This is a genomic window from Streptomyces sp. NPDC046122 (assembly GCF_056429965.1).
This window is the reverse complement of record NZ_JBWKLQ010000011.1, coordinates 40,303-96,898: the sequence shown is the minus strand read 5'-3', so window position 1 is coordinate 96,898 and position 56,596 is coordinate 40,303. Positions and strand designations below refer to the sequence as shown.

The 56,596-nt window shown below is 72.8% G+C and carries 52 protein-coding genes and 1 riboswitch (1 of these 53 cut by a window edge); of the genes, 39 read left to right on the top strand and 13 right to left on the bottom strand.

The window, feature by feature from the left end; all coding sequences use genetic code 11:
* From pyrF to AC07FK_RS25270, 7 genes are all read left to right on the top strand, one after another.
* On the top strand, positions 1-91 hold the final stretch of the coding sequence (gene pyrF, locus AC07FK_RS25300) for an orotidine-5'-phosphate decarboxylase (protein ID WP_479107231.1). It extends 767 nt beyond the left edge of the window; 91 of the gene's 858 nt are visible here — the last part of the coding sequence; the start codon falls outside the window, past its left edge; it ends in the stop codon at positions 89-91.
* 257 nt (positions 92-348) lie between these two features.
* Positions 349-672, top strand: a complete 324-nt coding sequence (locus AC07FK_RS25295; RefSeq protein WP_028814066.1) for an integration host factor — start codon at positions 349-351, stop codon at positions 670-672.
* 39 nt (positions 673-711) lie between these two features.
* Entirely contained in the window at positions 712-1,305 is a 594-nt protein-coding gene (gmk, locus tag AC07FK_RS25290; RefSeq protein ID WP_453407612.1) for a guanylate kinase, read from the top strand.
* A 28-nt stretch (positions 1,306-1,333) separates the two neighbouring features.
* The gene (gene rpoZ / locus AC07FK_RS25285) at positions 1,334-1,606 is read left to right on the top strand and encodes a DNA-directed RNA polymerase subunit omega (protein ID WP_028814064.1); all 273 of its coding nucleotides are present in this window, start codon (positions 1,334-1,336) and stop codon (positions 1,604-1,606) included.
* Between the two features lie 113 nt (positions 1,607-1,719).
* Positions 1,720-2,925 carry a bifunctional phosphopantothenoylcysteine decarboxylase/phosphopantothenate--cysteine ligase CoaBC gene (gene coaBC, locus AC07FK_RS25280; RefSeq protein WP_479107230.1) on the top strand — a complete coding sequence of 402 codons (1,206 nt, stop codon included), beginning with the start codon at positions 1,720-1,722 and terminating at the stop codon, positions 2,923-2,925.
* Positions 2,926-3,175: 250 nt separating this feature from the next.
* Complete coding sequence (gene metK / locus AC07FK_RS25275; RefSeq protein ID WP_479107229.1) at positions 3,176-4,384, top strand: methionine adenosyltransferase; 1,209 nt, start codon at positions 3,176-3,178, stop codon at positions 4,382-4,384.
* Between the two features lie 99 nt (positions 4,385-4,483).
* Positions 4,484-6,628, top strand: coding sequence for a primosomal protein N' (locus tag AC07FK_RS25270; RefSeq protein ID WP_479107228.1), 2,145 nt, complete (start codon positions 4,484-4,486; stop codon positions 6,626-6,628).
* Positions 6,629-7,099: 471 nt separating this feature from the next.
* Here the strand turns inward: AC07FK_RS25270 and AC07FK_RS25265 are convergent, their stop codons facing one another.
* Positions 7,100-7,642, bottom strand: coding sequence for a hypothetical protein (locus AC07FK_RS25265; RefSeq protein WP_479107227.1), 543 nt, complete (start codon positions 7,640-7,642; stop codon positions 7,100-7,102).
* 285 nt (positions 7,643-7,927) lie between these two features.
* Between AC07FK_RS25265 and fmt the strand changes: the two genes are divergently transcribed.
* From fmt to AC07FK_RS25250, 3 genes are all read left to right on the top strand, one after another.
* A complete protein-coding gene (gene fmt / locus AC07FK_RS25260) occupies positions 7,928-8,878 on the top strand; it encodes a methionyl-tRNA formyltransferase (RefSeq protein ID WP_479107226.1) in 951 nt (316 codons plus the stop codon).
* A 37-nt stretch (positions 8,879-8,915) separates the two neighbouring features.
* Positions 8,916-10,376: an RsmB/NOP family class I SAM-dependent RNA methyltransferase gene (locus AC07FK_RS25255; RefSeq protein WP_479107225.1), complete on the top strand. Its 1,461-nt coding sequence runs from the start codon at positions 8,916-8,918 to the stop codon at positions 10,374-10,376.
* 138 nt (positions 10,377-10,514) lie between these two features.
* Positions 10,515-11,051, top strand: coding sequence for a cysteine hydrolase family protein (locus AC07FK_RS25250; RefSeq protein ID WP_479107224.1), 537 nt, complete (start codon positions 10,515-10,517; stop codon positions 11,049-11,051).
* A 14-nt stretch (positions 11,052-11,065) separates the two neighbouring features.
* On the opposite strand, the gene AC07FK_RS25245 is transcribed toward AC07FK_RS25250, so the two are convergent.
* Positions 11,066-13,186 (bottom strand): MMPL family transporter, encoded by a 2,121-nt coding sequence (locus AC07FK_RS25245; protein ID WP_479107223.1) that lies wholly within the window; start codon positions 13,184-13,186, stop codon positions 11,066-11,068.
* A gap of 133 nt (positions 13,187-13,319) precedes the next feature.
* Here AC07FK_RS25245 and rpe point away from each other — a divergent pair, with 133 nt between their 5' ends.
* The 3 genes from rpe (at position 13,320) to AC07FK_RS25230 (ending at position 16,774) form a co-directional block, all read left to right on the top strand.
* Positions 13,320-14,006 carry a ribulose-phosphate 3-epimerase gene (gene rpe / locus AC07FK_RS25240; protein WP_479107222.1) on the top strand — a complete coding sequence of 229 codons (687 nt, stop codon included), beginning with the start codon at positions 13,320-13,322 and terminating at the stop codon, positions 14,004-14,006.
* Between the two features lie 79 nt (positions 14,007-14,085).
* On the top strand, positions 14,086-15,168 hold the full coding sequence (locus tag AC07FK_RS25235) for a sugar-binding transcriptional regulator (protein WP_454375079.1): 1,083 nt from the start codon (positions 14,086-14,088) through the stop codon (positions 15,166-15,168).
* A gap of 163 nt (positions 15,169-15,331) precedes the next feature.
* A complete protein-coding gene (locus AC07FK_RS25230) occupies positions 15,332-16,774 on the top strand; it encodes a GuaB1 family IMP dehydrogenase-related protein (protein ID WP_479107221.1) in 1,443 nt (480 codons plus the stop codon).
* A gap of 73 nt (positions 16,775-16,847) precedes the next feature.
* Here the strand turns inward: AC07FK_RS25230 and AC07FK_RS25225 are convergent, their stop codons facing one another.
* Positions 16,848-17,219: an ATP-binding protein gene (locus AC07FK_RS25225; RefSeq protein WP_479107220.1), complete on the bottom strand. Its 372-nt coding sequence runs from the start codon at positions 17,217-17,219 to the stop codon at positions 16,848-16,850.
* A gap of 103 nt (positions 17,220-17,322) precedes the next feature.
* Complete coding sequence (locus AC07FK_RS25220; RefSeq protein WP_479107219.1) at positions 17,323-18,369, bottom strand: GDSL-type esterase/lipase family protein; 1,047 nt, start codon at positions 18,367-18,369, stop codon at positions 17,323-17,325.
* Positions 18,370-18,675: 306 nt separating this feature from the next.
* Here AC07FK_RS25220 and AC07FK_RS25215 point away from each other — a divergent pair, with 306 nt between their 5' ends.
* The gene (locus AC07FK_RS25215) at positions 18,676-20,136 is read left to right on the top strand and encodes an amino acid permease (protein ID WP_479107218.1); all 1,461 of its coding nucleotides are present in this window, start codon (positions 18,676-18,678) and stop codon (positions 20,134-20,136) included.
* Positions 20,137-20,146: 10 nt separating this feature from the next.
* The gene (locus tag AC07FK_RS25210) at positions 20,147-20,602 is read left to right on the top strand and encodes an Lrp/AsnC family transcriptional regulator (RefSeq protein ID WP_069929730.1); all 456 of its coding nucleotides are present in this window, start codon (positions 20,147-20,149) and stop codon (positions 20,600-20,602) included.
* Here AC07FK_RS25210 and AC07FK_RS25205 read toward each other — a convergent pair.
* Complete coding sequence (locus AC07FK_RS25205) at positions 20,599-21,174, bottom strand: Repetin (protein WP_479107217.1); 576 nt, start codon at positions 21,172-21,174, stop codon at positions 20,599-20,601. The two genes, AC07FK_RS25210 and AC07FK_RS25205, sit on opposite strands and share 4 nt — an antisense overlap.
* A 320-nt stretch (positions 21,175-21,494) precedes the next feature.
* Here AC07FK_RS25205 and AC07FK_RS25200 point away from each other — a divergent pair, with 320 nt between their 5' ends.
* Positions 21,495-22,292: a carbon-nitrogen hydrolase family protein gene (locus tag AC07FK_RS25200; RefSeq protein ID WP_479107216.1), complete on the top strand. Its 798-nt coding sequence runs from the start codon at positions 21,495-21,497 to the stop codon at positions 22,290-22,292.
* Positions 22,293-22,345: 53 nt separating this feature from the next.
* Positions 22,346-24,037: a flavin monoamine oxidase family protein gene (locus tag AC07FK_RS25195; protein WP_479107215.1), complete on the top strand. Its 1,692-nt coding sequence runs from the start codon at positions 22,346-22,348 to the stop codon at positions 24,035-24,037.
* Between the two features lie 184 nt (positions 24,038-24,221).
* On the opposite strand, the gene AC07FK_RS25190 is transcribed toward AC07FK_RS25195, so the two are convergent.
* Positions 24,222-24,956 carry a DUF5995 family protein gene (locus tag AC07FK_RS25190; RefSeq protein WP_479107214.1) on the bottom strand — a complete coding sequence of 245 codons (735 nt, stop codon included), beginning with the start codon at positions 24,954-24,956 and terminating at the stop codon, positions 24,222-24,224.
* Between the two features lie 146 nt (positions 24,957-25,102).
* Here AC07FK_RS25190 and AC07FK_RS25185 point away from each other — a divergent pair, with 146 nt between their 5' ends.
* Positions 25,103-26,311: a glycoside hydrolase family 6 protein gene (locus AC07FK_RS25185; RefSeq protein WP_479107213.1), complete on the top strand. Its 1,209-nt coding sequence runs from the start codon at positions 25,103-25,105 to the stop codon at positions 26,309-26,311.
* A gap of 82 nt (positions 26,312-26,393) precedes the next feature.
* Here AC07FK_RS25185 and AC07FK_RS25180 read toward each other — a convergent pair whose 3' ends face one another.
* Complete coding sequence (locus tag AC07FK_RS25180; RefSeq protein WP_479107212.1) at positions 26,394-27,626, bottom strand: MFS transporter; 1,233 nt, start codon at positions 27,624-27,626, stop codon at positions 26,394-26,396.
* Positions 27,627-27,725: 99 nt separating this feature from the next.
* Here AC07FK_RS25180 and AC07FK_RS25175 point away from each other — a divergent pair, with 99 nt between their 5' ends.
* Positions 27,726-28,898 (top strand): ROK family transcriptional regulator, encoded by a 1,173-nt coding sequence (locus tag AC07FK_RS25175; protein WP_479107211.1) that lies wholly within the window; start codon positions 27,726-27,728, stop codon positions 28,896-28,898.
* Between the two features lie 318 nt (positions 28,899-29,216).
* Here the strand turns inward: AC07FK_RS25175 and AC07FK_RS25170 are convergent, their stop codons facing one another.
* On the bottom strand, positions 29,217-31,547 hold the full coding sequence (locus AC07FK_RS25170) for a chitinase C-terminal domain-containing protein (protein WP_479107210.1): 2,331 nt from the start codon (positions 31,545-31,547) through the stop codon (positions 29,217-29,219).
* Between the two features lie 185 nt (positions 31,548-31,732).
* A riboswitch (FMN riboswitch) is annotated at positions 31,733-31,863 on the top strand.
* Between the two features lie 205 nt (positions 31,864-32,068).
* Between AC07FK_RS25170 and ribD the strand changes: the two genes are divergently transcribed.
* The 10 genes from ribD to AC07FK_RS25120 all read left to right on the top strand — a co-directional run bounded on the left by ribD (position 32,069) and on the right by AC07FK_RS25120 (position 40,655).
* Positions 32,069-33,145, top strand: coding sequence for a bifunctional diaminohydroxyphosphoribosylaminopyrimidine deaminase/5-amino-6-(5-phosphoribosylamino)uracil reductase RibD (ribD, locus tag AC07FK_RS25165; RefSeq protein WP_479107302.1), 1,077 nt, complete (start codon positions 32,069-32,071; stop codon positions 33,143-33,145).
* On the top strand, positions 33,146-33,763 hold the full coding sequence (locus AC07FK_RS25160) for a riboflavin synthase (protein WP_479107209.1): 618 nt from the start codon (positions 33,146-33,148) through the stop codon (positions 33,761-33,763).
* The gene (locus tag AC07FK_RS25155; protein ID WP_479107208.1) at positions 33,760-34,413 is read left to right on the top strand and encodes a nicotinamide mononucleotide transporter family protein; all 654 of its coding nucleotides are present in this window, start codon (positions 33,760-33,762) and stop codon (positions 34,411-34,413) included. Before AC07FK_RS25160 ends, AC07FK_RS25155 begins: the two co-directional genes overlap by 4 nt.
* A complete protein-coding gene (locus AC07FK_RS25150) occupies positions 34,410-35,753 on the top strand; it encodes a bifunctional 3,4-dihydroxy-2-butanone-4-phosphate synthase/GTP cyclohydrolase II (RefSeq protein ID WP_479107207.1) in 1,344 nt (447 codons plus the stop codon). Before AC07FK_RS25155 ends, AC07FK_RS25150 begins: the two co-directional genes overlap by 4 nt.
* Before the next feature lie 30 nt (positions 35,754-35,783).
* Positions 35,784-36,269: a 6,7-dimethyl-8-ribityllumazine synthase gene (gene ribH / locus AC07FK_RS25145; protein ID WP_479107206.1), complete on the top strand. Its 486-nt coding sequence runs from the start codon at positions 35,784-35,786 to the stop codon at positions 36,267-36,269.
* A gap of 81 nt (positions 36,270-36,350) precedes the next feature.
* Positions 36,351-36,632, top strand: a complete 282-nt coding sequence (locus tag AC07FK_RS25140) for a phosphoribosyl-ATP diphosphatase (protein WP_028814036.1) — start codon at positions 36,351-36,353, stop codon at positions 36,630-36,632.
* Between the two features lie 63 nt (positions 36,633-36,695).
* Complete coding sequence (hisG, locus tag AC07FK_RS25135; protein WP_069929748.1) at positions 36,696-37,553, top strand: ATP phosphoribosyltransferase; 858 nt, start codon at positions 36,696-36,698, stop codon at positions 37,551-37,553.
* A gap of 43 nt (positions 37,554-37,596) precedes the next feature.
* Entirely contained in the window at positions 37,597-38,049 is a 453-nt protein-coding gene (locus AC07FK_RS25130) for a PH domain-containing protein (RefSeq protein ID WP_479107205.1), read from the top strand.
* 183 nt (positions 38,050-38,232) lie between these two features.
* On the top strand, positions 38,233-39,564 hold the full coding sequence (locus tag AC07FK_RS25125) for a hemolysin family protein (RefSeq protein ID WP_479107204.1): 1,332 nt from the start codon (positions 38,233-38,235) through the stop codon (positions 39,562-39,564).
* Positions 39,561-40,655 carry a hemolysin family protein gene (locus tag AC07FK_RS25120; RefSeq protein ID WP_479107203.1) on the top strand — a complete coding sequence of 365 codons (1,095 nt, stop codon included), beginning with the start codon at positions 39,561-39,563 and terminating at the stop codon, positions 40,653-40,655. Before AC07FK_RS25125 ends, AC07FK_RS25120 begins: the two co-directional genes overlap by 4 nt.
* Positions 40,656-40,677: 22 nt before the next feature.
* On the opposite strand, the gene AC07FK_RS25115 is transcribed toward AC07FK_RS25120, so the two are convergent.
* The gene (locus tag AC07FK_RS25115) at positions 40,678-42,597 is read right to left on the bottom strand and encodes an AAA family ATPase (protein WP_479107202.1); all 1,920 of its coding nucleotides are present in this window, start codon (positions 42,595-42,597) and stop codon (positions 40,678-40,680) included.
* A gap of 342 nt (positions 42,598-42,939) precedes the next feature.
* A complete protein-coding gene (locus AC07FK_RS25110; RefSeq protein ID WP_479107201.1) occupies positions 42,940-43,578 on the bottom strand; it encodes a uridine kinase family protein in 639 nt (212 codons plus the stop codon).
* Between the two features lie 171 nt (positions 43,579-43,749).
* On the opposite strand from AC07FK_RS25110, the gene AC07FK_RS25105 reads away from it, so the two are divergent.
* A complete protein-coding gene (locus AC07FK_RS25105) occupies positions 43,750-45,090 on the top strand; it encodes a peptidase C39 family protein (RefSeq protein WP_479107200.1) in 1,341 nt (446 codons plus the stop codon).
* A gap of 74 nt (positions 45,091-45,164) precedes the next feature.
* Positions 45,165-45,317, top strand: a complete 153-nt coding sequence (locus AC07FK_RS25100; RefSeq protein ID WP_479107199.1) for an SCO1431 family membrane protein — start codon at positions 45,165-45,167, stop codon at positions 45,315-45,317.
* An 11-nt stretch (positions 45,318-45,328) separates the two neighbouring features.
* Here the strand turns inward: AC07FK_RS25100 and AC07FK_RS25095 are convergent, their stop codons facing one another.
* Positions 45,329-46,288: a DUF6114 domain-containing protein gene (locus tag AC07FK_RS25095; protein WP_479107198.1), complete on the bottom strand. Its 960-nt coding sequence runs from the start codon at positions 46,286-46,288 to the stop codon at positions 45,329-45,331.
* Complete coding sequence (locus AC07FK_RS25090) at positions 46,279-46,800, bottom strand: DUF6230 family protein (RefSeq protein ID WP_479107301.1); 522 nt, start codon at positions 46,798-46,800, stop codon at positions 46,279-46,281. Before AC07FK_RS25090 ends, AC07FK_RS25095 begins: the two co-directional genes overlap by 10 nt.
* A gap of 261 nt (positions 46,801-47,061) precedes the next feature.
* Between AC07FK_RS25090 and AC07FK_RS25085 the strand changes: the two genes are divergently transcribed.
* The 4 genes from AC07FK_RS25085 to AC07FK_RS25070 all read left to right on the top strand — a co-directional run bounded on the left by AC07FK_RS25085 (position 47,062) and on the right by AC07FK_RS25070 (position 51,787).
* The gene (locus AC07FK_RS25085) at positions 47,062-47,691 is read left to right on the top strand and encodes a TetR/AcrR family transcriptional regulator (protein ID WP_479107197.1); all 630 of its coding nucleotides are present in this window, start codon (positions 47,062-47,064) and stop codon (positions 47,689-47,691) included.
* Between the two features lie 159 nt (positions 47,692-47,850).
* Entirely contained in the window at positions 47,851-49,023 is a 1,173-nt protein-coding gene (locus tag AC07FK_RS25080) for an acyl-CoA dehydrogenase family protein (RefSeq protein ID WP_479107196.1), read from the top strand.
* A gap of 511 nt (positions 49,024-49,534) precedes the next feature.
* Positions 49,535-50,659 carry an Rv3169 family protein gene (locus AC07FK_RS25075; RefSeq protein ID WP_479107195.1) on the top strand — a complete coding sequence of 375 codons (1,125 nt, stop codon included), beginning with the start codon at positions 49,535-49,537 and terminating at the stop codon, positions 50,657-50,659.
* A 27-nt stretch (positions 50,660-50,686) separates the two neighbouring features.
* Positions 50,687-51,787, top strand: a complete 1,101-nt coding sequence (locus AC07FK_RS25070) for a phosphotransferase family protein (protein WP_479107194.1) — start codon at positions 50,687-50,689, stop codon at positions 51,785-51,787.
* 14 nt (positions 51,788-51,801) lie between these two features.
* On the opposite strand, the gene AC07FK_RS25065 is transcribed toward AC07FK_RS25070, so the two are convergent.
* A complete protein-coding gene (locus AC07FK_RS25065) occupies positions 51,802-52,206 on the bottom strand; it encodes a hypothetical protein (protein ID WP_479107193.1) in 405 nt (134 codons plus the stop codon).
* Between the two features lie 203 nt (positions 52,207-52,409).
* Between AC07FK_RS25065 and AC07FK_RS25060 the strand changes: the two genes are divergently transcribed.
* The 4 genes from AC07FK_RS25060 to fxsA all read left to right on the top strand — a co-directional run bounded on the left by AC07FK_RS25060 (position 52,410) and on the right by fxsA (position 56,458).
* The gene (locus AC07FK_RS25060; protein ID WP_214970885.1) at positions 52,410-52,850 is read left to right on the top strand and encodes an Lrp/AsnC family transcriptional regulator; all 441 of its coding nucleotides are present in this window, start codon (positions 52,410-52,412) and stop codon (positions 52,848-52,850) included.
* Positions 52,851-52,921: 71 nt separating this feature from the next.
* On the top strand, positions 52,922-54,568 hold the full coding sequence (locus AC07FK_RS25055) for an amidohydrolase (RefSeq protein ID WP_479107192.1): 1,647 nt from the start codon (positions 52,922-52,924) through the stop codon (positions 54,566-54,568).
* 500 nt (positions 54,569-55,068) lie between these two features.
* Positions 55,069-55,836 carry a polyprenol monophosphomannose synthase gene (locus tag AC07FK_RS25050; RefSeq protein WP_479107191.1) on the top strand — a complete coding sequence of 256 codons (768 nt, stop codon included), beginning with the start codon at positions 55,069-55,071 and terminating at the stop codon, positions 55,834-55,836.
* Positions 55,837-55,882: 46 nt separating this feature from the next.
* A complete protein-coding gene (gene fxsA / locus AC07FK_RS25045; protein WP_479107190.1) occupies positions 55,883-56,458 on the top strand; it encodes an FxsA family membrane protein in 576 nt (191 codons plus the stop codon).
* The last annotated feature ends 138 nt before the right edge of the window (positions 56,459-56,596 follow it).

Genomic DNA, 56,596 nt, shown 5'->3' with positions numbered 1-56,596 from the left:
TGTGCTGCGCTTCGGCCCCGACATAGCCGGACTGCGAGAGTCCGCTTCCCGCTTCGCCGACGAGGTCAGAGCGGCGGTCTCGGCGGCCTGACGGTGGACCGGCGATTCGAGTTGACGCAATCCTGACCGAAAAGCGGGGTGTTATGTCCGATATGCCTGGGTCGATGGAGGCTGACCAGGACTTTTCGCTGCTTCTCGCTGACTGGAGCGGTCCAGACCGCTAGTCTCCGTCGAGAGAAACGCGCAGCTCGTTGTTCGCAACCGGCTGTGCGTGGCTCCCCTGGTGTGGAGCGACAAGGTTCCTCACCGGTCCGTATCCGACAGTTCGACATCCGAGGTGACGTAGGCGTGGCTCTTCCGCCCCTTACCCCTGAACAGCGCGCAGCCGCGCTCGAAAAGGCCGCCGCGGCTCGCCGGGAGCGGGCCGAGGTCAAGAATCGACTCAAGCACTCCGGCGCCTCGCTCCACGAGGTCATCAAGCAGGGACAGGAGAATGACGTCGTCGGCAAGATGAAGGTCTCCGCCCTGCTCGAGTCCCTGCCGGGCGTGGGCAAGGTCCGTGCCAAGCAGATCATGGAGCGGCTCGGGATCTCCGAGAGCCGTCGTGTGCGCGGTCTCGGCTCCAACCAGATCGCCTCTTTGGAGCGCGAGTTCGGCGGCGGAGCCGCCTGACGTTCTCGGGCACCCCCGAGAACCTGGATAATCGCATCCATGGCTGCAACATCCCGGGGGACGACCCCCGTACCCCCGGACGTACGTCCGCGGCTGACCGTGCTCTCCGGCCCCTCGGGTGTCGGCAAGAGCACGGTCGTCGCCCATATGCGCAAGGTCCACCCCGAGGTATGGCTCTCGGTGTCGGCCACCACGCGCAAGCCGCGACCCGGCGAGCGCCACGGCGTCCAGTACTTCTTCGTGAGCGACGACGAGTTCGACAAGCTCGTCGCCAACGGTGAACTGCTGGAGTGGGCCGAGTTCGCCGGCAACCGTTACGGCACGCCCCGGCGTGCCGTGGCCGACCGGCTCGAAGCGGGCGAGCCCGTGCTCCTGGAGATCGATCTCCAGGGCGCGCGGCTGGTCCGCGAGTCGATGCCGGAGGCTCAACTGGTCTTCCTCGCCCCGCCCAGCTGGGACGAGCTGGTCCGCAGGCTGACCGGCCGCGGCACGGAGGCGCCCGATGTCATCGAGCGCCGCCTGGAGGCGGCGAAGATCGAACTCGCCGCGGAGGCGGAGTTCGACACCACCCTGGTCAACACCTCCGTCGAGGACGTGGCGCGCGAGCTGCTAGCCTTGATGGAAGTTGCTTGATCTCTGTTCACTTATCGGAAGGTAGAGCGTGTCCTCTTCCATTTCCACGCCCGAGGGCATCATCAACCCGCCGATCGACGAGCTGCTCGAGGCCACGGACTCGAAGTACAGCCTCGTGATCTACGCGGCGAAGCGTGCGCGTCAGATCAACGCGTACTACTCGCAGCTCGGTGAGGGTCTGCTCGAGTACGTCGGCCCTCTGGTGGACACCCACGTCCACGAGAAGCCGCTCTCGATCGCCCTGCGCGAGATCAACGCGGGTCTGCTGACCTCCGAGGCCATTGAGGGCCCGGCGCAGTAGTCAGCAGGCGCAGGAATCTTTTCCACCACAGGCCCGGCAGTGAGACTGCCGGGCCTGTGGTGTGTCATAGGGACGTGAATCGTGCCGGACAACCGGGTGAGCGGGGAGACGCAGTGGACAAGCCGAAGGTCGTGCTGGGAGTCAGCGGCGGCATCGCCGCGTACAAGGCGTGCGAGCTGCTGCGCCGGCTGACGGAATCCGGCCACGACGTACGGGTCGTGCCGACCGCGTCGTCGCTCCACTTCGTCGGCGCCGCCACCTGGTCGGCGCTCTCCGGCAACCCCGTCTCCGCCGAGGTGTGGGAGTCGGTGCACGAGGTGCCGCACGTACGGATCGGGCAGGCCGCGGACCTGGTCGTGGTGGCCCCCGCCACCGCCGACATGCTGGCGAAGGCGGCCCACGGGCTGGCCGACGACCTCCTCACGAACACCCTGCTCACCGCCCGGTGTCCGGTGATCTTCGCCCCCGCCATGCACACCGAGATGTGGGAGCACCCGGCCACCCAGGAGAACGTCGCCACGCTGCGCCGCCGGGGCGCGGTGGTCGTCGAGCCGGCGGTCGGCCGGCTGACCGGCGCCGACACCGGCAAGGGCCGGCTGCCCGACCCGGACGAGATCTTCGAGGTCTGCCGGCGCGTCCTCGCACGGGGCGCGGCCGAGCCCGACCTCGCGGGCCGGCACGTGGTGATCAGCGCGGGAGGCACCCGCGAACCGCTCGACCCGGTCCGCTACCTCGGCAACCGCTCCTCCGGCAAGCAGGGATACGCCCTGGCCCGCACCGCCGTCGCGCGCGGCGCCCGGGTCACGCTCGTGGAGGCCAACACCGGGCTGCCGGACCCGGCGGGCGCGGACGTCGTCCGCGTCGGCACGGCGGTGCAGCTGCGGGAGGCCGTACTGAAGGCCGCGGCGGACGCGGACGTGGTGGTGATGGCGGCGGCCGTGGCCGACTTCCGGCCAGCCGCGTACGCCGCGGGGAAGATCAAGAAGAAGGACGGCCACGAGCCGGCCCCCGTCGGGCTGGTGCGCAACCCCGACATCCTCGCCGAGATCTCCACCGAGCGGCCCGGACCTCCCGGACAGGTGGTCGTCGGCTTCGCCGCCGAGACCAACGACGTCCTCGCCAACGGCCGGGACAAGCTCCGCCGCAAGGGCTGCGACCTGCTGGTCGTCAACGAGGTGGGGGAGCGCAAGACGTTCGGCTCGGAGGAGAACGAGGCCGTCGTGCTCGACGCCGACGGCGGCGAGACGCCGGTGCCGTACGGCCCCAAGGAAGCCCTCGCGGACACGGTCTGGGACCTGGTCACCCGCCGGCTCGGGTGACCGCCGCCGTACGCGCCGCGGCGCGCCCGGCGGCCACAGCCCTTGGGAATCGGGCCTTTCGCCCTCTGGCGGAGGGCCTCGGCCGTGCTGCACAATGCAGTGCCGCTGGTCACAGGGCTCCCAAGAAGCGAGACGCGTGGTCCGCCGACCGGAAGCGACCGATAAACTGATGCCGGACCGACGCCGGGCGCAGCTCCCGGTCCGTTCCATCAATGCTCAGCCAGCAGCCGCTGCAACCCCAGGGAGCGATGTGTCCCGCCGCCTGTTCACCTCGGAGTCCGTGACCGAGGGCCACCCCGACAAGATCGCTGACCAGATCAGCGACACGATCCTCGACGCGCTCCTGCGGGAGGACCCGGCTTCCCGGGTCGCCGTGGAGACCTTGATCACCACCGGCCTGGTGCACGTCGCCGGCGAGGTGACCACCAAGGCCTACGCCGACATCCCCACCCTCGTACGCAACAAGATCCTCGAGATCGGGTACGACTCCTCGAAGAAGGGCTTCGACGGCGCCTCCTGCGGCGTCTCGGTGTCCATCGGCGCGCAGTCCCCGGACATCGCGCAGGGTGTCGACACGGCGTACGAGACCCGTGTCGAAGGCGATGAGGACGAGCTCGACAAGCAGGGCGCGGGCGACCAGGGCCTGATGTTCGGATACGCCTGCGACGAGACGCCCGAGCTGATGCCGCTGCCGATCCACCTGGCGCACCAGCTCTCGCGCCGGCTGTCCGAGGTCCGCAAGAACGGGACGATCCCGTACCTGCGTCCCGACGGCAAGACCCAGGTCACCATCGAGTACGACGGCGACAAGGCCGTCCGCCTCGACACGGTCGTCGTCTCCTCGCAGCACGCCTCGGACATCGACCTCGACTCGCTGCTCGCTCCCGACATCCGCGAGTTCGTCGTCGAGCACGTCCTGAGCGGACTGCTCGAGGACGGCATCAAGCTGGACACCGAGGGCTACCGCCTGCTGGTCAACCCGACCGGGCGCTTCGAGATCGGCGGCCCGATGGGCGACGCCGGCCTCACCGGCCGCAAGATCATCATCGACACGTACGGCGGCATGGCCCGCCACGGCGGCGGCGCCTTCTCCGGCAAGGACCCGTCCAAGGTCGACCGCTCGGCCGCGTACGCGATGCGCTGGGTCGCCAAGAATGTCGTGGCCGCGGGTCTCGCCGCGCGCTGCGAGGTCCAGGTCGCCTACGCGATCGGCAAGGCCGAGCCGGTGGGCCTGTTCGTCGAGACCTTCGGCACCGCCACGGTCGCCACCGAGAAGATCGAGAACGCGATCGCGGAGGTCTTCGACCTCCGTCCGGCCGCGATCATCCGCGACCTCGACCTGCTGCGCCCGATCTACGCCCAGACGGCGGCGTACGGTCACTTCGGCCGCGAGCTTCCCGACTTCACCTGGGAGCGCACGGACCGCGTGGACGCACTGCGCGCGGCGGCGGGTATCTGACCGCCCTGATCACCGCACGAGCGCGAAGGCCCCGGACCGCTGTGGTCCGGGGCCTTCGCGCTGGTCGCGCTGTCAGTGGCGTCTGGTAGGAATTTGGCTGTGAGCAGGAACGACGAGCGGCCCGAAGAGCCCGGGGGTGGGGTGCCGGAGCAGCTTGCGCTCATTCGGGAGACCGTGCGGAAGGCGAACGTCCCGAAGGCCAAGCCGCGGACCTGGCGCGGGGCGCCGCTGGCGAAGGAGCTGCCGGTCGCGCGGGTCCTGGTCGACAAGGGAGTGCTGCACCTCGACAAGTACTTCGACTATGCCGTGACCGAGGAGCTGGACGCCGTCGCCCAGCCGGGAGTGCGGGTACGGGTGCGGTTCGGCGCCGGGGCGCACAACGTGCAGGGCGGCCGCCGTGAGGGCGGCGGGATGATCGACGGGTTCCTCGTCGAGCGGCGGGCCGAGTCCGACTACGCGGGGCCGCTGGCGGCGCTCGCCTATGTGGTGTCGCCGGAGCCCGTGCTGAGCCCCGACCTGCTGGCCCTGTCGCGGGCGATCGCCGACCGCTACGCGGGGAGCCTCGCCGACGTACTGCAGCTCGCCGTGCCGCCCAGGAACGGTCCGGCCGAGGCGAAGCCCTCGCCCGACCCGCTGCCGCCGCCCGAGGCGCCGGCGGCCGGCACCTGGGAGCGGTACGCCCACGGGCCCGCCTTCCTGCGCGAACTGGCGGCGGGCCGGGCGCCGCGGGCCGTGTGGAACGCCCTGCCGGGGCCGCACTGGCCCGAGGAGCTGGCCCGCGCCGTGGTGGCGACGCTCGCCTCGGGCAGGGGCGCGCTCGTCGTGCTTCCGGACGGGCGCAGCGCGGCCCGGGTGGACGCCGCACTCGACGCGCTGGTGGGCAAGGGGCACCACACGCTGCTGACCGCCGACGCCGGGCCCCAGAAGCGGTACCGGCAGTGGCTGGCCGCGCGGCGGGGGTCGGTGCGGGCGGTGATCGGGACGCGGGCCGCGATGTTCGCTCCCGTGACGGACCTGGGCCTCGTGGCGGTGTGGGACGACGGGGACTCCAGCCACAGCGACGACCACGCGCCGTTCCCGCACGTGCGGGAGGTGCTGGAGCTGCGGGCGCAGCACAGCCGGTGCGGATTCCTGCTCGGGGCCACGAGCTGCACGGTGGAGGCGGCCCAGCTGGTGGAGAGCAAGTGGGCCGCTCCGCTGCGGGCCGGCCGCGAACAGGTGCGGGCCGCCGCCCCGCTGATCCGCACCGTCGGCGACGAGGAGGTGGCCCGGGACGGGGCCGCCCGGGCGGCGCGGCTGCCCAGCCTGGCATGGCAGACGGTGCGGGACGGGCTCAGGTCCGGGCCGGTGCTGGTGCAGGTGCCCCGGCGCGGATACGTCCCGAGCCTGGCCTGCGAGCGGTGCCGTACCCCCGCAAGGTGCCGGCACTGCGCCGGGCCGCTGGAGGCGGCCGACCAGCAGGAGCTGCACTGCGGGTGGTGCGGCCGGGACGCGGCCGGCTGGCGGTGCGGTGAGTGCGGCGGTGTGCGGCTGCGGGCGCAGGTCGTCGGGGCGCGCCGCACGGCGGAGGAACTGGGACGGGCGTTTCCCGCTGTGCCGGTGCGTACGTCGGGGCGCGACCATGTGCTGGAGAGCGTGCCGGGGGCGCCGGCGCTGGTGGTCAGTACGCCGGGTGCCGAGCCGGTGGCCGAGGGCGGTTACGCGGCGGCGCTGCTGCTCGACGGCTGGGCCATGCTCGGGCGGCCGGACCTGCGGGCGGGGGAGGAGGCGCTGCGGCGCTGGATCAGTGCATCGGCGCTGGTCAGGGGCCAGGCTGAGGGCGGCACTGTGGTCGTCGTCGCGGAGCCGTCGCTGCGGCCGGTGCAGGCGCTGGTGCGGTGGGACCCGGTGGGACACGCCCAGCGGGAGCTGGCGGAGCGCGCGGAGCTGGGCTTTCCACCGGTGTCGCGGATGGCGGCGGTGAGCGGCCGGCCGGAGGCGATCGCGGCGTTCCTCGCGGCGGCGGAACTGCCGGGGGACGCCGAGGTGCTGGGGCCCGTGCCGCTGCCCGTGGTGGAGCCCGGCAGGCCCCGCAGGCCCGGCGACCCGCCGGTCGGCGAGGTGTGGGAGCGGGCGCTGCTGCGGGTGCCGCCGGGGAGCGGGGCCGCGCTCGCAGCGGCGCTGAAGGCGGCGCAGGCGGCGCGGCTGGCCCGGGGAGGCGGCGATCCGGTGCGGATCAGGATCGATCCGCCGGACATCGGCTGACGGGCGGCGGCGACGGGATGGCGGGCCGTTGGGGCGGGTGCCCTGCCCGGGGGCACCGGTCGCGGAACAGGTCCGGCCCTGCCGTGTCGGGGGGCCTTCGCGGGCCGGGGCCGCGCTGAGTGTCGCGGAGCAGGCCGGCCCCTGTCCCCGCCGTCCGCAGTCTGTGGGGTGGTGCCGCGGGAGGCGTCTCCCCGGGTGCCGAACGTGTCGGGGCGACGAGCTGTTCGGGACGGTTGCGTTCGGCACCTGCGGGGGAGCGCCCGGCATGTCCCCTCCCTGCACCGTGGAGGTGAGGCGCGGCTCCGCACGCGCGCGCCCTCGCCGGGCGGAGCCGGAACGGTCGGTGCCGGGAGGGCGTGGGGCGGCAGGCTCGGGGCCCGGCAGTGGAGACGGGAGGGGCCGGGGAGCCCGACCGTCCCGCCGGGTGCGCCGGGGCGGCGTACGGCGGACGGCCGGGGCGGGGGAAGACGGTCAGCCGTTGCGGGGGCCCGGGAAGGCGGTCGGGCGCAGTTCGTCGCGCAGCGACTGGCTCGCGGCCGTCGGCTGCGGCGGCATGGAACGGGCCGCCGGCACGGACGGCACGGGCGGCGGGGCCGGCAGGGTCCGGGTGGCGGTCGCCGCCTCGGCGGCGAGCTCCGCCTCGGCCGGCGCGGCGGTCTGCGCCGCGGCCCGCCGCGCGCCGTAACGCCGGTGCACGGCCTGCTTCGTGACTCCGAGCGCCGAGCCGACCGCGTCCCAGGAGAAGCCGAGCGAACGGTCGAAGTCGACCGCGGCGGTGACCAGCGTCTCGACGCTGTCCCGCAGTTCCTGCGCGAGGCGGACGGTGGGCGCCGGGGCCCGGCCGTAGACGACGAAGCCCGTGGACGGGCCGGAGCGGCGCGGGCGGTAGACGTTGCCGAGCTGGGCGGTGAGGGTGCGCAGTGCGTCCACCTGCCGGCGGACCCGCTCGATGTCCCGTACCAACAGATGCAGGCTGGCCCGTGCTTGGGCGTCGTGGGTTGCGTGGTCGGCCATGAACAAGCCTCTCGAACCGGCGTGAAAGAAAGGGCGGAAGAAGGACGGAAAGGGGGTGCGTGACGAGGGTCGGGGCCGCTCGCGCGGGCCGTTTCGGTCAATCTCACTTGACCAACGCGTCACCCGTCGCCGGGGTCACGCTGGTGGGGGCGTACGCACATGCGCGCGGGGCGCGCGGATGTGCGTACGCCCCCTGGGGCCACAGTCCCTGGCGGCCCATAGACTGGTGCGTCCCTTGACGCCGCACCCGTTCCGCCCTTCCTGCCCGAGAGGCCCGCGCCACCGATGAAGCTCGTCTTCGCAGGCACCCCCGAGGTCGCCGTACCCGCCCTGGACGCCCTGATCGCCTCCGACCGGCACGAGGTCGCCGCCGTCGTCACCCGGCCGGACGCCCCCGCGGGACGCGGTCGCAGGCTCGTGGCCAGCCCCGTCGCGGTGCGCGCGGAGGAGGCCGGGATCGAGGTGCTCAAGCCGGCCCATCCGCGCGACGAGGAGTTCCTCGCGCGGCTGCGCGAGATCGCCCCGGACTGCTGCCCCGTCGTCGCGTACGGCGCGCTGCTGCCCAAGGCAGCCCTCGACATCCCGGCCAAGGGGTGGGTGAACCTGCACTTCTCGCTCCTGCCGGCGTGGCGCGGCGCCGCCCCCGTGCAGCACGCCGTCCTCGCGGGCGACGAGGTCACGGGCGCGTCGACGTTCCTCATCGAGGAAGGGCTCGACTCCGGGCCGGTGTACGGCGTCCTCACCGAGCAGGTGCGTCCCACCGACACCAGCGGCGACCTGCTCACCCGGCTCGCCTTCGCGGGCTCCGGCCTGCTCGCCGCCACCATGGACGGCATCGAGGACGGCACCCTGCAGGCCGTGCCCCAGCCCGCCGAGGGCATCACGCTGGCTCCCAAGATCACCGTCGAGGACGCGCAGATCGACTGGACCGCGCCCGCGCTGCGTGTCGACCGCGTCGTGCGCGGCTGCACGCCGGCCCCCGGCGCCTGGACGGTGTTCCGGGGCGAGCGGCTCAAGCTCGTCGCGGTGAAGCCGCTGCCGGACCGGACCGACCTGGCCCTGGCCCCCGGCGAGCTGTCGGCGGGAAAGAAGAACGTGTACGCCGGGACCGGTTCGCATCCGGTCGAGCTCCTGTGGGTGCAGCCGCAGGGCAAGAAGCCGATGCTCGCGGCCGACTGGGCGCGCGGCGTGCGGATCGCCCCGGGCGAACACGTCGGGCCGGCGGACGTACGCTGAGAGGGTTCGTCCCCCTCTCAAGCGGAGCACCTTTTTCGTGAGTGACCAGCCAAGCAGCAGTCCCGCCAAGCGCGCCGCCAAGCGTCCCGCCAAGCCGCACCGGCGTCCGCAGAAGGACCCGGTCCGCTTCCTCGCGTTCGAGGCGCTGCGCGCCGTCGACGAGCGGGACGCGTACGCGAACCTCGTCCTGCCGCCGCTGCTGAAGAAGGCCCGCGCAAAGGGCGGCTTCGACGAACGCGACGCCGCGCTCGCGACCGAGCTGGTGTACGGGACGCTGCGCCGCCAGGGGACGTACGACGCGGTCGTCGCGGCGTGCATCGACCGGCCGCTGCGCGAGGTCGACCCGCCGGTACTCGACGTACTGGCGCTCGGCGCGCACCAGCTCCTGGGCACCCGCATCCCGACGCACGCCGCCGTGTCGGCGAGCGTGGAGCTGGCGCGCGTGGTGCTCGGCGAGGGGCGCGCGAAGTTCGTCAACGCGGTGCTGCGGAAGATCTCCAAGCAGGACCTCGACGCCTGGGTGGAGCAGGTCGCCCCGCCGTACGACGACGACGCCGAGCAGCACCTGGCAGTCGTCCACTCGCATCCGCGCTGGATCGTCAGCGCGCTCTGGGACGCCCTCGGCGGCGGCCGCGCCGGCATCGAGGACCTGCTGGAGGCCGACAACGAGCGGCCCGAGGTGACGCTCGTCGCCCGTCCCGGCCGCTCCACCGCCGACGAGCTGCTCGACGTGCTGGGCGAGGAGTCCGCGCTGCCGGGCCGCTGGTCCCCGTACGCCGTACGGCTGGCCGAGGGCGGCGAGCCGGGGGCGATCGCGGCCGTCCACGAGGGGCGGGCCGGTGTCCAGGACGAGGGCAGCCAGCTGGTCGCCGTCGCCCTCGCCAACGCGCCCGTCGAGGGCCGGGACGAGCGCTGGCTCGACGGCTGCGCCGGCCCCGGCGGCAAGGCCGCCATGCTGGCCGGACTCGCCGCCGGGCGCGGCGCCGCGCTCCTGGCCGCCGAGAAGCAGCCGCACCGCGCCCGTCTCGTGGAGCGCGCGCTGGCCGGCAACCCCGGCCCGTACCAGGTCGTCGCCGCCGACGGCACGCGGCCGCCGTGGCTCCCGGGCTCCTTCGACCGCGTCCTGGTGGACGTGCCGTGCTCCGGGCTCGGCGCGCTGCGCCGCCGCCCCGAGGCGCGCTGGCGTCGCCGCGCCGAGGACCTGGAGGGGTTCGCCCCGCTCCAGCGCGGGCTGCTGCGCGAGGCGCTGGGCGCGGTACGCGTGGGCGGTGTCGTGGGTTACGCGACCTGCTCGCCGCACCTGGCCGAGACCCGGGTCGTCGTCGACGACGTGCTCAAGGGGCGCGGCGGTCACACGCCGGCCGCTGCGGAGTGGATCGACGCCAGGCCGCTGCTGCCCGGCGTTCCGGCGCTGGGCGACGGGCCCGACGTACAGCTGTGGCCGCACCTGCACGGTACGGACGCGATGTACCTGGCGCTGCTGCGCCGGACCGCCTGAGCCTCGTCCGGCCGATCGTGCCGGCCCGTGCGCCGCGGCCGCGCATCGGCGGCCGCGACCGGCCCGGCCGACCGGACAGGACCCGAGCGACTCGTTTCCGAGTGGGACGATCGCCGGCTTTCGGGAACCCTGAGGCGTATGGGAAAGACCGCGCTCATCGTCATCGATATGATCAACACATATGACCACGACGACGCGGACCTGCTGCTTCCCTCGGCGCGCGAGGCCGTACCGGCGATCGTCCGGCTGCTCAAGCGCGCCAGGGAGAGCGGCGTTCCGGTCATCTACGTCAACGACAACTTCGGCGAATGGCGCTCGCACCACGGCGAGATCGTCGACACCGCGCTCGCGGGGCCGCACGCGGATCTGGTGCGGCCCCTCCAGCCGGACGACGACTCGCTGTTCGTGGTCAAGGCGCGCCACTCGATCTTCTTCGAGACGCCGCTCGGCTATCTGCTGAGTTCGCTCGGGGCCGACCACGTGGTGCTGTGCGGCCAGGTCACGGAGCAGTGCGTGCTGTACTCGGCGCTCGACGCGCACATCCGGCACCTGCGGGTGACCGTCCCGCGGGACGCCGTGGCGCACATCCATCCGCCGCTGGCCGAGGCCGCGCTGGAGATGATGCGGCGCAACATGCACGCCGCGATCGTGGCCGGCGACGACGTCGAGTGGTGAACCGGTGGCCGCGCCTACCGGCCCTCGCGGGCCATGCGGTGCGGCCACCACACCGTGGGACCGGCGTCGAGGAACAGTGCGGGCACCAGGACGGACCGTACGACGAAGGTGTCCAGCAGCACACCCAGCGCGACCGCGAAGCCGATCTCGGCGAAGGCCACCAGCGGCAGGGTGCCGAGGGCGGCGAACGTGCCCGCCAGGACCAGGCCGGCCGAGGTGATGACCGCTCCGGTGGCCGCCAGCCCGGCGACCACGCCGGCTGCGGTGCCCTGGCGGCGGGCCTCCTCGCGGATCCGGGTGGACAGGAAGATGTTGTAGTCGATGCCCAGGGCCACCAGGAACACGAAGACGAACAGCGGGAAGTCCGTCGTCTCGCCCGCGTAGTCGAAGAGGTACCGGAAGGCGAGCGCGCTCAGGCCCAGGGCGGCGGCGAACGACAGGACGACCGTGCCGATCAGCAGCAGCGGCGCTACCAGCGAGCGCAGCAGCACCATGAGCACCAGCAGGACCACGACCAGCACCAGCGGAATGATCAGGACGTTGTCGTGCGTGGTGGCCCGGTCCATGTCGAGCAGCGCCGCGGTGCCGCCGCCGACCGCCGCGTCGGCGTCCGGCACGGCGTGCACCGCCGCCCGTACCCGCTCCACCGTGTTCTTGGCGGCCGCGCTGTCGGCGCGGTCCGTCATCGTCGCCTCGATCAGTACCCGGCCCTCGTGCACCGGTTTCGTGCCCGGCGGCACGCCGATGGAGGCGGGCACGACCCCGCCCGTCCGCGCCACGGTCTCGCCGACCTGCCTCGCCTGCTCCGCGTTGCTCACGATCACCAGCGGATCGCCGCTGCCCGCCGGGAAGTACCTGGCCTGTACCTCCTGCCCGGTGATCGCGGCGGGTCTGCCCGTGAAGGCGTCCGCGTTGCCGACGCCCTCGGCCCGCAGTTGGGTCAGCCCCAGCGCGAAGGCGGCTAGCACGAGAGCGGTGACGCCCCAGACCGCCCTCGGGCGACGCGCGATGCGCCGGCCCGTACGGGCCCAGAGGCCCCGCTCGGTGGGCTCGGGGGAGCCGAGATGGGGGATCACCGGCCAGAAGATCCAGCGGCCGAAGATCACCAGGAGCGCGGGGAAGAGCGTGAGCATCGCCAGCAGGGCGACCGCGACGCCGATCGCGGCGACCGGACCGAGCCCGCTGGTCGAGTTCATCTCCGCGAACATCAGCACCAGCATGCCGAGCACCACCGTGGCCCCGCTGGCCAGCACGGCGGGTCCCGCCCGGTGCAGGGCGAGCGCCATCGCCTCGTGCCGGTCCTCGTGGCGGCGCAGTTCCTCCCGGTAGCGGGCGACCAGCAGCAGGGCGTAGTCCGTCCCCGCGCCGAAGACGAGCACCGTGAGGATGCCGGCGCTCTGCCCGTTGACGGTCAGGTCGGCGTGTTCGGCCAGGAGGTAGATGAGCGCCTGCGCGGCGACCAGCGCGCCGATCACCGCGATCACTGGGACCACCAGGAGGGTCGGACTGCGGTAGGTGATCAGCAGCATCACGATCACCACGCCGAGCGCCGCGAGCAGCAGGGTGGAGTCGATGCCCTCGAAGGCCTCGGAGAACGCGGCGGAGGTGCCGCCCGGTCCCGTGACGTACACCGCGAGGCCGCCTTCGCCGTCGCCCGTCTGCGCGTGCAGCGAGTCGACGGCGGGCGCGAGCCGCTCCCACCCCTGCTCGTCCATCGTGATCGGTACGAAGACCTGGGCCGCGCGCGGGTCCTCCGGCCGGTCCAGGACGGGGCCGCGCGTCTCGGCGCCGCGCACCCCGTGGTCCCGCAGCTCCTTGAACGCCGCGACGTCCTCGGCGACGCGGGCCCGGTCGGCGGGAGTGAGGCCGCTCTCGCGGGCGTACACGACGATCGCCGGAATCACCTGCGGCCTGAACTCCTCGGCCTCGTGGAGCACTTGGGTGGACTCGGCCTTGCCGGGGAGCCAGGAGGCGGCGTCGTTGTCCTGGGCGTCCGTGAGCTTCGCCGCCAGGGGGAAGGCCAGCACGATCACCACCAGCCACAGCACCACCACGACCCACTTGCCGCGCCGCCCGCAGACCGGCCGGGCGGCCCCTCGGTACGGCGGCGTCGGAAGCTCGTGCGTCTCGGGCATGGCGCCCCCTGACCCTCTGTCGTGGGCCGAATCGCCAGTATTGCGAGGACTGTGCCGGTCGCGGGCGCCTCTGGTCCGTAGCGAGGGGCCCACCGGGGCGAGGAAGCGCCCCGGAACATGGCAGGCTTGGCCCATGGCTGTTCAGATCAATCCCAGTATCCTCTCCGCAGACTTCTCCCGCCTGGCGGAGGAGGCGAAGGCCGTCGAGGGCGCCGACTGGCTCCATGTCGACGTGATGGACAACCACTTCGTTCCCAACCTCACGCTGGGCGTCCCGATCGTGGAGTCCCTCAGCCGGGCGACGGACATCCCGCTCGACTGCCACCTGATGATCGAGGACGCCGATCGCTGGGCCCCGCAGTACGTCGAGGCGGGCGCCGGATCGGTCACCTTCCACGCCGAGGCGTGCGCCGCCCCCGTCCGCACGGCGCGCGAGATCCGGGCCAAGGGGGCCCGCGCCTCCATGGCGCTGAAGCCGGCCACGCCCATCGAGCCGTACGAGGACCTGCTCCCCGAGCTGGACATGCTGCTGATCATGACCGTGGAACCGGGCTTCGGCGGCCAGGCGTTCCTCGACATCATGCTGCCGAAGATCCGCCGCACCCGTGAGCTGATCTCCAAGCACGGACTGGAGCTGTGGCTCCAGGTGGACGGCGGCGTATCGGCGTCGACGATCGAGCGCTGCGCGGAGGCCGGCGCGGACGTCTTCGTCGCGGGTTCGGCCGTGTACGGCACGGACGACCCGGCCGCCGCGGTGCGCATGCTGCGCAACCAGGCGGCCGAGACCACGGCTACGGCCGGCTGGGCATGCGGACACTGAGCCACGGCTCGGTGAACGCCGCCCTTCGGGGCTGATCAAGGTCTCGCTGATCTGACAGGATGAACAGCGAGCCCAGAGTGTGAACAGCAGTGAGGAGATCGCGGTGTCTGCAATGTCGGCGGGCCGGTCAGCCCTGCGGATGGGACCCGCAGAGCTGGTCCAGGCGGCGGCCATGGCCCGCCGCTTCTATCTGGAGGGCAAGTCCAAGATCCAGATCGCCGAGGAGTTCGGCGTCAGCCGCTTCAAGGTGGCCCGGGTCCTGGAGACCGCCCTCGAGCGCGATCTGGTGCGGATCGAGATCAGGGTGCCCGCCGAGCTGGACGCGGAGCGCTCCGACGCCCTGCGCGCCCGCTACGGCCTGCGGCACGCGGTCGTGGTCGAGTCCCCGGCCGACGCCACCGAGGACGCCCTCCCCGGATCCCCGGGCTTCGCCGGCAGCGCGCCCACCGACCCGGAGAACCTGGGCGAGGTGGCGGCCGACCTGCTCGGCGAGCTGGTGAACGAGGGCGACGTGCTCGGCCTCGCCTGGGGCCGCTCCACGATCCACATGGCGGCGGCCCTGCACCAGCTGCCGCCGTGCACGGTCGTCCAGCTGACCGGCGTGTACGACGCGGGGACGGCGGAGCGCGGCTCGGTCGAGGCCGTACGCCGTGCCGCCCAGGTCTCCGGCGGCGAGGCGCACCCGATCTACGCGCCGATGCTGCTGCCCGACCCGGCGACCGCGGCGGCCCTGCGCAGCCAGACCGGCATCGCGCGCGCCTTCGAGTACTTCGACAAGGTCACCGTCGCGGCCGTGTCCATCGGCTCCTGGGAGCCGGGCATCTCGACCGTCCACGACATGCTCTCCGACGAGGAGCGCGCCCACTACGCCTCGCTGGGCGTCGCCGCCGAGATGTCGGCGCACCTGTTCGACGCCCAGGGCCGCCGGGTGGGGCGCGACCTCGGCGAGCGGTGCATCACCGTCGAGGCCGACCGGCTGCGGCGGATTCCCGAGGTGGTGGCCATCGCGGGCGGGCTGCGCAAGGCGGCCGCCATCGACGCGGTGCTCAGATCGGGCCTGGTCACGAGCCTGGTCACGGACACCGCCGCGGCCGACTTCCTGCTGAGCGAGACCGGCACGGCGCCCCGGCCCGCGCTGGACCGGGCGGACCCGGACGACTGAGGACACGGGCAGCGGATCGGAGGATCCTACGAGCGCACCCCCTGCGGCCTGGACGTTCGGCCCGGAGGGAGTTCCGGCATGGGCATGGGACACTGAAGTACGTGCGTTTTTCCCCGGCTGAAATGCCCGGGGGCCAACTCCGAACGACTGGGATGTTCAGCACGTGCGTTTCCTCAACGATCTGAAGCCGCCGTACGACCTCACGTACGACGACGTATTCATGGTGCCGAGCCGCTCGGCCGTCGGTTCCCGCCAGGGCGTGGACCTCGCCGCCCCCGACGGCACCGGCACCACCATCCCGCTGGTCGTGGCGAACATGACCGCGATCGCCGGCCGTCGGATGGCCGAGACCGTGGCCCGCCGCGGCGGACTCGTCGTCATCCCGCAGGACATCCCGATCGAGGTCGTCACCGAGGTCGTCTCCTGGGTGAAGACGCGCCACCTGGTGCTCGACACCCCGATCGTCCTGGCCCCCTCGCAGACCGTCGCCGACGCGCTGTCGCTGCTGCCCAAGCGGGCGCACGGCGCGGGCGTCGTCGTGGACGCCGAGCGCCGCCCCGTCGGCGTCGTCACCGACCACGACCTCACCGGCGTCGACCGGTTCACGCAGCTGTCCGAGGTCATGTCCCGCGACCTGGTCCTGCTGGACGCCGGCATCGACCCGCGCGAGGCCTTCAACCGGCTCGACCACGCCAACCGCAAGTACGCGCCCGCCGTGGACAAGGACGGCCGCCTCGCCGGCGTCCTGACCCGCAAGGGCGCCCTGCGCGCGACGCTCTACACGCCCGCCACCGACGCCAACGGCCGGCTGCGCATCGCCGCCGCCGTAGGCATCAACGGCGACGTCGCCGGCAAGGCCAAGCAGCTGCTCGACGCCGGCGTGGACACGCTCGTCGTGGACACCGCGCACGGCCACCAGGAGTCGATGATCGCCGCGGTCAAGGCCGTGCGCGCGCTCGACCCGCAGGTCCCGATCGTGGCCGGCAACATCGTCGCCGCCGAGGGCGTGCGCGACCTCATCGAGGCCGGTGCGGACATCATCAAGGTCGGTGTGGGCCCCGGCGCCATGTGCACCACCCGCATGATGACCGGCGTGGGCCGGCCGCAGTTCTCCGCCGTCCTGGAGTGCGCGGCCGAGGCGAAGAAGTTTGGCAAGCACGTCTGGGCCGACGGTGGCATCCGCCACCCGCGTGACGTCGCGATGGCGCTCGCCGCGGGCGCGTCCAACGTCATGGTGGGCTCCTGGTTCGCCGGTACCTACGAGTCGCCCGGCGACCTCCAGCACTCGGCCGACGGCCGCGCGTACAAGGAGTCGTTCGGCATGGCATCCGCCCGCGCCGTGCGCAACCGTACGAGCGAGGAGTCGGCGTACGACCGTGCCCGCAAGGCACTGTTCGAGGAGGGCATCTCCACCTCGCGCATGTTCCTCGACCCGGCCCGTCCCGGCGTCGAGGACCTGATCGACTCGATCATCGCGGGCGTCCGCTCCTCCTGCACGTACGCGGGCGCGAGCTCGCTGGAGGAGTTCGCCGAGAAGGCGATCGTGGGGGTGCAGAGCGCCGCCGGCTACGCCGAGGGCAAGCCGCTGCACGCCAGCTGGAGCTGACGCCTCCGGATTTCCGTGGGCACCACCGGCCGGTCCCCGCTTCCGCGGGGACCGGCCGGTGGTGCGTGGGCCCTCAGTACGCCTCGGCGGGGCGCGGCCAGCTCGCCCGTACGCGCTTGCCCTCGGACAGGGGCCGGACCTCGACGCGGCCCGCGAGCCGCTGCACCATGTGCCAGCCGAACCCGCCGCCGCCGCCGAAGTCCGGCTCGCGGGGCACGGGGGGCTGGTCGCTGGAGTCGTCGATCTCCACCACCAGTTCCTCCCGGCCGGCGTGGAGGGTGAGGCGCCACCAGCCCGCGGTGTGCCGCACCGCGTTGGTCACGAGCTCGCTGACGACGAGCAGTACGGCGTCGAGGTCGGCCCAGGGGCAGTGGCGGGCCACGTAGTCGGCGGCGGCCTCCCGGGCCGTCGCGGTGTTTTGCATGGGTGAGTCCAGGACAACCATGAGCGGCTCCTCAGTCATCTAGGGCTCGTCTACCCGCCCCTCACCGACCCATGACCCGCTGGCCCCTCCCGTACTCACGCCGTGGGCGAACACCTCGCCCCCGTCACGAGCCCTGCGCCGGGACGAAGCCCGCCTCACGCAGCGCGGCGGCGACCACCCGGGCCAGCAGAGCGTGACCCGCGTCGTTCGGGTGGAGCCCGTCCGCCAGGTGCTCGGGGCCGAGGATGTCGCGTCCGGGGAGCAGCGCCAGCCGGTCGTCGCCGCCGGCGACGCGGTCGCGTGCGGCCTCCTCCAGGGCGGTGCGCAGCTCGCCGAGGGTGGCACCGAGGTCATTGGGGGTCCGCTCCGCCTCCGGGCGCAGGACCGGGGAGAGGACGAGCAGCGGGGTGTCGGGGTGACCCCGGCGTACGAGGCCGACGAAAGCGCGTGCCGTCTCGTACAGCAGGGGCGCCGAGAAGGGGGTGCGGGACCAGCAGTTGGTGCCGAAGGCGAGGGTCAGGAGGCCGGCGGGCAGCCCCGCGATCTGCTGGGCGACGGCGAGCTCGCCGCGGCCGGCGCCCGCGTGGCCGAGGTTCACGGCGTCCAGGCCGAGCGCGCGGCCGGCCACCGCGGGCCAGGCGTGGGCGGGACGGGTGGACCACCAGCCCTCGGTGATGGAGTCGCCGTGCACCAGCCAGCGGGGCTGGGCGGGGGCCGGGTCGACGGCGCCGCCGACCGGGCGCAGGCCGAGGATCTCGGGCGACCGGCTCTCCGGCGGATACACCGTGAACCGTCCGCCCCGCTCCGGCAGCCCGATCCGTACGACGGCCTCCCGGTCCGGGCCGCCGGTGACCTCGGTCACGAGGGCGCCGTCGTGCCAGAGGGCGAAGGTGTGCGCGAGGTCCCCCAGCGCGTCGGCGGGTTCGGGTGGTGCGGTGCGGTAGCGGACGTCGAGCGCACGGGCGCCCCGCGCGGTGAACTCCAGCCGTACGCCGACCGGAACGGCGGCCCGCGCGGCGGTGTCCCACGGCAGCCGGTCGAGGTCGCCGGGGTCGGCGCGCACGGCGCGGCGGCCGTCGCGCCAGGCGACGCCGCGCTGGTAGGGGGCGGGGTCCAGCCATCCCTCGGGGTCCGCTTGGCCGGCCCGGGCGGCCCGGTCCGTCGTCGTCATGATCGCCTCCGGTCGTCGGCGTGCGCAGGGCGGTCGCGGGACGTCCGCCGTATCGGACAAAAGGGATTTCGAAAGGTGAGGCGCAACAAAGAGCCATGTGTCGCAGTCGTGCGCAATGATCCTCCGTCGGTACGCAAGGTTGCTGCATTACGGATGTGAACACACACCTCGTAGGCTTCGCGCTGTACGTGGAGTGGCGGGGACCGCCTGCTCGGCGGTTCCCGAGCTCCGGGCTGATTTCCGACGCCCCGAGCGGACCGCTGCGGTCGCCGTCTTCCCGATCGGCAGCGATAAGGAGCCACCCCAGTGTTGGACGCAGCGCCACCCGTCACCCCCCAACCGGAATCCGGGCGTCCGCAGCTCGGCCACCGGCTGATGCGGCGCAAGCCCGTCGAGCAGCTCGTCGCGGAAGGCGGCCAGGGCGACGGCGGCTCGCTCCGCCGCTCGCTCACCATGTGGCAGCTGACCATGATCAGCATCGGCGCCACGCTCGGCACCGGAATCTTCGTCGTGCTCGGCGAGGCCACCCCGCTGGCCGGCCCCGCTGTTGCGATCTCGTTCGTCATCGCCGGACTCACCGCCCTCTTCTCCGCCCTCTCCTACGCGGAGCTCGCGGGTTCCATACCGGTGTCCGGTTCCTCGTACTCGTACTCCTACGCGACCATGGGCGAAGTCATCGCCTGGATCTGCGGCTGGTGTCTGGTCCTGGAGTACGGCGTGTCCGTCGCGGCCGTCGCCGTCGGCTGGGGCGAGTACCTCAACGAGCTGCTCGACGGCACGATCGGGATCACCATCCCGGCCTCCGTCTCCGCGCCGCTCGGCGAGGGCGGTTACATCAACCTGCCGGCGCTCGTCGTCATCCTGCTCGCCATGGTCTTCCTGATGGGCGGCGCCAAGGAGAGCGCCCGCGTCAACACGATCATGGTCGTCATCAAGATCGCCACGCTGGTCCTCTTCTGCGCGATCGGCTTCATGGGCATCAAGGCCGGCAACTACGCCCCCCTCGCCCCGCTCGGCGTCACCGGCATCAGCGCCGCCGCGGCCACCCTGTTCTTCTCGTACATCGGCTTCGACGCGGCCTCCACCGCGGGTGAGGAAGCCAAGAACCCGAAGAAGGACCTGCCGCGCGCGATCATGCTGTCGCTGCTGATCGTCACCGTGCTCTACTGCCTCGTCGCCCTGGTCGCCGTCGGCGCCATGCCGTGGCAGGACTTCGAGGGCACCGAGGCGGCTCTCGCGCAGATCATGAAGGACGTCACGGGTCACAGCTTCTGGGGCGTCGTCCTGGCCGCCGGCGCGGTCGTGGCCATCGCCAGCGTCGTCTTCGCCGTCCTGTACGGCCAGACCCGCATCCTCTTCGCGATGTCCCGCGACGGCCTCGTCCCCAAGGTGTTCGCCAAGATCGACGAGCGCACCGGCACGCCGAAGGCCAACGTGGTGATCGTGTCGCTCTTCTGCGGCGTCCTGGCGGCCTTCATCCCGCTCGGCGAGCTCGCCAACGCGACCAGCATCGGCACGCTCTTCGCCTTCGCTCTCGTGAACGTCGCCGTCGTCATCCTGCGGTACAAGCGCCCGGACATGCCGCGCACCTTCCGGGTGGCGCTGTTCCCGGTCACGCCGATCCTGGGCTTCGCCTTCTGCGCGTACATGATGTACAGCCTGCCCGGCAAGACGTGGGCCTACTTCGGTGGCTGGATGGTCGCAGGGCTCGTGTTCTACTTCTTCTACGGCTTGCGCCGCTCCAGTCTGGCCACCGCAGAGAAGTGATCCACCCGTAGTGCGACTGAACGATCTCGACGAACGCATCGTCCACGCCCTCGCCGAGGACGCCCGCCGCAGTTACGCGGACATCGGCTCCGAGGTCGGCCTGTCCGCGCCCGCCGTGAAGCGGCGCGTGGACAGGCTGCGCGCGGAGGGAGCCATCACCGGCTTCACCGTCCGCGTCGACCCGGCCGCGCTGGGCTGGGAGACCGAGGGCTTCATCGAGATGTACTGCCGCCACAACACGTCCCCCGAGGACATCCGTCGTGGCCTGTCGCGCTACCCGGAGGTGGTGTCCGCGTCGACCGTCACCGGCGACGCGGACGCCGTCGTCCAGATCTTCGCCTCCGACATGCGCCACTTCGAGCGCGTGCTGGAGCGGATCGCGGGGGAGCCGTTCGTGGAGCGCACCAAGTCGGTCCTGGTGCTCTCCCCGCTGCTCAGGCGTTTCTCGTCGGGCTCGCCCGCCTAGCCCTTCGCCGGCGCCTGCTCGTACACCGGCTGCCACGGCAGCACCTCGAAGTCGCCCGAGCCCGCCCTGATCTTCTCGAACGGGGCCGAACTCATGCACTTGGGCAGGCTGTGCGTCTCCGCGTCCCGGCCGACCCAGCTGTAACCCAGGCGGTCCTTCCGCCCCCGGTCGTGCACCGTGATCCCGACGCGCCGGCCCTTGCCGGGCCGGTCGGTCGCGGTGATGACGCCCGTGACCACGGCGACGGGCCCGCCCGTCAGCAGGCAGTCGACCTTCCCCTCGGCCCAGCCCGAGGTCCCGTCCGGGAAGACGTGCTTGAAGCGGAAGGTGCCGTACGCCTTCTCCGGGTCCATGGTGTCCTTCGCCGCCAGGTGCGCGTCGAAGGTGAACGTGATGTCGTCCCCGGCCGGCCGGTACAGCTTCGCCGTGCCGGTCAGCGCCGCCGCCTCGCGCGGCTTGCCTCGCGGTACGCCGTCACCGGAGGCGAGCGCGGTGCCGGCGGCCCCGGCGGTGATCAGCAGTGCGGCGCCGAGTGCGGCGATCTTCGTACGGCGGTGCGTGACGCGGTTCATCAGGGCTCCTTCGGCAGTGGTCCGGCTGTGGTCCGGACGGTGATCACTCTTCCGTCGGTGCACCGCGCGCACATCGCACCGGAGGACGGACCGGCCTCCCGCCGGGCGGCGGGAACCGCTGTTCCGGCTACCTCCGGGGGCGTAGGGACCGTACGACCTCAGCTCCACCGGCGCACGCGCAACGAATCACCGGGTACCGCCTCCTATGCGCAACGGATCGGCCGTCGGTCCGCAACGCTCGCGCCTTGTCCGGGCGTGAGCGCGGAACGTACCGTCATTACGTCTCCCGCACACCTTTCCCACCAGCCCGAGGGTCAGCCATGCCGCCGCTGCGCACCGCACTGCTCCAGAGCTCCGGCCGTCCCGGCTCCGTCGAGGCGAACCTCAAGGTCCTCGACGAGGCCGCGGGCCGCGCGGCCGCCGCGGGCGCCGGACTGCTGGTGTCCCCGGAGATGTTCCTGACCGGCTACGCCATCGGTGAGGACGTGCACCGGCTGGCCGAGTCCGCCGACGGGGACGCCGCCGACGCCGTCGCGGACATCGCCGTACGCCACGGACTGGCCGTCCACTACGGCTACCCGGAGCGCGACGGGGACGTCGTGTACAACTCCGCGCAGCTCATCGGCCCCGACGGCGCGCGCCTGGCGAACTACCGCAAGACCCACCTCTTCGGCTGTTTCGAGCAGGAGTGGTTCACGCCGGGCGAGGACGCCGTCGTCCAGGCGCAGCTCGGCGGCCTGACCGTCGGCCTCATGATCTGCTACGACGTCGAGTTCCCGGAGAACGTCCGCGCCCACGCGCTCGCGGGCACCGACCTGCTGCTGGTGCCGACCGCACAGATGCACCCGTTCCAGTTCGTCGCCGAGTCGGTCGTCCCGGTGCGGGCCTTCGAGAACCAGATGTACGTCGCCTACGTGAACCGGACCGGCCCCGAGGGCGAGTTCGAGTTCGTCGGGCTGAGCTGCCTGGCCGGTCCCGACGGGGCCTCCCGGGCCCGTGCCGGGCGCGGCGAGGAGCTGGTGTTCGGCGATGCCGACCCCGAGTTCCTGCGGGCGTCGCGGGAGAACAACCCGTACCTGCGCGACCGCCGCCCCGGCCTCTACGCGTCGCTGGCCTGACGCCCGCCCCGCCTCGTCACCTTCTGTTCCGCTTTGCAAGGAGTCCGTACCCCATGACGTCCACGGTGCCCACAGCCGTCCAGCACACCGACGCGCAGCCGCCGATCACCATGTTCGGGCCGGACTTCCCCTACGCGTACGACGACTTCCTCGCCCACCCGGCCGGTCTCGGCCAGGTACCGGCGACCGAGCACGGCACCGAGGTCGCGGTCATCGGCGGCGGCCTGTCCGGCATCATCGCGGCGTACGAGCTGATGAAGATGGGCCTCAAGCCCGTCGTCTACGAGGCCGACCAGATCGGCGGCCGGCTGCGCACCGTCGGCTTCGAGGGCTGCGACGAGTCCCTGACCGCCGAGATGGGCGCGATGCGCTTCCCGCCGTCCTCCACGGCGCTCCAGCACTACATCGACCTGGTGGGCCTGGAGACGAAGGCGTTCCCCAACCCGCTGGCCCCCGAGACGCCGTCGACCGTCGTCGACCTCAAGGGCGAGTCGCACTACGCCGTCACCGTCGACGACCTGCCGCAGGTCTACCGCGACGTCATGAACGCCTGGAACGCCTGCCTCGAAGAGGGCGCCGACTTCTCCGACATGAACCAGGCCATGCGGGAGCGCGACGTGCCGCGCATCCGCGAGATCTGGGCCAAGCTCGTCGAGAAGCTCGACAACCAGACCTTCTACGGCTTCCTCTGCGAGTCCGAGTCGTTCAAGTCCTTCCGGCACCGCGAGATCTTCGGCCAGGTCGGCTTCGGTACCGGCGGCTGGGACACCGACTTCCCGAACTCCATCCTGGAGATCCTGCGCGTCGTCTACACCGAGGCGGACGACCACCACCGCGGCATCGTCGGCGGCAGCCAGCAGCTCCCCGTCCGCCTCTGGGAGCGCGAGCCCCAGAAGCTCGTGCACTGGCCGCTCGGCACGTCGCTGAAGTCTCTCCACGAGGGCGAGCCGAAGCCCGCCGTCACGCGCCTGCACCGTACGGCCGGCAACCGGATCACCGTCACCGACGCCTCCGGCGACATCCGCACCTACCAGGCGGCGATCTTCACCGCGCAGTCCTGGATGCTGCTGTCCAAGATCACGTGCGACGACTCGCTGTTCCCCATCGACCACTGGACGGCGATGGAGCGCACCCACTACATGGAGAGCTCCAAGCTCTTCGTCCCCGTCGACCGGCCGTTCTGGCTGGACAAGGACGAGGAGACCGGCCGTGACGTCATGTCGATGACGCTCACCGACCGCATGACGCGCGGCACGTACCTGCTGGACGACGGCCCGGACAAGCCCGCCACCATCTGCCTCTCGTACACCTGGTGCGACGACAGCCTCAAGTGGCTGCCGCTGTCCGCCAACGAGCGGATGGAGGTCATGCTGAAGTCGCTGGGCGAGATCTACCCGAAGGTCGACATCCGCCGTCACATCATCGGCAACCCGGTGACCGTGTCGTGGGAGAACGAGCCGTACTTCATGGGCGCGTTCAAGGCGAACCTGCCCGGCCACTACCGCTACCAGCGCCGCCTGTTCACCCACTTCATGCAGGACCGTCTCCCCGAGGACAAGCGCGGCATCTTCCTCGCGGGCGACGACATCTCCTGGACGGCGGGCTGGGCCGAGGGCGCCGTGCAGACCGCGCTGAACGCGGTGTGGGGCGTCATGCACCACTTCGGCGGGACGACCGACCCGACGAACCCGGGCCCCGGCGACCTCTACGACGAGATCGCCCCGGTCGAGCTGCCCGAGGACTGACCCCGGCCACCTCCGGGCACGTCCTGGTCACCCAGAAACGTGCCGCTCGGGCCGGCCGCGATCCGGCCGGCCCGAGCGGCCAGCAACAGCCCTGTGCCCACCCCCGGCCCAGGGCTTCGCCGTTTCCGGGCGGCGCACGGCGGGCCCGGGCCGGGCAGCCCGGCGGACGGTGTCCGCCGGGGTCTCACCGGCGCACGCTCCGGGCCCGGTCGCCACAGGGCAGCGGCGTCAGCAGCATCCGCCCGACCAGGCCCACCCCCGCGTCCAGCCGCTCGGTGAAGTCCTCGGCCAGGTCGGGCAGCCCCCGCAGCCGCCACAGGAGGCGGGCGGCGGACCAGGCGGCGTCGCGGGCCCGTTCCAGGCTCCACGACCCGAGCAGATGCGTCAGCGGATCGGCGATCTCCAGCAGGTCGGGCCCCGGCATCAGCTCCTCGCGGATGCGCTCCTCCAGCGCCACCAGCGTGTCGCCGACCCGGTCGAAGTCGCCCTCCAGATCGGCCGGCCGGCAGTCGAGCACGTCGCACGCGTCGACCACGGCCAGCGCCAGATCGTGCCCGATGTGCGCGTTGATCCCGGCGAGCGCGAACTGCAGCGGCCGTACGCCCGGATGGCGCCGGTACATCAGCAGCGGCCGCCAGCAGGCGGGCCCGCGCTGGCCGGCCGCCGACGCGTCGACGGCCGTCAGGTAGCGCTCGGCGAAGAGCACGTCGAGGGTGGCGGCCGTGCGGGCGTCGGGGAACAGGCCGCCGTCGATGCGCCGGTCGATCTCCTCGGTGACCGCCAGATAGACCCGGTTGAAGACGGCGAGGCCGTCCGACGGCGGCCAGTCGCAGCGGAAGGAACGCATCCGCGCCACCACCGCGTCGACCGAGGTCCGGGAGCGGTCCGTCTGAGCTGGGAAGTGCTCGATCTGCGCCATACGGGCAGCGTCGCAGCCCTAGGCTTTTCCCCGGGCGCCCTAGACGCGGGCTTCCCCAGAACGGGGGAACGTACCGTGTCGCGGGCGGCGGGGGACGGCTGACCGGGGGGAGAGCCAGGGTGCCGGGTGCACGTACACAGCGCAGGATGGAGCGCGCCGAGCGGCGGCGTGCGCAGCGCCGCCACGCGATGGCCCTCGCGGCGTCGGCGGTCGTCGCCGTGGCCGCGGTGACGGGGGTGGTGTCCGCGTCGGCGGGCGAGGGGGACCGCCGGACCACCGCACGGCCTGAAACGAGCGGAACGCCGGCGCCGCTGCCGGCGCGGCCCAGCCCTTCGGCCGCCCCCTCCGTCAAGGCGTCGGCCGCGGCCTCGCGTCCGGCGGCGCTCCCGTCCCTGCAGCCGTCCGCGCCCGCGCGGTCCGCGCCGCCGCCGGCCCCCGCGCCGTCGCGACCCACGGGGAAGCCGCCGGCGCCCTCGCGGCACGGGCTCAGGGGCACGGCCCTCTACCGGCACCCGGAGTCCCAGGTGCTCGACTGGGTCAGGGCCAACGGCGACGACCCGAGGCGCCCGCTCATCGCCTCCCGGATCGCCGACCGGCCCGCCGCCGTGTGGTTCGCGGCGTACAACCCGGGCGCCGTGACCGCGCAGGTGAGGGCGGTGACCTCGGCCGCCGAGGCGGCCGGCCGGGTCCCCGTCCTCGTTCCGTACGCGATCCCCGACCGGGACTGCGGCGGCGCGTCCCAGGGCGGCGCGCCGGACCTCGGGGCGTACGACGACTGGATCGCGGACTTCGCGGCGGGACTCGGCGGCGCCGAGGTCGTCGTCGTACTGGAGCCCGACTCGATCGCCCTCTCCGACTGCCTGTCCGACGGTGAACGGCAGGCACGGTTCGCCTCGCTGGCCCGCGCGGGACGCGCCCTGCACGCCGCGAACCCCCGGGCACGGGTCTACTTCGACGCGGGGCACTCCGGCTGGCACTCCGCCGAGAAGCAGGCGTCCGCCCTGCGCGCGGCGGGCGCCAGGTCGAACAGCGACGGGGTCTTCACCAACGTCGCCAACTTCCACCGCACCGCCGACGAGGCCGCCTACGCCCGGCGCGTCCTCGCCGCGCTCGGCGGCCCCCCGGGGCTCGGCGCGGTCGTCGACACCAGCAGGAACGGCAACGGCCCGCCGGCCGAGGGGCAGTGGTGCGACCCGGCGGGCCGGGCGCTCGGCCGGGCGCCGACGACGCGGACCGGCGAGGCCCGGATCGACGCCTATCTGTGGATCAAGCTGCCGGGGGAGTCCGACGGCTGCAAGGGGGCGGCGGGCGCCTTCACCCCGGACTACGCGCATCAGCTGGCGCAGGGCGGCTGAGGCGGCACCGCCCGCAGGCGGCCGTCCGGCCGGACCGTACCGACCGCACCCGGACGCGCCGGCCGCTCGCCTCCGCGGCGCGTCACCGGGGCACGGCGGGGCCCTGCTCCTCGTTCGCCGGGACCCGCGCCGGAGAGGGCCCGGCGGCCGGAAGCCGGCCCGCCCCGCGCAGTACCCCCGCCCCCACCACGAGCCCGAACGCGAGCACCGTCACGACGCCGAACGACACCACCAGCGACGTCACGTCCGCCACCGCCCCGATCGCCGACGGCGCGATGAGACCGGACGTGTACGTGATCGTCGCGACGCCCGCGATCGCCTGGCTGGGGCTGGGGCCGGAGCGGCCCGCCGCGGCGAAGGCCAGCGGTACGACCACCGCGATGCCGAGCCCGATCAGTGCGAAGCCGGCCATGGCCGGCGCAGGGCCGGGCGCCGTCACGACCAGCACGCCGCCGGCCGTCGCCGCGACCCCGCCCACCCGGACCGTACGCACCGGCCCGAACCGGTCGATCACCCGGTCGCCGACCAGTCGCGCTACCGTCATCGTCAGCGCGAACGCGGTCGTCGAGGCGGCCGCGACGCCCGGCGAGGTGTGCAGTACGTCGCGCAGGTAGACCGCCGACCAGTCCAGGCTCGCCCCCTCCGCGAAGACCGCGCAGAACCCGATCGCACCGATCACCAGCGCCGACTTCGGCGGCAGCGCGAAACGCGGCGGGGCCTGCGTGTCCCGCTCGCCGCGCAGGTCGAGCACGCCCTGGCAGGCGAGGAGTCCCAGCACGGTCAGCGCGGCGGCGGCCACCGCGTGGTGCAGCCGCGCGTCGCCGCCCAGGTGGGCGGCGACCGTTCCCGCCGCCGAGCCGATCAGCGCGCCCGCGCTCCACAGGCCGTGCAGCCCGGACATGATCGACCTGTCGAGCCTGTTCTCGACCTCGACGCCCAGCGCGTTCATGGCCACGTCCGACATCCCCGCCGTCGCGCCGTACACGAACAGCGCGGCGCACAGCGCCAGGAGGTTCGGCGCCAGCGCGGGCAGAGCGAGCGAGAGCGTCCACAGCGCCAGCAGCCCGCGCAGCGCGGTCCGCGATCCGTACCGGTGGCTGATCGCGCCGGCCAGCGGCATCGCCAGCGAGGCGCCGATCGCGGGGAAGGCCAGCGCCAGGCCGAGCTGTCCCGCGCTGACCCCGGTGTGGTCCGCGATCCACGGAATACGGGTCGCGAAGCTGCCCGTCACCGCTCCGTGCACACAGAAGACAGCGGCCACGGCGTACCGCGCCCGCTTCAACCGCGGCCGGCTGAAGACCGTTTCGCCCGACATGTGGCGTGCCTCCCGTAGCCCGTTCCTCCAGCGTGCCGGAGTAAACTATAAGGGACCCTGCCTGATAAATAGACGGCAGCGTCTGAGAGGATCCGGGGCATGCCCGCATCACCGAGCACCGCCCGGGCCATCAACGACCGGGTCGCCCTCACACTGCTCCAGGACGAGGGCCCGTTGACGGCCGGGCAGCTGAAGACGCTGACCGGACTCTCCCGCCCCTCCGTCGCCGACCTGGTCGAACGGCTCCAGGGCGCGGGCCTCATCGCCGTCGTGGGGGAGGCCGGCGAGCGCCGCCGGGGCCCGAACGCCCGGTTGTACGGAATCGTCGCCGACCGCGCCCACCTCGCCGCGCTCGACGTACGGACCGGGGGCGTCTCCGTGGTCGTGGCCGACCTGGTCGGCAGGACCCTGGCGGAGGCGACGCTGCCGATCGACGGCGACGCGACCGGCACCGAACCGGCCGTCGAGCAGGCGGTGGCCCTGCTGGAACGCACCGCCCGCGAAGCCGGCGCCGGCCGGCTGCACAGCGTCGGCGTCGGTGCGCCGGGCCTGATCGACCCGGCCACCGGGGAACTGCGCCGCACCGCCGCGCTCCCCGCCTGGCACCGCAGGCTGGTCGCCGCTCTGCAGGAGCGCCTGCCCGCCACCGTGCTCGTGGAGAACGAGACCAACCTGGCCGCCGTCGCAGAGCAGCGGCTCGGAGCGGCCCGCGACCGCGACACCTTCGTACTGCTGTGGCTCGGCCAGGGGGTCGGAGCCGCGCTGGTGCTCGACGGCACGCTGCGCCGGGGCGCGTCGGGCGGCGCGGGCGAGGTCGGCTTCCTGCCGGTGCCGGGAACGGTGGGCCTGCCCTCGGCCACGGACTGCGGCGGCGGGTTCCACTCGCTGGTCGGCGGCGCCGCGATCGCCGCACTCGCCGCGCGGCACGGCATCGCGACCGCCGGGGACCCCTCGGCCGCCGCCGGTGTACGGGCGGGCGTCGCGGCGGGAGCGCGCGGCGAGCCGTTCCTGGACGCCCTCGCCGCGCGCCTGGCCGTCGGTGCGGCCGCCGTCACCGCCGTCCTGGACCCGGGCTGTGTCGTGCTCGGCGGCGAGAGCGGCCACGCGGGCGGCGCGGCCCTCGCCACGCGCGTCGCCGCCAGGCTTGCAGCGATGTCACCGCTGCGCACGGAGGTGCGGGCGGGGGAGCTGGGCGACGCGGCGGTGCTCCAGGGCGCGCTGCTCGCGGCGCGGGACGCGGCCCAGGACGACGTGTTCGCACCCCGGAGCTGAGCCCGCGCCGCCCCGCACCCGGAGGTGAAAGCCCCGAGCTGAGCCCGCGCCGCCCCGCACCCGGAACGGAAAGCCCCGGAACCGAAGGCCCGAACCGCAACGGCGCCAACCCTCACCCGCAGTTGAGATCGCGCCGCCCCCGCACCCGACGGCACCGCACCCGACGGCACCGCACCTGCGCGCGCGGGCCCGGGCGCCGAGGCCCGTCACCCCGGCAGGCCCCGGAGCCGAGGCTCCGGGGCCTGCCGGGTTCGTCGCGAAAGGGGGACCCGGCGGCGGGAAGGGCCGGTCACCGCCGCCGGGAGTTCGGACCGGGGATCAGCAGGCGCCCAGGTCCTGCCAGACGCCCCACTCGCCGGTGGTGCCCGGCTCCTCGCCCTTGGTCCACCACTTGGACTTCCAGTGGTGGGACTTGTGGGCCACGGTCGTACCGCCGCCGTACTCGGACGTGGCGCTCCACGCGGGCGAGGTGCACGCCCCGCCCGGGCTCGGCGCGGGGCTCGGGTCCGGCCCCGGGCCGGTGCCGGTCCCCGGCTCCGTCAGGGTGGTACCGCGTGCCAGGTCGCCGGCCAGGGCGTAGGACTGGCCGCCGAAGGCCACCGTCCAGTTGGACGGCGTGGAGGTCGGCAGGTAGTAGACGAAGTCCAGCTCCACCGAGGCGCCCGGCGCGAGCGTCTGCCAGGCCGGCAGCTTCAGCGAGACGCGGTTGTAGTCGCCCTTCAGGCCGCCGATGTTGTGGGCGGCGGTGTGGTCGCTGCGCACGATCTTCGTGTTGAAGCCGGACTGGTCCTTGGCGTTGGCCGGCGCGGAGGTCGCGTAGTCGAACTGGAACTCCGTGCCGCCGGGCAGCGTCGTCTTCGAGTTGTTCGTGATCTTCAGTTTGGGGCTGATGGGGTAGTTGGAGTCCCCGAGCGGGAACTGCCCGAAGTCCACGCCGATGTCGAGCGCCTTCGTCGGAAGCCCGATGGTGGAGCGCTTCGCGCCGTACGGGGAGGCCGACTTGAACGCGTCGTACATCGCCGTCGTCAGCGTGTCACCGATCTCGTACTGGCCCTTCGCCGCGTTCCAGTCGTAGTCGCCCGCGAGCTCCCAGACCATCGTGCCGCCGATGCCCTTGTCCACGACGTAGTCGGCCTTGGCCTTGACGGACTGCTCGTCCTCGGTCGAGAGGAAGACCTTCTTCTCCGCGTTCCACAGCCAGGGAGCGACGAGCGTCGAGTCGTACTTGCGGGCGTAGGTGCCGGTCAGCCTGGTGTCGGCCGGGAAGCCGTACTGCGTGACGTAGTCCCCGACGACGCCCTTCTCCAGGTTCTTCGCGTGCCACATCGGGTTGGACCCGGCCGGCGACTCCTTGCCCGCGGTGTCCTTGTCGTGCCACAGGTTGTCGATTCCCGTGGCGCCCGCGCCGCACTTGGTCAGTCCCGCGCCCGCCGGGCAGTCGGTCGAGGGGGCCTTGCCCCACAGTCCGTCCGTGCCGCCCTGCACGTTCTTGTGCCCGCGGGTGTAGTAGGGCAGGCCGATGTTGATGCGCCCGGCCGGCATCGAGCCGCGGAAGTAGTGGTACGCCCAGTCTGTGTTCAGATAGCCCACCCCGCCGTACTGCGCGGTGGAGTACACGCCCGCGGCGGCCAGTTCGGCGTCCTTGCCGTCGTCGAACAGCGAGGCGTTGGGGCCGACGTACTCGTTCCAGGCGCCGTGGAGGTCGTACGACATGATGTTGACGTAGTCCAGGTACTTCTGGACCTGGAACGTCTCCATGCCGCGCAGCAGGTATCCCGACGAGGGCGCGGCCACGGTCAGCAGGTAGTGCTTCCCGTCCGCGGCGCCCGCCCGGTCCAGCTTCTCGCGCAGCGACTTCATCAGCGCCGCGTAGCCCTTGACCAGCCCGGCCCGCCGGCCGTTGGAGTACGAGAAGTCCAGCGGATTGCCCGCGTCCTTCATGGTCGTCGGGTACTCGTAGTCGATGTCGACGCCGTTGAAGCCGTACTTCTTGATGAACGCGACGGTGGAATCGGCGAAGGTGTCGATGGCCGCCTGGTTGACCGAGCCGTCCGCGTTCGTCGCCGTCGAGTAGAAGCCGCCGGAGTCCACCCGGTCGCCGTTCTCCGCGAAATAGCCGCCGGTCTCCGCCCAGCCGCCCACCGACACGAGCGTCTTGACGTCCGGGTGCTGCTTCTTGAACTTGCCGAGCAGGTTGAAGTGGCCCTTGTAGCCGTACGCCGGATCCATCTCCGCACCGGCCACGCCGGGCCAGGTCATCCCCGTCGCCGCGTTCTTCTCGCCGTCGGGGCCGACCGAGATCTTGTGGTCGCTGCCGATGTGCGCGAAGGCGTAGTTGAGGTGGGTGACCTTCTCCCAGGGGATGTCGGAGGCGAGGTAGGCGGGCTCGCCGTTCTTGCCCGTACGCCAGCCGGTGAAGTAGCCGATGACGCGGCGCTTGTGGTCGGCGCCCATCTTCTCGCGGCCCTCGGTGTCGTAGACCGAGCAGTACGGGACGTCGACGCCCGGGGTCTTGTAGAGGCCGTCGGGGCGACAGGACTCGTTGTCGGCGGCGTGCGAGACGCCTCCGGCGAGCGAACTGAGCAGGAGTCCGGCGACGGCCGCGCCGGCGGCGAGCAGGGAGGTTCTCGCTCGGGTGGGGGACAGCACGGTCTGTTCCTCCTGGGGAGGGTCGGCCTGGCACGACGAACGGTGGGTGATCGCTTGTGGCGCAGACGTTAAGAGGACTAGACCAGCGCGTCAATAGGTATGGACCAATTCTCTGTGAGCCGGGCCACAGGGCATCGCCTGCGTGCCCCGCCGCCCGGCGTGGCACACTGACCCTGTACCAGCAGCAGCGCACTCCGGGGTCGGTGTAATTCCGAACCGGCGGTTACAGTCCGCGACCCGGTCACCTCCAGTGACCGGTTGAACAGGTGAAATTCCTGTACCGACGGTGAAAGTCCGGATGGGAGGCAGTGCGCGGCGGGCCGTCACAGGTCATCGGTACGCCGCTGTCGGCGGTTCGGTTCGTCCCACGGGCGACCCCTCTTTTCCGGCTACGGCGTCCCGTCGTACCCGTCGGCGTTCCCGCTCTCTGTCGTCGTCGACAGCCCCGGAGTCCGTGCCCGAAGAGGCAGGAGGACCCGGTGGCCACCGCAGCCGAAGCAGCCACGACCGACGCGAACGCCATGCGCCGGGCCATCGCGCTGGCCGCCCGCGGACTCGGCTCCACCAGCCCCAACCCGGTCGTCGGGTGCGTCGTCCTCGACGCCCGGGGCGAACTCGCCGGCACCGGTTTCCACCAGCGCGCCGGGGGCCCGCACGCCGAGGTGCACGCCCTGCGCGAAGCGGAGGAGCGGGCACGCGGCGGTACGGCGTACGTCACCCTGGAACCCTGCAACCACACCGGTCGCACCGGCCCCTGCGCCCAGGCGCTCGTGGCCGCCGGGATCACCCGCGTCGTCTACGCCGTCGCCGACCCGAACCCACAGGCCACCGGCGGCGCCGGCACCCTGCGCGCGGCCGGCGTCCAGGTCGGGCAGGGCCTGCTCGCGGACGAGGCCGAGGCGGGCAACATCGCCTGGCTCACCGCCGTGCGCCTGGGCCGCCCGTACGTCCGCTGGAAGTACGCCGCGACGCTCGACGGCCGCATCGCCGCCGCCGACTCCACCAGCCGCTGGATCTCCTCCGCCGCGTCCCGCGCCGACGTCCACCGGCTGCGCGCCGAGGCGGACGCCGTCGTTGTCGGCTCCGGCACGATGCGCGCCGACGACCCCCACCTCGCCGTGCGCGGCGCCGAAGGCGTCACCCAGCCGCTGCGCGTCGTCGTCGACACCCGCGCCGCCGCGGTCAGGCCCGGCGCCCGCGTCCTCGACGACGCCGCGCCCACGCTGATCGCCGTCGCCGAGGACGCCGACGCCGATCACCTGGCCGCCACCGGGGCGGAGGTCGTACGGCTGCCCCGCACGGCCGCCGGCCTCGACGTCCACGCCCTGCTCGCCGCCCTGCACGCCCGCGGCGTGCGGTCCGTACTCCTCGAAGGCGGCCCCACGCTCGCCGGCGCCTTCGTCGCCGCGCGCGCCGTGGACGCCGTCACCGGCTACCTCGCCCCCGTACTGCTCGGCGCGGGCCCCGCCGCCCTCGCCGACGCCGGAATCACCACCCTCACCGAGGCGTTGCGGCTCGACGTCACCGAGACCGTCCGCGTCGGCCCCGATCTGCGCATCACCGCCGTCCCCGCCACTCCCGCATCGAAGGAGCACTGAGTGTTCACCGGAATCGTCGAAGAGCTGGGCGAGGTCACCGCCGTCGAGAACCTCGGTGACGCCTCCCGTTTCCGACTGCGCGGCCCGCTCGTCACCGAGGACGCGAAGCACGGCGACTCCATCGCCGTCAACGGCGTCTGCCTCACCGTCGTCGAGTGCGGGAACGGCGAGTTCACCGCCGACGTGATGGCCGAGACGCTGAAGCGCTCCAGCCTCGGCGCACTCACCACCGGCTCCCGCGTGAACCTGGAGCGCCCCATGGCGCTGGGCGGCCGCCTCGGCGGACACCTCGTGCAGGGGCACGTCGACGGCACCGGAACGATCATCGGCCGCGAGCCGTCCGAGCACTGGGAGATCGTCAAGGTCTCGCTCCCCGCCGACCTCGCGCGTTACGTCGTCGAGAAGGGCTCCATCACCGTCGACGGCGTGAGCCTCACCGTCGTCGAGGCGGCGGACGACTACTTCACCATCAGCCTCATCCCCACCACCCTCGACCTCACCACGCTCGGCATCAAGCAGGCCGGCGACCGGGTCAACCTGGAAGTGGACGTACTCGCGAAGTACGTCGAGCGACTGCTGGGCGCCGGCAGCACCGACAGCGGGGAGACCGTGAAGTGAGCGCCCTGTCCTGGCTGAACAGCGAAGCGTTCTCGGTCCTCGACCAGAAAATCATCTGGTCGGACATGATCGGCAACACGATAGGTCTGATCGCCCTCACCCTCGGCTGGCGCCGCTCGATATGGACCTGGCCCGCCCAGCTCCTCTCCGGCGTCGTGCTCGTCTCGGCGAACGTCTCGGTCGAGCAGGCGGGCGGAGTCGGCAAGCAGGTGATCGTCATCGCCGTGGCCGTATGGGGCTGGCAGCAGTGGAGCCGCGGCCGCGGGCAGGCCCAGGACGGCTCCATCGCGGTCCGCTTCGCCACTTGGCGCGAACGCGGTTGCCTCGCGGGCGGCGCCCTCCTCGGCACCCTCGCGGTCGGCGGACTGTTCACCGCCTTCCCCTGGCTGTCCTGGAGTCCGTGGGCGGACGCGTACATCTTCGTCGGCACAGTGGTCGCCATGGTCGCCCAGGCCCGCGGCATGGTCGAGTTCTGGTTCGCCTGGCTGCTCGTCGACCTGGTCGGCGTACCGCTCAACTTCGCCGGCGGCCTCGCCTTCTCCGGTCTCATCTACGTCGTCTACGGCGCGCTCGTCCTGTGGGGCATGCGCGACTGGTGGCAGCGCACGCGTACGAGCGTGCAGCCCGCCATGGAAGGAGCAGCAGCATGAGCGCCCGTCCGTCATCCGCAGCCACCGCCCGGTCCGAGGCGCTCGGCGCCGACCGGCCCACACCCACGTGGTACAGCACCGACAACGCCGAGGACCTGGCCCTCGACCCCGTCGAGCAGGCGATCCGCGACATCGCGGCCGGCCGTCCCGTGGTCGTCGTCGACGACGAGAACCGGGAGAACGAGGGCGACCTCGTCATCGCCGCCGAGATGGCGACGCCCGAGATCGTCGCGTTCATGATGAGCGAGTGCCGCGGCCTGATCTGCGCGCCCATGGAGGGCGACGAGCTGGAGCGGCTCGAACTCCCGCAGATGGTCGAGAACAACACCGAGTCGATGAGCACGGCGTTCACCGTCTCCGTCGACGCCTCCGCCGCGCACGGCGTCACCACCGGTATCTCGGCCGCCGACCGCGCCGCCACGCTCCGGCTCCTGGCGAGCGGACGCTCCACCGCGTCCGACTTCGTCCGCCCCGGTCACATCTTCCCGCTGCGCGCCAAGCCCGGCGGCGTACTCGTCCGCAACGGCCACACCGAGGCCGCCGTGGACCTGGCGCGTCTCGCGGGACTGCGCCCGGCCGGCGCGATCGTCGAGATCGCGGGCGAGGACGGCGTCATGCTGCGACTGCCCGAGCTGATCCCGTTCGCCCGCAAGCACGGCCTGACGATCATCTCCATCGAGGACCTGATCGCCTACCGCCGAACCTCCGACCCCAAGGTCCGCCGAGAGGCCACCGTGCAGCTCCCGACCGCCTTCGGGGACTTCACGGCGTACGGCTACCGCTCGACCGTCGACGGCGTCGAGCACGTCGCGCTCGTCCACGGCGAGATCGGCGACGGCGCGGACGTCCTCGTCCGGGTCCACTCCGAGTGCCTGACCGGAGACATCTTCCACTCGCAGCGCTGCGACTGCGGTCCCCAGCTCGAAGCGTCCATGCGGCGCATCACCGACACCGGCCGGGGCGTGGTCGTCTACCTGCGCGGCCACGAGGGGCGCGGCATCGGGCTGCTGTCCAAGCTGCGCGCGTACGAACTCCAGGAGCTCGGCCGCGACACCCTCGACGCCAATCTGGAGCTCGGCCTGCCCGCCGACGCCCGCGACTACGCGGCCGGCGCGCAGATCCTCGAAGACCTCGGCGTCCGCAGCCTCCGGCTGATGACGAACAACCCCGAGAAGACCGACGCGCTCGTACGCCACGGCCTGACCGTCCTCGAACGCGAGCCCATGCCCGTCAAGGCGGGCGAGCACAACCTCCACTACCTGCGCACCAAGCGGGACCGGATGGGACACGACCTTCCGTGGCTGGACGGCTCCTCCGCCTCCACCTGCGGCAACCAGTAACCCCGTACCAAACCTCTGAGGAGAGAACGCGTGAGCGGCAAGGGCGCACCCGAACTGAGTGTGAAGAACTGCGGCGACCTGCGGGTGGCGGTGATCGCGGCCCAGTGGCACGAGAAGGTCATGGACGGCCTCGTCGACGGCGCGCTGCGCGCGCTGCGCGAGCTGGGCATCGACGAGCCGACCGTCCTGCGGGTGCCGGGCAGCTTCGAGCTCCCCGTCGTCGCGAAGGTCCTCGCGGGCCGCGGGTACGACGCGATCGTCGCGCTCGGCGTCGTCATCCGCGGCGGCACCCCCCACTTCGAGTACGTGTGCCAGGGCGTCACCAACGGCCTCGTGCAGGTCTCCGTCGACACCGGCGTCCCCGTCGGCTTCGGCGTCCTGACCTGCGACACCGAGGAGCAGGCGCTGGACCGCGCGGGCATCGAGGGCTCCCACGAGGACAAGGGCCACGAGGCGGTCACCGCCGCCCTCGCCACCGCGACCACGCTGCGCACGGTCTCCGAACCCTGGCGCTGAGCGCCCCGCGCAGGCCTCCGCCGCCCGTCGGCGGAGGCGCTGCGCGCCCGTCTCGTCGCACCCCGTACTCTTAGGACCATCATGGCGAACAAACCCACCAAGAGCTTCGAAGAGCTCTTCACCGAGCTCCAGCTCAAGGCCGCCAACGGCGACCCCTCCACCTCCCGCACCGCCGAGCTGGTGGGCAAGGGCGTGCATGCCATCGGCAAGAAGGTCGTCGAGGAGGCCGCCGAGGTGTGGATGGCCGCCGAGTACGAGGGCAAGGAAGCCGCCGCCGAGGAGATCTCCCAGCTGCTGTACCACGTCCAGGTGATGATGGTCGCCCGCGGGATCTCGCTCGACGACGTCTACGCCCACCTCTGAGCCGCACCTCCTCCCCGACCCACGCACCACCACGACTCCCACCGCACAGAAGGACCTGACCTCATGCTGCGCATCGCCATCCCCAACAAGGGCTCCCTCTCCGGACCTGCGTCGGAGATGCTCCATGAGGCCGGTTACCAGCAGCGCAAGGAGTCGAAGGAACTGCGCCTCGTCGACCCCGAGAACGAGGTCGAGTTCTTCTACCTGCGGCCCCGCGACATCGCGATCTACGTGAGCTCCGGCCGTCTCGACATCGGCATCACCGGGCGCGACCTGCTGCTGGACTCCGGCGCCAACGCCGAGGAGATCCTCCAGCTCGGCTTCGCCCGCTCGACCTTCCGCTACGCCACGAAGCCCGGCACCGCGACCGGCGTCAAGGACTTCGGCGGCATGACGGTGGCCACCTCGTACGAGGGCATCGTCGCCAAGCACCTCGCGGACGAGGGCATCGACGCCGCCGTCGTGCACCTGGACGGCGCGGTCGAGACCGCCATCGAGCTGGGCGTCGCCCAGGTGATCGCCGACGTCGTCGAGACCGGCACGAGCCTGCGCAACGCGGGCCTCGAAGTGATCGGTGAGCCGATCATGAAGTCCGAGGCCGTCGTGATCCGCCGCACCGGCGTCTCCGCCGAAGAGGCCGTCGACCCGAAGGTCGCCCAGTTCCTGCGCCGCCTCCAGGGCGTCCTGGTCGCCCGCAGCTACGTGATGATGGACTACGACTGCCGCGCCGAGCACCTCGAAGCGGCAGTCGCCCTCACCCCGGGGCTGGAGTCGCCGACCATCTCGCCGCTGCACAACGAGGGCTGGGTCGCCGTCCGCTCCATGGTCCCGGCCAAGGAGTCCCAGCGCGTCATGGACGACCTGTACGAGCTCGGCGCCCGCGCCATCCTCACGACGGCCATCCACGCCTGCCGTCTCTGACCGCCGTACAGCCGCCCCGCACCCCGAAGGAAACGCGACCGCCGTGTCACAGTCCGAACTCCCCGCCCTGCCGGTCACGTTCCGGCCGACCCGCACCCGGGCCGTCCTCCTGACCGTCGGGGCGGCGATGTTCGCCGTCATCACCGCCGTCGCCCTGCTCCTCGAAACGCTCAGCGGCGCCGAGCGGGTGGCGTTCGTCTTCACCGCGACGCTGCTCTTCGGCGTACTGCTCCTGCTGAGCCGCCCGAAGGTGGTCGCCGACGAGGCCGGGGTGACCGTGGTCAACCTGACCACCCGGCGCCGGCTGGAGTGGGCCGAGATCGTACGGGTCAACCTGCGCCCCGGTGACGCCTGGGTCTTCCTCGACCTCAGCGACGGCACCAGCCTCCCCGCCCTCGGCATCCAGCCCGGCGTCGCCAAGCAGCAGGCCATCCGGGACGCCGGCGCCCTGCGCGCCCTGGCCGAATCCCGCGGCACCGGCACGCACGGCGGCTGAGCTCCTGCCCGGGGCGGCCAGGTCGCGTCTACTCTGGTGCCGGCGGCGCCGGGTGCGCCGCGCTCCGCGTCACAGGGCGCGCCACCGGCCCGCGGAGCACCCCCTACCCGAGGAGTGACTCCCTCCGGCAATGGACGGATCGTCCGGCAGTACGTGCGCCGCCCCTTCCCCCGAGGCGGCGGCATGACCATCCCCCTCCTGCTGCTCACCGCGGCATTCCTCCTGATCCTCGCCAACGGCTTCTTCGTGGCCGCCGAATTCGGCCTGGTCACCGTCGAGAAGCAGGACGCCGAGCGCGCCGCCGCCGAGGGCGACCGGCGGGCCCGTACCGTCGTCGCGGCCCTGCGCGAGCTGTCCTTCCAGCTCTCCGGCACCCAGCTCGGCATCACCCTCACCTCGCTGGTCGTCGGCATGCTCGCGCAGCCCGCGCTCGCCCAGCTGCTGGCCGGCCCCTTCACCGCCGCGGGCATACCGCGCGGAGCCGTTCCCGGCGTCTCCGTCGTCGTCGGCATGCTGCTCGCCTCGGCCGTCCAGATGGTGATCGGCGAGCTGGTGCCGAAGAACTGGGCGGTCTCCCGGCCGCTGCAGGTCGCACGGTTCGTCGCCGGACCGCAGCACCTCTTCTCCACTGTCTTCCGGCCCGTGATCTCCCTGCTGAACGCGGTCGCCAACCGGCTCGTACGCATGCTCGGCGTGGAACCGACCGACGAGCTGGCGTCCGCCCGCACTCCGGGCGAACTCGTCTCGCTCGCCCGGCACTCGGCGCGGGCCGGCGCCCTCGAACAGGACACGGCCGATCTGTTCGTACGGACGCTGTCGCTCGGCGGGCTCACCGCCCAGCACGTGATGACCCCGCGCGTGAGGGTCAGCGCCCTCCAGTCCTCCGCGACGGCGGCGGACGTACTGAACCTCACCCGCGCCACCGGCCTCTCGCGCTTCCCCGTCTACCGGGAGCGCATCGACGAGATCGTCGGCATGGTCCACCTCAAGGACGCCCTCGCCGTGCCCGTCCACGAGCGGCTGCGCACCCCGGTGGCCCGGGTCGCCGTACCGCCGCTGCTGGTCCCAAAGACGCTCCCGGTGCAGCAGCTCCTCGTGCGGCTGCGCGGCGAACAGCCCATCGCCGTCGTCGTCGACGAGTACGGCGGCACGGCCGGCGTCGTCACCCTGGAGGACATCGTCGAGGAACTGGTCGGCGAGGTCAGGGACGAGCACGACGACGAGGGCGCCGAACCGCCCGAGCTGGCCGCCGCCCCCGCCGAGGACGGCCGGCCGGCCTGGGAGGCGGACGGCAGCTGCCGGGTGCCCACCCTGCGGCGGATCGGTCTCGACGTGCCCGAGGGGCCGTACGAGACCGTGGCCGGCCTGGTCGCGGACCTGCTGGGGCGCATCCCCGCCCCCGGCGACCGGGCCGAACTGCCCGGCTGGCGGCTCTCCGTGCGGCAGGTGGACCGCTACCGCGCCACGCGGGTGCGGTTCGTCCGTACCGCGCAGGTTCCGGAGGCCGTGCGATGAGCGTGGTGCAACTGATCTTCGCGGGGCTCCTGGTGCTCGCGAACGGATTCTTCGTCGGCGCCGAGTTCGCGCTCGTGTCCGTACGCCGCAGCCAGATGGAACCGCTCGCGGCCGCGGGCTCGGCCCGTGCGCGGCAGGTCGTGCACGGGCTGGAGAACCTGCCGCAGATGATGGCGGCGGCGCAGTTCGGGATCACCATCTGCTCCCTGACGCTCGGCGCGGTCGCCGAGCCGACCGTGGCGCACCTGCTGGAGCCGGTGTTCCACGCCGTGCGCCTGCCGCAGGGGCTGATCCATCCGCTGGGCTACGTGATCGCGCTCGCAGCGGTCGTGTTCCTGCACCTGGTCGTCGGCGAGATGGTCCCCAAGAACCTCGCCATGGCCGCGCCGGAGAGGACCGCGCTGTGGCTGAGCCCCGGCCTCGTCGGCTTCGCCCGGCTGTGCCGCCCGGTGACGGCCGGGCTCGGCGCGTGCGCCCGGGCGGTGCTGCGGCTGTTCGGCGTCGAGGCCAGGGACGAGGTGGAGGCGGTGTTCACCAGTGAGCAGCTCAACCGCCTCGTCGAGGACTCGGGCCAGGCGGGGCTCCTCGAACCGGGGGAGCAGGAGCGGCTGGAGGACGCGCTGGAGCTGGGCAGCCTGCCGGTCACCGACGTGCTGCTCGACCGGGCGTCGCTGGTGACCGTGGCGCCCGCCGTCACGCCCCGGGAGATCGAGGACCTGACGGTGCGCACCGGCTACTCGCGCTTCCCGGTGTGCGTCGGCGGCGGCGCCTTCATGGGATACGTGCACGTCAAGGACGTACTCGACCTGGAGGACCGGGAGCGGGCCGTGCCGCAGCACGTGTGGCGCCCGATGGCGACGCTGAGCGCCGAACTGCCCCTGGACGACGTCCTGTCCGTGATGCGCCGCGCCGCGACGCATCTGGCGCAGGTGGCGGACGGGTCGGGCCGGGTGCTCGGCCTGGTGGCGCTGGAGGACGTGCTGGAGATGCTGGTGGGCGAGGTGCGCGACCCCGCCCACCGGGTCGCGGCGCCCCGGCCGTCCCACGACGCGGCGACGGCGGCGGGGGAACCGGCGGCCCTGGTGGGCTGACCCGGGGAAGCCGTCCGCGCCGTCAGAGCGCGGGCGGCTCCTGGCGCCCCCGGTTCGCCGGGCCGCGCCCCGACAGCACCTCGCCGTACGCCTGCATCAGGTCGGGCAGGCGCAGCGTCGCCAGGTCGTCGCGGGTCGGCGTGGCGGCGTAACCCGAGAGCCTGAGGTCGCGGTACGCGCAGCTCTTCTCGTACAGGGTGCGCAGGAACCGTCCGTTGCCCAGCTCGTCGATCCAGCCCTGGTCGACGACGTGCCCGCTGATGCTGCGCAGTTCCTCCAGCGCCTCCTCGTCCCACGCGTCGCCGTTCTCGGCGGCCAGCACCTCGCCGATGGCGGTGAGCTCCAGCGGACGGTAGCTGGGGAAGTCCACGCGGGTGGTGAAGCGTGAGGACAGGCCGGGGTTGACGGCGAGCAGGCGGTCCATGCCCTCCGGGTAGCCGGCGAGGATCACGACGAGATGGTCGCGGTTGTCCTCGGCGCGCTTGAGGAGCACCTGCAGGGCCTCGTCGCCGTACGCGTCGCCCTTGCTGTAACCGGAGTTGGAGAGCGAGTACGCCTCGTCGACGAAGAGGACCCCGCCGATCGCCGAGTCGATCAGCTCATTGGCCTTGACGGCCGTCTGGCCCAGGAACTCCCCTACCAGATCAGCTCGTTGGGCCTCCACCAGATGGTCCCCGCCGAGCAGCCCGAGCGCGTAGAACACCCGGCCGAGAATGCGCGCGACGGTGGTCTTGCCGGTGCCGGAAGGGCCCGAGAACACGAAGTGGCGCTTGGGAGGCTGTACGGGCAGGCCCTGCCCCGCGCGCAACCTGGCCATGTTCAGCTGCGCGGACAACGCCTTCACCTGGCGTTTCACCGGTTCGAGGCCGACCATGCGCTCCAGCTCCGCCAGCGCCTCGGCGAGCATCGCGGAATCGGAGGGGCCGGCCGGGAAGGACCGCACCGTCCCCGGCCTGGGCGGCACCCGGTCCTTCTCCCGTACGCCGGCGTCCCCGGCCACGGCCACCGGGCCGCCGCCGCGCGGTGGCTGCCCGTCCCCGAGCAGGAAGTCCCGGCCCTCCGGAACCTCGGGGCCCGGCAGGCTCTCGCTGTCGCCGGCGGCGTCCGCCGCGTCCTGGCCGATCCCGGCCAGCGACACGGCGGCGAAGCCCGCGGAGTCCTCGTAACCGTCCCCCTCGGCGATCGCGGCGAGCCGCGCCGCGGTGTCCATGAAGGCGGGATCCACCCGGTGCACGGCCCGGTACAGCGGCAGGGCCGCCGCGCTGCGCCCGGTGCCCTCGTGCGCGCGGGCCAGCCAGTACCGCAGCTCCTTGCGCTGCGGCTGCTCGCTGCGGCAGCGCATCAGGGCGGCCGACAGCATCGGCTCGGCCTGCCCGTACATCTCCAGCCGCACCCGCGCCATGCCGCCGAAGAGTCCGGTCTCGATGCCGAGCAGGGGGTCGTCGACGAGCGGATCGGTGTGGCGTACGAGCTGCTCCCAGTCCTTGACCAGGTACGCGCGGCAGGCGTGCAGGAACCGCACCTGTGGATCGGCGTCCACCGGCGGCAGCCCCGCCAGCGCCCGGTCGAGCTCGGGCACATGGCGGCCGTCGAGCCAGTGGGAGGCGTGCGCGAGCAGCAGGTCGCGTGGCTTCTCCAGGACGGGCTGCACCCACCACCCCAGCCAGTACCAGGAGTTGAGCGTCCGGCGGTGGCGGGCGCGCTGCTCGCCGAAGCGCTCGCGATGGCGGTACATGCGCAGCAGCGCCGTGGTGGTGTCGACGCGCAGCGCGTGGAGACCGAGCCAGCCGTCGGCCATGCCGGGGTCCATCCGTACGGCGGACCTGAACTCCTCCTCGGCCTGCGGGTACGCGCCCATCGTGTACGCGTCGACGCCCCGGAGCCAGGCGAGCTCGGCCGGGGCGTTGACGCCCTGCGAGCCGAAATCCGTCACATCCCCCACGAACCGTGCCCCCCGTGATGTGCCGCCGGGCGCGGGCCCGCCGGCAGGTCTCAGAACCGCTGTGCCGCGGAAGGGAATTGACCGCACCAAGCAGCATCGTACCCGTGCGGGCGGGACTGGACTAAGGGGTGGCGCAGGCCCGGAAGCGACGGTGACCGAGGGTGAGCGAAGGGGGTCGTCAGGGGGTCGTGAAGGGGCCTGTGGGCAGAACGAAGCCCCCGATCACGGGGGAACAACCGGGGGCTTCGCGTCTGCGGCGACTTCGAAAAGCCGCACATTGAGAACGTAAGACCTGTACGCCCCCCGGGTCAAGCGGAGTTGAGGCACTCAGGGGGGAGGTTTTCAGACCGTTTCCGAGGGCGGGGCGCGGCGGTCACCCACGGTGACGGAATGGTTCGGCAACGCTGTCGCGTAAGGTCCCGGGAGCCACTCGTACCCCTCCTGGCGCTGCCGTACCAACAGGTCCGCGTAAGGCCGCGACGGGTCCGCGGCGAAATGGCGCGTCTCCGCCGCCGTCCATCCGTCCCAGAAGTCCGCCTGCGCCGGCCCGTCCCTGAGCCGCCCGCGCGCCCACGACTCCGGTGCGCCCAGGTCCATCCAGAGCAGCCGGGCGAGATCCGGCCGGACGGCGGCCCGCCCGGCCCCCACCCCTTCGACCAGGACCACGGGCGCGGCCTCCAGCGGGCGCGCGGGCCCGAAGCGGCGCAGGTTCCAGTCGTACGTCGCGTACCGCGCGCTCTGCCCGCGCGAGAAGGGGCCCGTCACCTGCTCGCGCAGCCGGCCCGTCCACGCGAAGAGCTCGTCGTGCGTCGCCAGATCGTCCAGGTGCAGCACGGGCGCCCCGCCCAGCGCCGCCGCCAACCGGGCGGCGAAGGTGCTCTTGCCCGAGCCGGCGTGCCCGTCGACGGCGACCAGGCGCACGGGGCCGCAGGAGGGCAGCAGCGTGCGCAGCGAGGCGGCGAGCTGATCGAGACGTTCCACGCTCCCACCCTAGGCGGCGTGCGCGGCGTGCGGTTTCCGCCATTGGCCTGTACCCATATTGGTCACGCGACGCGGTCCGAAGTGCTGGCCCAAGCCCGTCGCCGGCGGCCATAGTGGGCGCACTGTCGTGCACCTGCCCGCGCATCCGCATCCGACTCGGGGGCCATGACCATGACCAGACCCACCTCCCGCCGTACCGTCCTGACCGCCGCGATCGCCGCGGCGGCGGGCGCCGTCGCGGCGTCCACGTCCCCGGCCGGCGCGGCGGGCGCCGCCCCGGCCCGGCTCGTCGACAACCGTTTCTGGTCCTCGGCCAAGGACTGGCGCTCCGGCACGGCCGACGGCACCCGGGTGGTGGGGGGCCGCAGGCCGGGCGTGGTCATCGGCAGTCCGTCCGGCCGCACCGACTACACCGACCCGCACACCGGCGCCACGTCCACGTGGGAGAGCGCCACCTGGACCTCCCCGGTCCACCGCTGCGCCGTCCCGGCGAGCGAGGTCATCGCCTCCTGGAACGCCCACACCCCGCCCGGCACCTGGATCGGGATCGAGCTGCGCGGCGCCTACGCGGACGGCGCCCCCACTCCCTGGTACGTCATGGGCCGCTGGGCGGCTGGCGACGCCGACATCAAGCGGACCTCCGTCGACGACCAGAGCGACGGCCGCAGCAGCATCTGGACCGACACGTTCGCCATGAACAGCTCCGCCGGCGACCTGCGCCTCGCCTCGTACCGGCTCAGGCTGACCCTCCACCGCAGGCCCGGCACCGGGCTGACCCCCATGGTGTGGCGTGCCGGTGCGATGGCCTCGGACATCCCCGACCGCTTCGCCGTGCCGGCCGCGCCGCCCCGGGTGGCCCGGGAGCTGGCCGTGCCGCGCTATTCGCAGAACACGCACATCGGCCAGTACCCCGAGTACGACAACGGCGGTGAGGCGTGGTGCAGCCCCACCTCGTCGCAGATGATCATCGAATACTGGGGCCGCGGGCCCACCGCGGAGGACCTGGCCTGGGTCGATCCGGCCTTCGAGGACCCGCAGGTCTGCCACGCGGCGCGGTTCACCTTCGACTACCAGTACAGCGGGTGCGGCAACTGGCCCTTCAACGCCGCCTACGCCGCCACGTACGAGGACATGAGCGCCGTCGTCACCCGCCTGCACTCGCTCACCGAGCTGGAGACGCTGATCCGCGCGGGCATCCCGGCCATGACGTCGCAGTCCTTCCTCAAGGAGGAGCTGACGGGCGCGGGCTACGGCACCGCGGGCCACCTCATGACCGTCATCGGCTTCACCCCGGACGGCGACGTGATCGCGAACGACCCCGCCTCCGCGGACAACCAGGCCGTACGCCGCGTCTACAAGCGCCGCGAATGGGAGAACATCTGGCTGCGCACCAAGCGCTACAACGCGAGCGGGAAGGTGGTGTCCGGCACAGGAGGCGTCTGCTACCTCTACTGGCCCGCCCGCCCCACAGCCGCGCAGCAGCGGGCTCTCGCGGCCGTCGGAGTCCGCTGATCGCGGGGGCCGGTCCCGGGGCGTGACGAACGTCATCTTCCCCGGGGGCGGCCCCGGTGGGCACTGTGGATGCCATGACAGCGACCACTGCCGACATCACCCGCACCGAGTCCAGGGCCGGCACCGGCGGCCCCACGGACGACGGCCCCAAGATCCTCGAGCACGTCATGGGCTGGACCCTCGTCGTGGTCCTCGCCATGTTCGTCACGCAGGCCGGCCTCATGTAACGGGCGTCGGATCACGGCGCCCGCAGGGTCAGCCCGTCGGTGACGATCGAGTCCGAGGTGACCAGCGCCTGTTCGGCGCGCACGTCCGTCATGAAGACGAACGGCGGCACCACGGGCGGCACCGGAAGGCCGTCCGGGGTGAAGGTGAGGCACAGGACGCCCTCCAGGCACCCGCTGAACCGGGTGAGGTAGAGCGTCACATCGCCGCTCAGGTCCAGGGTGTCGGCCCCGAGCGTCAGTTCCTCGCGGCCGTCGCGGGTCCGGAGACGGTAGTCGGTGAGCGAGGCGGACCGCATCCTGAGCACCATCGCCCGCACCGGGCCGTCGGCGGTCGGCACCTCCCGCACCCCGGCCACCAGGAACCCGTGGGGCGCGAACAGCGTCGTGGTCACCGTCGGCGGCGTGCGGGCCGCGACGACCGCCCCGGGGGCCGGCGCCTCCCGCACCGGGCTCTGGCCGAGCGCCGCCAGCAGGACGACCGGCAGCGCCGCTGCGAACGTCCGCGGACCCTGCCCGCCGGTGGGCGGCGGAACGGCCGCCTCCTCCGGCTCCCGTACGGCCTCCTCCGGCTTCCGCACGGGCGTCCAGCCGAACCCCATCGCGCTGCCCGCGATGCTCAGCGCCGTCCCCACCACGAAACCGCCGAGGTTCGTCGCGGCGAACGACAGGACGGACAGCAGCAGCGCGTTGACGCTCACGTAATGGCGGGTGTGCGGCAGGAACCACAGGAACAGACCGGCCGCGACGAGGGTCAGCCCGATCCCGATCGCCGCGAGCCCGCCGAGCCCCAGGCTCACCAGCACCGTCAGCGGCGACAGGGGCACCAGCAGCAGCTCGGTTCCGCCGAGGATCAGCAGCAGTCCGCCCCAGAACGGGCGGGTCCGCCGCCAGGCGCGCAGCGCGCGCCGCGCGTCCGGGTGCGAAAGCCGCTGCGCCGGCCGGCCATTCGCCGCGCGGCGGATCAGAAGCACTTCTTGCCGTCCAGGCTCACGTCGATGCTGAGCCCCTTCAGCCGGAAGTTCCCGCCGGTCGCCGACCAGGCGTGCGACTTCACGCCCGCCACCTCGATGTCCCCGGCCTGGAGCCCGAACTTCCCGGCCTCGCCCTTGACCCCGGGCACCTGGTCCAGCGTCGAGGCGTCCCGGCCGATCTGCGCCGTGCCGAAGCGGGCGTCGCCGACGAGGTCCTCGGCGTCGATGATCAGACTGCTGGCCGTCACCTCACCGGCCTTGCCGCCGGCCGTCAGTTTGAAGACGACCGTGCCGACGGGGGTGTCGATCTCGGCGGCCTGGCAGATGTCGCTGAGCCTGGCGTCCCCGATGCCGAGCAGCGCGACCGGGTGGCCCTTGCCGTCCGCCGACCGGTCCGTCTGCACGTAACTGGACAGTCCCCGGCTCGTCAGTTTCCCCGACGCCACCTGGAAGCTCGTCCCGGACACGGCGAACGACGCGGCCAGCGCTCCCTGGCCCATCATCGACGTCATCACCGCGACCGCGAGGACCGCCGGCGTCGCGAGGACCGCTGTCTTCTTCCATGCCGTCCTGCCCTCGGCGGGCGGCCGTTCGGATGCGCTCACTTGGTTCCTCCCGTACGTCGTCGCGGTGCGCGGGGGAAGTGCCTGGAGGTGCTGTGGAGCAGGGTGCGAGTGCGCGGAATATCCGTCGACAGGCCGACGCGGAAAGGGAGTCGGCGCAGCTCTGCCATACTGCGGACATCCTGTGGCAGTGGGAGACTAGGGCCGGTATTGAATATTAGTCAACAGCGTGGCTCCAGCGAGCGATCGCAGGTGCGCCGCGCCGAACTCATCGCGACCGGGCGGAAGTTGTTCGCCGACACGTCGTACGACGCCCTGTCGATGGACGACATCGCCCGGCACGCGGGCGTCGCCAAGGGCTTGATCTACTACTACTTCAAGAGCAAACGCGGCTACTACCTCGCCATCGTCGAGGAGTCGGTCGCCGAACTGGTCGCCCGGGCCGGCAGCGACCGTGACCTGCCGACCGCCGAACGCGTTCAGCGCACCATCGACGGCTATCTGCGCTACGCCGAGCACCACCAGGCGGCGTTCCGCACGATCGTCACCGGCGGCGTCGGCTTCGACACCGAGGTGCAGGCCATCCGCGAGGCGGTCCGCGAGGAGCTGATCGCCACCGTCGCGGAGGGCGCGTACGGCCGCCGCGACATCCCGCCGACCGCCCGGTTGGCCCTCATCGGCTGGATGGCCGGGGCCGAAGGGGTCACGCTGGACTGGCTGAGCCACCAGGAGCTCGGCCGCGACGCCGTGCGCGAGCTGCTCACAAGGCTGCTGCGCGCCACGCTCCGCACGATCGAGGAACTGGAGCCGAGCTGCCCGGCGCCTCCGGCGACCCCGTGACGTACGTCGATCCATCGGGCATACTCAACGCGCCACAGCCGCTGGCCAGCGACTTCCGTGATCCGGAGGGGTGCCGGCGGCCAGGCAGAGAGACCGGCGGCGCGGCCACACCCTGCGCGCGCGACCGCCGCAGCGCCCGACAGGGAGGAGAGCGCCCCCATGCCCGACCGCGCCCCGCAGCCGGTGGAACGACAGCTGCCCACCGAGGAGTCCCGGGATCTGCTCGCGCTCGTGCGCGACATGATCCAGCGGGAGATCGCCCCCCGGGCCGCAGCCGAGGAGGACGCCGGGCACTTCCCGCGCGAGATCTTCGCCCTGCTCTCCGATTCCGGTCTGCTCGGTCTGCCGTACGACGCCGAGCACGGCGGCGGAGACCAGCCGTACGAGGTCTACCTCCAGGTACTCGAAGAGCTCGCCGCCGCCCGCCTCACGGTCGGCCTCGGCGTCAGCGTCCACAGCCTCGCCTGTCACGCGCTGGCGGGCTACGGCACCAAGGAACAGCAGTCCGCGCACCTGCCCGCCATGCTCGGCGGCGGCCTGCTCGGTGCCTACTGCCTCTCGGAGCCCGCCTCCGGTTCCGACGCCGCCTCGCTGCGCACCAAGGCCGTGCGCGACGGCGACGACTGGGTCATCACCGGCACGAAGGCGTGGATCACCCACGGGGGGATCGCCGACTTCTACACCGTGCTCGCCCGTACGGGTGAAGAGGGCCCCCGGGGCATCACGGCCTTCCTGGTCCCCGGCGACGCCGAGGGGCTGAACGCCGCGGCGCCCGAGAAGAAGATGGGCATGAAGGGCTCGCCCACGGCCCAGCTCAACTTCGACGGCGTACGGGTCCCGGACTCCCGCCGCATCGGCGAGGAGGGCCAGGGCTTCGCGATCGCGCTGTCCGCGCTCGATTCGGGGCGCCTCGGCATCGCCGCCTGCGCGATCGGCGTCGCCCAGGCGGCCCTGGACGAGGCGGTCTCGTACGCCACCGGCCGGCAGCAGTTCGGCCGGCCGATCTCCGACTTCCAGGGCCTGCGCTTCATGCTCGCCGACATGGCCACCCAGATCGAGGCGGGCCGGTCGCTCTACCTCGCGGCGGCGCGCCTGCGGGACGCCGGGCAGCCGTTCTCGCGGGAGGCCGCGATGGCGAAGCTGTTCTGCACCGACGCGGCGATGCGCGTGACGACCGACGCCGTCCAGGTGCTCGGCGGCTACGGCTACACGCTGGACTTCCCCGTCGAGCGCTTCATGCGCGAGGCGAAGGTCCTCCAGATCGTCGAGGGTACGAACCAGATTCAGCGCATGGTCATCGCCCGCCGTCTCGTAGGTCCCGAGACGCGCTGATCCGCGCCGCGTCCGGCCAGGCCGGGGACGCCACGAGCCGGACCCACTCCGGGTCGCGGCGTCCCGGAAGGGTGCGGCCGTGGCTGTGCCACTGGCGCAGGAGCGCGCGGAACAGGGGCGGGTCCGTGGGATGCGGAACCGATTCTGCGGTAGCGGAGGGCGGAGGAACGAAACGCCGGCGTCCGTCGCCGACCTGGGTGTACTGCAGGGTCATATCGGGCCAACAGTCACAAGGCGTCCCGGGTTATCGCCCACGCCATTCGGGTTTCCGTTCGCGCGGTGAACGACCCGGACCCCCGGGCGACGGACGGCGCCGCCCCACCGGGCGGCCGGCGCCGCCCCGGAGCGGCTGACCGGGGCCGGCCCGGAGCGACGAACGAGCCCTCGCGCGGTGACATGCGTATGGCCCCCGGCAGGGTTTCTGACGTACCGTCAAGTCCGCCGCCGGGGACCGCGCCTCCGGGCGACGCGTACGCCGTATTCCGCTACGTCCGCGCCCAGGAGGACCGCCGTGGCCGAGGACCGACCCATCGCGCTCGACGAATACCCGATCCACCAGGCCCCGTTGTCGATGAAGCACGTCGCCACCGGCGACCGCAACGCCTACGACCGCTGCATCTTCCACCTCGTCGACCACACCGGCCGCGCCCTGCTCATCGCGGGGCTCGGCGTCTACCCGAACACCGGAGTGATCGACGCCTACGCCACCCTGCGCATCGGCGGCCGACTGCACGCCGTGCGCGCCTCGGACGCCCTCACCGACGACCGCATGAATCTCTGCGTCGGCCCCCTGCGGATCACCGTCGACGAGCCGCTGCGCCGCTTCACGCTCCACTGCGACGCCGATCCCGCCGACCCGGACGCCCTCGCGTACGACGTCACGTGGACGGCGCACTTCCCCGCCGTCTGGGAGCCGCACCACGTCCAGCGGCGCGGCGGCCGCCTGATGCTCGAAGGCCGCCGCTTCGTCCAGGCGGGCGGCTGTACGGGCGTGATCCGCGCCGGGGGAGAGGAGATACCCCTGACTGCGGGGGAGTGGACCGGCACCCGCGACCGGAGCTGGGGCGTACGGCCGATCCCGGGTGAGGACGGCGGCCGGGCCGCCGAGGAGCACCCGCCCGAGGGCCTCCACTGGATCTGGGCGCCGGCGCGCTTCGACGACCGGTTCCTGATGGTGATCGCCCAGGAGGACGCCGACGGCCACCGGACCCTGAACGAGGCGCTGCTCGTGCGCGAGGGCGAGCGCGACGTCCAGCTGGGCTGGCCCCACGCGGACATCACGTACCGCCCGGGCACCCGCCACCCCGAGCGCGCCGTCGTCCACCTCACCGGACCCGACCGCAAGCCGCTGCAGCTCGGCGTCGAGATCCTCAACTCCTCGCCGCTGGCCGTCGGCGCCGGCTACCCGCCCGCGACGGACTGGCAGCACGGCAGCTGGCAGGGGCGCGGCTGGACGGACCGCCGCACGTACGACCTCTCCGACCCCGCCGCGCACCCCATGGCCGCGTACGGCGTCACCGACCACGCCGCCCGCTTCACCCTCGACGGGCGGACCGGTTACGGGATCTTCGAGCACGGCACCTTCGGCCGCCACGATCCGAGCGGCTTCACCGGCTTCGAATCGGTGGCCCCCTGAGCGTCACCCTCCCGACAGGAGTACGGCATGGCAACCGCACCCCGGCCCCGCACCACCACCCGCGACCCGGAGGAACTCGCCCGCCGCCTGACCGCGTGGCTCGGCACGCGGCTGCCCGGCGCCCGGATCGGCGGCGTCGAGGCGCCCGCCGCCAACGGCATGTCGAGCGAGACGCTGCTCTTCGACCTCGACCACCCGTCCGCCCCGGTGTCCTCCTGCGCCCTGCGCCTGGCCGCCGACCCCGGCGCGTACAGCGTCTTCCCCGTCTACGACATGGCCCGCCAGCACCGCGTCATGAGCCTCGTCGCGCGGCACACGGGCGTCCCCGTGCCGCGCGTCCTGTGGCTGGAGGAGGACCCCGGGCCGCTCGGCGCGCCTTTCTTCGTCATGGAACGCGCCGCGGGCCGCGTCCCGCCGGACGTGATGCCCTACACGTACGAGGGCAACTGGCTGCACTCGGCCACCGACGCGGAGCGGGCCCGCCTCCAGGACGCGACGCTGACCGTCCTCGCCCGCCTGCACGACCAGTTCCCCGCGAAGGAGGCGGAGTTCCTGATGCCGCCGGGCACGGGCAGCCCCCTGCGGCGCCATGTCGAGGCGCAACGGGCGTACTACGCCTGGGTGGTGGACGGCGTCGCCCGGTCACCGCTCATCGAGTCGGCCTTCGACTGGCTGGAGGCGCACTGGCCCGACGACACCGCTCCTGCCGTGCTCAGCTGGGGCGACGCCCGCATCGGCAACATCGTCTACGACGGCTTCGAGCCCGCCGCCGTACTCGACTGGGAGATGGCCTCCTACGGGCCGCGCGAACTCGACCTGGGCTGGACGGTCTACCTCCACCGCTTCTTCCAGGACCTCACGGTGAGCTTCGGCCTGCCCGGCCTGCCGGGCTTCCTGCGGCGCGACGACGTCGAGTCGCGGTACGCCGAACTCACCGGCCACACGCCGCGGGACATGGAGTTCCACACGCTGTACGCCGCCCTGCGGCACGCCGTGGTGATGCTGCGCATCGCCCACCGGCAGGTGCACTTCGGAGAGATCCGGGTCCCCGCGGACCCGGACACGATGATCCTGCACCGCGCGTCGCTGGAGGCGATGGTGCGCGGAACCTACTGGGAGACGCCCTGAGGGCGGAAGAGTCGCTAGGCGGCGCGGCGCAACTGCGACGCCTTCAGCGGGCGCGAGCCCGGCCCCCCGACGTGCGAGAACGGCTGCGTCCGCCAGTCGAGCCCCTGAGGGAGCGTCAACAGCAGGGCCGTTTCCTGCTCCTGGACCTCCAGCGTCGCGTCTGCGGGCTCGGCGTCCGCCGCCGGGCGGCCGGTGCCCTCGCAGGCCGTGAGCCCGAACGGGTTCCACGGGGTCGGGCACTTCGCGTGCTCGGGCAGGACGTTCTCGTCCGCCAGCAACGCGATCGGCTGGGCACAGTCCGGGCAGATCACCCGGAACATCTCAAAGGTGTCGTACGCGTCGAGATCGTCGATCTCATCCTCGTCGACGCGATCAACGGGCTCCGGTTCGGTACGTCCGGTGCGCTTCTGGTTCTGCATGGAGACACTCCCCCTCGGGTGGGCCGACAAGGCGCTGCGGCCTCGACCACAGCAAGCACTTCCCTTCGCGCACGCGCGGTAATCGCGCTTGCGCGAAGGACACGGCTCCAGACCTGTGGCGTTCGTCACATGCCGCCCGCAGGTGCCCCTCCCGTGAGACTCCGGCTGTGCGTGAGGGCCTCCGGGGCATAGGTTGACCCGCTATGGAGGAGCTGGATCGTCAGATCGTGGATTTGCTCGTCAAGGACGGGCGGATGAGCTATACCGACCTGGGCAAGGCCACGGGCCTGTCCACGTCAGCCGTGCACCAGCGGGTGCGCAGGCTGGAGCAGCGGGGCGTCATCCGGGGCTACGCCGCGGTGGTCGACCCCGAGGCCGTCGGGCTGCCGCTCACCGCTTTCATCTCGGTGAAACCGTTCGACCCCAGCGCCCCCGACGACATCTCGGAACGGCTGGCGGGCGTTCCCGAGATCGAGGCGTGCCACAGCGTCGCGGGGGACGAGAACTACATCCTCAAGGTGCGGGTCGCGACCCCGCTCGAACTGGAGCACCTGCTGACGCGGATCCGGTCCCTGGCCGGCGTGTCCACCCGTACGACGGTCGTCCTCTCCACCCCCTACGAAGCCCGCCCGCCGCAGGTCTGACCACCGGGCCCGGCCGCCGCCCACGCCCCCCGCGCACGGCTCGTCCCGCGCGAGGGGCGAGACTGTTCACCATGACCGAGCGCGACGCCCCCACCCTCCAGGCCGACCACCGCACCGTGCTGCTGCGCGGCGGCGAGGTCCACAGCCCCGCCGACCCCTTCGCCACCGCGATGGTCGTCGAACGCGGACACGTCGCCTGGGTGGGCTCCGAAGGGGCCGCCGACGCGTTCGCCCCGGGCGTCGACGAGGTGATCGACCTCGAAGGGGCGCTGGTCACCCCCGCGTTCACGGACGCGCACGTGCACACCACCTCCACCGGCCTCGCGCTCACCGGCCTCGACGTCTCCGGCGCGCGGAGTCTCGCCGAGGCGCTGGAGCTCGTACGGGCGCACGCCGCCTCGGCGCCGGCGGGCCGGATCCTCCTCGGGCACGGCTGGGACGCCACGCGCTGGCCCGAACAGCGGCCTCCGACGCGCGCCGAACTCGACGAGGCGGCCGGCGGCCGGCCGCTGTACCTGCCCCGGATCGACGTCCACTCCGCCGTCGTCACCACCGCCCTCCTCGACCTGGTCCCGGGCGTGACCGGCCTGGCCGGCTACCACCCGGACGCCCCGCTCACCGCCGCCGCCCACCACGCGGTGCGCGCGGCGGCGCACGGCGCCGTCACCCCCCGGCAGCGCGCCGAGGCGCAGCGCGCGGCGCTCGCCCACGCCGCCTCGCTCGGCATCGGCACGGTGCACGAGTGCGCGGGTCCCGAGATCTCCTCCGAGGAGGACTTCGCCGCCCTGCTGAAGCTGGCGGCCGACGAGCCCGGCCCCCGCGTCTTCGGTTACTGGGCGGAGCAGGTCACGGGCGCGAAGGACGCCCGGCGCGTCCGGGAGCTCGGCGCGGCCGGCGCGGCGGGCGACCTCTTCGTCGACGGGTCCCTCGGCTCGCACACCGCCTGCCTGCACACCCCGTACGCCGACGCGTCCCACACCGGCTCCGCCTTCCTCGACACGGCGGCCGTGGCCGCCCACGTCACCGCCTGCACCGAGGCCGGGCTCCAGGCCGGCTTCCACGCCATCGGCGACGCCGCGCTCACCTCGGTGGTCGACGGGGTGCGCGCGGCGGCCGACAAGCTCGGCCTGGCCCGCGTCCGCGCCGCCCGCCACCGGATCGAGCACGCGGAGATGCTGACCCCGGCCACCATCGCCGCCTTCGCCGAGTTCGCCCTCACCGCGTCGGTGCAGCCCGCCTTCGACGCCGCCTGGGGCGGCGAGGACGGGATGTACGCCCGCCGCCTGGGCGCCGGGCGGGCCCGTACGCTCAACCCGTACGCGGCGCTGCTGCGCGCCGGCGTGCCGCTGGCCTTCGGCTCCGACAGCCCCGTCACCCCGCTCGACCCGTGGGGCACGGTTCGCGCCGCGGCCTTCCACCGGACGCCCGAGCACCGCGTCTCCGTACGCGCGGCCTTCACCGCCCACACGCGCGGCGGCTGGCGCGCCGTCGGCCGCGACGACGCGGGCACCCTGGTCCCCGGGGCGCTCGCCGACTACGCGGTCTGGCGCGCCGACGCACTCGTGGTGCAGGCGCCCGACGACCGGGTCGCCCGCTGGTCGACCGACCCGCGCTCGGGCACGCCCGGCCTGCCGGACCTCACGCCCGGCGCCCAACTCCCCGTCTGCCTGCGGACCGTGGTCTTCGGACAAACTGTTTACGAGCGGCCGAACGGGTGATGTGCGCCGACCGCGTACGGCCGATCGGTGATCCACCGGGGTTCCATGGCAAGTCCGTACCTTCCGCACTGACCTGGTGATTTGGGCAATAACCCCAGGTCAAACGACTGTTGACAGAAAGCGGCCACCGGCGGGTAGGTTCGGCGGAGTCCACCGCAGGACGTCCGGCCGGCAAACCTCCACGCAGTCGTCGAACGCCGCTGGGTCATGGGGCGGTGCGCCGCACCGGCGCGCCAGTACTCGGAGCCAGGTTCAGCGCCCGCGCCTCGGGGGCGAGGGAAGGTTTCGGCCGACCGGCAGGTGGGACCCGGGTGGGGCCCGGACGTTCAGTAGACAACGGCTCTCGGCCGACCCGCAGCCGGCGGGCCCGGGGCCGGCCCGAAGGACACCGGGCCCCGACCCGCAGAAACCGGTGCGCTTCCTCCGGCCGCCTTCCGTGCGGACCCGCCGACCACGCTCGCTATGGTGGGGCAACGGTGTACGGACATTAAGGGGAAGCAGTGAACGACGGCGGTCAGAGGCGTTACGGCCCGCTCGGCAGAGCCTTGGTGATCATTCCGACCTACAACGAGGCCGAGAACATCAAGCCGATCGTCTCCCGGGTGCGTGCCGCGGTGCCCGACGCGCACGTCCTGGTCGCCGACGACAACAGCCCCGACGGCACCGGCAAGACCGCCGACGAGATCGCGGCCTCGGACGACCAGGTCCACGTCCTGCACCGCAAGGGCAAGGAGGGCCTGGGCGCGGCCTATCTGGCAGGCTTCAACTGGGGCGTCGAGCACGGCTACGGCGTACTCGTCGAAATGGACGCGGACGGCTCGCACCAGCCCGAGGAACTGCCCCGGCTGCTGACCGCGCTCAAGGGGGCCGACCTGGTGCTCGGCTCGCGCTGGGTGCCGGGCGGACGCGTCGTCAACTGGCCCAAGCACCGTGAGGTTCTCTCGCGCGGCGGCAGCACGTACTCGCGGGTGCTCCTCGGCGTGCCGATCCGGGACGTGACGGGCGGCTTCCGCGCCTTCCGCGCCGAGACCCTGGAAGGTCTCGGCCTCGAAGACGTCGCCTCCCAGGGGTACTGCTTCCAGGTCGACCTCGCCCGGCGCGCGGTCGAGGCCGGCTACAACGTCGTCGAGGTGCCGATCACCTTCGTCGAGCGGGAGCTGGGCGACAGCAAGATGAGCCGGGACATCGTCGTCGAGGCGCTGTGGCGCGTCACGGCCTGGGGCGTCGGCTCCCGGGCGAACAAGCTGCTGGGGCGCAAGCCCTCCTGATCCCCCCCTTACGCCGTCCAGGCGCCCGCCCAGGCACACTGGGGGCATGACGACCGGCTCACCGCCCCCTACCGCTCCCCGGCGCTCTCGCGCGCGCACCTTCGTACCGCTCGGCGTCGTCGCCTGGCTGGTGCTCGAGATCTGGCTCCTGACATTGCTGGCCGACGCCGCCGGCGGCTTCACGGTCCTGCTGCTGCTGGTCGCGGGGGCCCTGCTCGGCGCGGTGGTCGTCAAGCGGGCGGGACGGCGGGCCTTCAAGAACCTCACCGAGACGCTCCAGCGGCAGCAGGCGGGCGAGACGCCCGCGCAGCGCCGCCTGGGCAGCGGCAGCGGCTTCCTGATGCTCGGCGGCCTGCTGCTGACGCTGCCCGGGATGATCTCGGACGTGGCGGGACTGCTGCTCCTCGTACCGCCCGTGCGGACGTTCCTCGGACGGCGCGCAGAGCGTTCCCTGGAACGCCGGATGAGCGCGGCGGGCGGCGGCCGCCTGGGCGACGCCTTCCAGCAGGCCCGGATGCACCGCCCGGACGGCAAGGTCGTGCAGGGCGAGGTCATCCGGCAGGACGGATCGCCCGCTCCCCGGCGCGACGAGCACGGACCGCGACCGCCGCTGACCCCCTGACCCGGCGCCGCGCACCGGGGAACGACAAGAGCCGCGGGGGGGGGGGGGGGGGGGGGGGGGGGGGGGGGGGGGGGGGGGGTGGTGGGGGGGGGGGTGTTTTTTTTCTCTTTCGCACTGCGCTATGGTGTTCCGATGGGG

What these genes read in the sequence shown, in the direction of transcription:
- gmk (WP_453407612.1), top strand. Translation starts at nt 712, where the DNA reads ATGGCTGCAACATCCCGGGGGACGACCCCCGTACCCCCGGACGTACGT.
- AC07FK_RS25265 (WP_479107227.1), bottom strand. Translation starts at nt 7,642, where the DNA reads ATGGCCGACCACGCAACCCACGACGCCCAAGCACGGGCCAGCCTGCAT.
- fmt (WP_479107226.1), top strand. Translation starts at nt 7,928, where the DNA reads ATGAAGCTCGTCTTCGCAGGCACCCCCGAGGTCGCCGTACCCGCCCTG.
- AC07FK_RS25250 (WP_479107224.1), top strand. Translation starts at nt 10,515, where the DNA reads ATGGGAAAGACCGCGCTCATCGTCATCGATATGATCAACACATATGAC.
- AC07FK_RS25245 (WP_479107223.1), bottom strand. Translation starts at nt 13,186, where the DNA reads ATGCCCGAGACGCACGAGCTTCCGACGCCGCCGTACCGAGGGGCCGCC.
- rpe (WP_479107222.1), top strand. Translation starts at nt 13,320, where the DNA reads ATGGCTGTTCAGATCAATCCCAGTATCCTCTCCGCAGACTTCTCCCGC.
- AC07FK_RS25225 (WP_479107220.1), bottom strand. Translation starts at nt 17,219, where the DNA reads ATGGTTGTCCTGGACTCACCCATGCAAAACACCGCGACGGCCCGGGAG.
- AC07FK_RS25220 (WP_479107219.1), bottom strand. Translation starts at nt 18,369, where the DNA reads ATGACGACGACGGACCGGGCCGCCCGGGCCGGCCAAGCGGACCCCGAG.
- AC07FK_RS25205 (WP_479107217.1), bottom strand. Translation starts at nt 21,174, where the DNA reads ATGAACCGCGTCACGCACCGCCGTACGAAGATCGCCGCACTCGGCGCC.
- AC07FK_RS25200 (WP_479107216.1), top strand. Translation starts at nt 21,495, where the DNA reads ATGCCGCCGCTGCGCACCGCACTGCTCCAGAGCTCCGGCCGTCCCGGC.
- AC07FK_RS25195 (WP_479107215.1), top strand. Translation starts at nt 22,346, where the DNA reads ATGACGTCCACGGTGCCCACAGCCGTCCAGCACACCGACGCGCAGCCG.
- AC07FK_RS25190 (WP_479107214.1), bottom strand. Translation starts at nt 24,956, where the DNA reads ATGGCGCAGATCGAGCACTTCCCAGCTCAGACGGACCGCTCCCGGACC.
- AC07FK_RS25185 (WP_479107213.1), top strand. Translation starts at nt 25,103, where the DNA reads ATGGAGCGCGCCGAGCGGCGGCGTGCGCAGCGCCGCCACGCGATGGCC.
- AC07FK_RS25180 (WP_479107212.1), bottom strand. Translation starts at nt 27,626, where the DNA reads ATGTCGGGCGAAACGGTCTTCAGCCGGCCGCGGTTGAAGCGGGCGCGG.
- AC07FK_RS25175 (WP_479107211.1), top strand. Translation starts at nt 27,726, where the DNA reads ATGCCCGCATCACCGAGCACCGCCCGGGCCATCAACGACCGGGTCGCC.
- ribD (WP_479107302.1), top strand. Translation starts at nt 32,069, where the DNA reads ATGCGCCGGGCCATCGCGCTGGCCGCCCGCGGACTCGGCTCCACCAGC.
- AC07FK_RS25150 (WP_479107207.1), top strand. Translation starts at nt 34,410, where the DNA reads ATGAGCGCCCGTCCGTCATCCGCAGCCACCGCCCGGTCCGAGGCGCTC.
- AC07FK_RS25140 (WP_028814036.1), top strand. Translation starts at nt 36,351, where the DNA reads ATGGCGAACAAACCCACCAAGAGCTTCGAAGAGCTCTTCACCGAGCTC.
- hisG (WP_069929748.1), top strand. Translation starts at nt 36,696, where the DNA reads ATGCTGCGCATCGCCATCCCCAACAAGGGCTCCCTCTCCGGACCTGCG.
- AC07FK_RS25125 (WP_479107204.1), top strand. Translation starts at nt 38,233, where the DNA reads ATGACCATCCCCCTCCTGCTGCTCACCGCGGCATTCCTCCTGATCCTC.
- AC07FK_RS25120 (WP_479107203.1), top strand. Translation starts at nt 39,561, where the DNA reads ATGAGCGTGGTGCAACTGATCTTCGCGGGGCTCCTGGTGCTCGCGAAC.
- AC07FK_RS25105 (WP_479107200.1), top strand. Translation starts at nt 43,750, where the DNA reads ATGACCAGACCCACCTCCCGCCGTACCGTCCTGACCGCCGCGATCGCC.
- AC07FK_RS25100 (WP_479107199.1), top strand. Translation starts at nt 45,165, where the DNA reads ATGACAGCGACCACTGCCGACATCACCCGCACCGAGTCCAGGGCCGGC.
- AC07FK_RS25090 (WP_479107301.1), bottom strand. Translation starts at nt 46,800, where the DNA reads ATGACGTCGATGATGGGCCAGGGAGCGCTGGCCGCGTCGTTCGCCGTG.
- AC07FK_RS25080 (WP_479107196.1), top strand. Translation starts at nt 47,851, where the DNA reads ATGCCCGACCGCGCCCCGCAGCCGGTGGAACGACAGCTGCCCACCGAG.
- AC07FK_RS25070 (WP_479107194.1), top strand. Translation starts at nt 50,687, where the DNA reads ATGGCAACCGCACCCCGGCCCCGCACCACCACCCGCGACCCGGAGGAA.
- AC07FK_RS25065 (WP_479107193.1), bottom strand. Translation starts at nt 52,206, where the DNA reads ATGCAGAACCAGAAGCGCACCGGACGTACCGAACCGGAGCCCGTTGAT.
- AC07FK_RS25060 (WP_214970885.1), top strand. Translation starts at nt 52,410, where the DNA reads ATGGAGGAGCTGGATCGTCAGATCGTGGATTTGCTCGTCAAGGACGGG.
- AC07FK_RS25055 (WP_479107192.1), top strand. Translation starts at nt 52,922, where the DNA reads ATGACCGAGCGCGACGCCCCCACCCTCCAGGCCGACCACCGCACCGTG.
- fxsA (WP_479107190.1), top strand. Translation starts at nt 55,883, where the DNA reads ATGACGACCGGCTCACCGCCCCCTACCGCTCCCCGGCGCTCTCGCGCG.